This is a genomic window from Micromonospora sp. CNZ322, from assembly GCF_007827755.1.
Genome location: NZ_VITD01000001.1, coordinates 930,732 through 988,285, shown reverse-complemented (window position 1 = coordinate 988,285; position 57,554 = coordinate 930,732). Strand labels below are relative to the sequence as shown.

Sequence of the window (57,554 nt, the reverse complement as noted above, 5' to 3'; positions counted from 1 at the left end):
TCAGCTGCCCGGCCTCAACCACAAGACCGACGGCTCGCTGATCTCCTCGGGCGGGACGACTGTCGGCAGTGCGCTGATCGGTCAGTCCTTCACCGACGCGGACGGCAACCCCGTCGCCCGGTACTTCCAGTCCCGCCCCTCCGCGGCCGGCGACGGCTACGACCCGACGGCCACCTCGGCCAGCAACCTGGGCCCGGAGAGCGTGGTCGACACCATCGCCACCGACCCGGAGGAATCCAGCGAGAGCCTGCTCACCCAGGTCTGCGGGCGCAGCAAGTCGGTCGGCGAGTTCAACGGCGTCGACGGCCGGCGCCCGTACTGCACCGACGACGGGGTGGGTGCCGTGCTCGCGGTCTTCCGCGCCGACGGTCTGACCGGCCCGGTCACCCGGGTGGTCAGCGTCAACCAGGCCGCCCCGGCCACGCCGTTCGTCAGCGAGTACCAGGGGGTGACGGTGGAGCCGGCCCAGCCCGGCGAGGACTACGTGGCCGCCGGCGGGGTGGTCACCCCGATCCGGGGCGACGCTCCCGCCGACCCGGCGGTGCCCGCCGACGCGGTCACCGCCAGCGCCAGCGGTCTCGACCCGCAGATCAGCCCCGCGTACGCCGAACTGCAGGTGAACCGGGTCGCGCGGGAGCGCGGCGCGGACCCGGCGGCGGTCCGCAAGCTGGTCGAGGAGCACACCGACGGGCGCGGGCTGGGCTTCCTGGGTGCGCCCGGCGTCAACGTGCTGGAGCTCAACCTCGCCCTCGACAAGCAGTTCGCGGCACGCTGAGCACCCTGGCGGGCGGGGCCGTGCCGACCGGCGCGGCCCCGCCCGTCCATCTGAGCAGGGAGGATGGTCCCCGTGCCACGCGGAGAACTGCGCATCTATCTGGGGGCCGCCCCCGGCGTCGGCAAGACGTACGCCATGTTGGAGGAGGCCCAGCGGCGGGCCGCGCGCGGCACCGACGTGGTGATCGGTTTCGTGGAGACCCACGGCCGCCAACACACCGCCGCGATGCTCGGCGACCTGGAGCAGGTGCCCCGCCGGACCATGAACTACCGGGGCGCGACGTTCACCGAGATGGACCTGGACGCGGTGCTGGCCCGCCGGCCACAGATCGCGGTGGTCGACGAGTTGGCGCACAGCAACGTGCCCGGTTCCCGGCACGACAAGCGCTGGCAGGACGTCCAGGAGTTGCTCGACGCGGGGATCGACGTGCTGTCCACTGTCAACGTGCAGCACCTGGAGTCGGTGAACGACGTCGTCGCGCAGATCACCGGCACCACCCAGCGGGAAACCGTGCCGGACGAGATCGTCCGCGCCGCCGAGCAGGTCGAGCTGGTCGACATGACCCCGGAGGCGCTGCGTCGGCGGATGGCGCACGGCAACATCTACCGACCCGACAAGATCGACGCGGCGTTGGGCAACTACTTCCGGGTCGGCAACCTCACCGCGCTGCGCGAGCTGGCGCTGCTCTGGCTGGCCGACAAGGTCGACGAGCAGCTCGACCGCTACCGCAGCCAGCAGGGGATCGCGGCCACCTGGGAGGCCCGGGAACGGGTGGTGGTCGCGCTGACCGGTGGCCCGGAGGGTGAGACGCTGATCCGTCGGGCGGCCCGGGTCGCGGCCCGCAGCAAGGGCGCCGACCTGCTCGCCGTGCACGTGGCCCGCAGCGACGGCCTGGCCGGCGCCGACCCGGCCCAGCTGGCCCGGCAACGAGTGCTGGTGGAGAGCCTGGGTGGCACATACCACCAGGTACTCGGCACCGACGTGCCGGCCGCGCTGCTGGACTTCGCCCAGGGCGTGAACGCCACCCAGTTGGTGCTGGGAGCCAGCCGGCGGGGTCGCCTCGCGCAGATCTTCGCCCGGGGCGTCGGGGTGACCACCACCGCGCTGTCCGGCTCGATCGACGTGCACCTGGTCACCCACAAGCAGGCCGGCAAGGGCCGTCGAGCTATGGCCGTGCCGGCGGCGCTGTCCCGACGCCGCCGGCTGCTCGGCTTCGGCCTGGCGGTGCTGGGCATGCCGCTGCTCACAGTGCTGCTGAGGACCCTGCCCGACCTGACGTTGACGAACGACATCCTGCTGTTCCTCGCCGGGGTCGTCGGGGTCGCGCTGGTCGGCGGGGTGTGGCCGGCCCTGGTGGCCGCGCTCGGCGGCTCGCTGCTGCTCAACTGGTTCTTCACCCCGCCCTACCGCACGCTGACCATCGCGGAGGCCGACAACCTGCTCGCCCTGGCCGTCTTCGTCGCCGTGGCGCTGGCGGTGAGCTGGGTCGTCGACGTGGCCGCCCGGCGTACCCGGGAGGCCGCCCGCGCCACCGCCGACGCGCAGACCCTCGCCGCTCTCGCCGGTGGCGTGCTGCGCGGCGAACGACCACTTCCCGCACTGCTGGAACAGCTCCGGGAGACCTTCGGGCTGCGTGCGGTAAGCGTCCTGGAGCTGGCCGAGGACGCCAGCGGGCGCCCCGAACGGGCCCGCGAGGAGCACGCCTGGCGTGTCGCGGCCAGCGTCGGCGAGAGCCCGCCATGCACCCCCGAAGGTGGTGAGACGACGGTGCCGGTCGACGACCGGATCACCGTCGTGCTCTGTGGCCGACGGTTGGAGGCCGCCGACCGGCGGATCGTCGAGGCGTTCGCCGCCCAGGCCGCCGTCGCGCTGCGCCAGGAACGGCTCGCCGAGGAGGCCGCCACCGCCCGGCCCCTGGCCGCCGCCGACCGGATGCGCACCGCGCTGCTCGCTGCGGTCAGCCACGACCTGCGTACCCCGCTGGCGTCCGCGAAGGCCGCCGTGACCAGCCTGCGCAGCCACGACATCGAGTTCGACGAGTCCGACCGCGAGGAGCTGTTGGAGACCGCCGAGGAGTCGCTGGACCGTCTCGCCCGGCTGGTCGGCAACCTGCTGGACATGAGCCGGCTCCAGGCGGGCGTGTTGGGCATCTCGGCGACCGCGATCGGCCTGGAGGACGCCGTACCCCTGGCGTTGGACGAACTTGGCCCGGCGGCCGCGACCGTCGGCACCGACATCCCGGCCGACCTGCCGGCCGCCACCGCCGACCCGGGCCTGCTGGAACGGGTGCTGGTCAACATCGTCGCCAACGCGCTGCGGTACAGCCCGCCCGATCAACCGCCGACGATCACCGCGAGCGCCCACGCCGGTCAGGTCGAGCTGCGGGTGATCGACCGGGGGCCGGGCATCCCGGAGGACCAGTGGGAGCACGTCTTCCTGCCGTTCCAACGCCTCGGGGACCGGGACAACCAGACCGGCGTCGGTCTCGGTCTTGCCCTGTCCCGGGGGTTGGCCGAGGCGATGGGTGGCAGCATCACCCCGGAGACCACCCCCGGCGGTGGGCTCACCATGGTGCTGCGGTTGCCGGCCGCGCCGACCAGCTCGGAGGGGCCGCAGGAATGACGCGCATCCTGGTCGTCGACGACGAACCGCAGATCCTGCGTGCCCTGCGGATCAACCTGCGCGCCCGCCGGTACGACGTGGACGTCGCCGGCACCGGGGCCGCCGCGTTGAAGGCCGCCGCCAGCCACCCGCCCGACCTGGTGGTGCTGGACCTCGGCCTGCCCGACATCGACGGCGTGGAGGTGATTCGGGGCCTGCGCGGGTGGACCACAGTGCCGATCATCGTGCTCTCCGGCCGGGCCGGCAGCGAGGACAAGGTCGCGGCGCTGGACGCGGGCGCTGACGACTACGTCACCAAGCCGTTCGGGGTGGAGGAGTTGCTGGCCCGCATCCGCGCGGTGACCCGCCGCCTCGGCGCGCCCAGCGACGCGGTGCCAGCCCTGCGGATCGGCCAGCACACAGTCGACCTGGCCGACCACAGCGTGCTGCGGGACGACGGCACCGAGGTCAAGCTGACCCCCACCCAGTGGAGCGTGCTGGAGAAGCTGCTGCGTCACCCCGGCAAGCTGGTCAGCCAACGTCAGCTCCTCCAGGACGTGTGGGGGCCGGAATACCAGAACGAGACGAACTACCTGCGGCAGTACCTGGCCCAGCTGCGGCGCAAGCTGGAGGACGACCCGGCCCGCCCCCGCCACCTCATCACCGAGCCGGGAATGGGTTACCGCTACCGGCCGTGAACCGTTGACACCCGCCGGCAGAGATTGAAGAATTTCTTTCGCAGCGGCAGCGGCGTGCTTCTGTAACCGTCCCCTTCACCGGTTACCCCTCGGGAGCTCGCCGTGTCAGTGCCCCTGCCCCTGTCCCGTCGTCGGCTGCTGGTCGCCGGCGGTGCCGGCCTCGTCCTGGCCGGTCTCACCGACCCGTTCCGGGCCGCCCCCGCCCGAGCCGCCGTCACCACTGCCGACCTGGTCGTCTACGGCGCCACCTCCGGCGGGCTGGCCGCCGCGATCACCATGCGCCGACTCGGCCGCACCGCCGTGGTGGTGGAGCCCACCGGCCACGTCGGCGGGTTGAGCACCGCCGGGCTGGGTGCCACCGACACCGGCGTCCAGGCGTCCATCGGCGGGCTCGCCGCCGAGTTCTACCGCCGGGTGTACGTGAAGTACCACGGCGGAACCCTCACGCCGACGTCGCCGCTACGGATGACCTTCGAACCGCGCGTCGCCACCGCTGTCTTCGCCGAGATGCTGGCCGAGGCGGGCGTCCCGGTGGTCGTCGACGCCCGGCTGTCCGGCCTCGGTCGAACCGGGAACCGGATCACCGAGCTGCGCACCGAGGACGGGTCGATCTACCGGGGCGGGGTGTTCGTCGACGCCACCTACGAGGGCGATCTGCTGGCCATGGCCGGGGTGGGGTTCACCGTCGGGCGGGAGTCCAACGACACCTACGGTGAGACGATCAACGGGGTGCAGTCACGCAACACCCACCAGTTCGCCTACCCCGTCGACCCGTACGTGACTGCCGGCTCGCCCGCCAGTGGGCTGCTGCCGGGCATCTCCGCCACCCCGCTCGCCCCGCAGGGCAGCGGCGACGACAAGATCCAGGCGTACTGCTTCCGGATGTGCCTGACCCAGGCGGCCAACCGGATCCCGTTCGGCAAGCCGTCCGGTTACGACCCGGTCCGTTACGAGCTGCTGCTGCGGCACATCCAGGCCGGCTACACCGGGCCGTACTTCACCACCCACTCGGTCGGCGGCGGGAAGACCGACTCCAACAACAACGGCGCCGTGTCGACGGACAACATCGGCTTCAACTACGCGTACCCGACGGCGAGCTGGGCGACGCGGGAGAGCATCATCGCCGAGCACCGCACCTACCAGCAGGGGCTGATGTGGTTCCTGGCCAACGACCCCCGACTGCCGGCGTCGGTCCGCGACTCGACGGCCCGCTGGGGGCTGCCGGTGGACGAGTTCACCGGCACCGGCGGCTGGCCGCCGATGCTCTACATCCGCGAGGCACGCCGGATGATCTCCGCGTACGTGATGACCGAGGCCGACTGCCGGGGCCGGGTACGCGCCACCGACTCGGTGGGCCTGGCCAGCTACACGATGGACTCGCACAACTGTCAGCGGGTGGTCGTCGACGGCAGGGTGCGCAACGAGGGGGACGTGCAGATCGGCGTGCCGGCGCCGTACCCGGTGAGCTACCGCGCGATAGTGCCGCACCAGGCGCAGTGCGCGAACCTGCTGGTGCCGGTCTGCCTCTCGTCGAGCCACATCGCGTACGGCTCGATCCGGATGGAACCCGTGTTCATGATCCTCGGGCAGGCGGCGGCCACTGCGGCGTCCCTGGCGCTCGCCGGGAACCTCGCCGTACAGGCCGTCTCCGTGCCCGCCCTCCAGACCCGGCTGCGCCAGGACGGCGCGGTGCTGGAGTGGGGCTCCACCAGCGAGGTGATCCTGGACAACGCCGCGTCCAGCGGGATCACCCGGGCCGGGACGTGGCTGCGCAGCACCAGCATCGGCGGCTACTACGGCCCGGACTACGAGCACGACGGCAACACCGCCAAGGGCGTCAACCGGCTGCGGTTCCGCCCTTCACTGCCCGCCTCCGGGTCGTGGACAGTGCAGTTGCGCTGGACCGCGGATCCGAACCGCGCGACGAACGTGCCGGTGGACATCGCGTACTCCGGGGGGTTGGTCACCCGGACCGTCAACCAGCGACAGTCCGGCGGCCAGTGGGTGCCGTTGGGCACCTATCAGTTCACTGCGGGCAGCGACGGAAGCGTGCTGATCCGCACCGAGGACACCGACGGCCACGTGGTCGCGGACGCGGTCCGCTTCGTCCGCGCCTGACCGGCGTCGGATCTGGGCCCGATCGACTTCTTGACGCCGCGTTCACGCGGCTGCCCGCCGAGGGTGCCGATACGGCGAGTAACGTTCCGAACGGACCAAGATCGGCGTACGAGGAGGCACGGTGCTGACGACGACGGTGGACATCCCGACCAGTGACGGAGTGGCGGACGCGAGCCTGACCCGACCGGACGGCGAGGGCCCCTTCCCGGCGGTGCTGCTCTTCATGGACGCCTTCGGGCCGCGCCCCCGCCTGGTCGAGATGGCCGAGCGGATCGCCGAACGCGGCTACCTGGTGCTGACGCCCCACCTGTTCTACCGGGCCGGCCGGGCACCGCTCTTCGACCTGTCCCGCCTCGGCGAGGCCGACCAGCGCGCCGCCCTCTTCGAGAAGATCATGCCGCTGGTCGGCGTGTTGACTCCCGACGTGATCAACCGAGACACCGCCGCGTTCCTCGACTTCCTGGCCGCCCGCGACGACGTGCGGCCCGGCCCGGTCGCCATCACCGGTTACTGCATGGGCGGCACGAACGCGCTGCGGGCCATCGAGGCGCATCCGGACCGCATCGCCGCGATCGCGAGCTTCCACGGCGGGCGGATCGTCACCGAGGCGCCGGACAGCCCACACCGGGGCGTCGCCTCGATCACCGGCGAGGTGTACTTCGGGCACGCCGACGCCGACCAGTCGATGACGCCCGAGCAGATCGCCACGCTGGAGAAGGCGCTCGACGCCGCGGGCGTGCGCTACCGCTCCGAGGTGTACACCGGGGCGCACCACGGCTACACCATGGCCGACACCCCGGCGTACGACGAGCAGGCCACCGAGCGTCACTGGGCCGCCCTGTTCGACCTCCTGGACCGCACCCTGCCCGTCAGCTGACGGGCGCGTCGGCCGCTCAGCGGCGCAGCAGGACCGGGCCGGCGTCGATGCGGGTGCGGAACAGCGCGTACGGCTTGCGCCGCAGGTCCTTGCCCCGCTGGTACTGCGGCTGCCGGTGCAGTTGGTTGGCGGTGACGTAGAGGTACCCGTCGGTGGCCACCGACATGGTGTCCGGCCAGAGCAGTCGTGGGTCGTGCACCAGGGTCTCGTACTCGCCGTCGGGCAGTCGGCGCAGCACCGCGTTGTGCTCGTACGAGGTGAGGTAGAGCCGTCCGGCGTCGTCGCTCTCCAACCCGTCCGAGGCGGTGCCCCGGTCGCCTTCGTCGACCACTGTGGCGGCGACCGCCTCCTGGGTGACGCCCGGGTCGGCCAGCGCCTCGGTGGACACGCTGTGCAGGCGCCGGGAGGCCAGCGGGCAGTAGTAGAGCCGATCGCCGTCGGCGGAGATGGCGATGCCGTCGGAGCCCATGCTCACCGGCTTCGGCGGGCCGTCGGCCGGCCGTTCGAGGAACGGTCGGCCCTCGACCACCGGCCGGAACGACGTCAGCGGCTCCGCCTTGGTGGACGGGTGGTCGTGCAGCCGCCGCCAGGAGGCCCCGCTGGCCAAATCCACCACTATGATCCCGTTCGGCCCGGAGTCCGCGGAGTCGGTGATGTACGCGATCCCCGCCTCGCCCCGCCGCAGGTCGAAGCGGACGTCGTTGAGGTACGTCGTCGGCAGCGCCACGTCCACCGGGAAGGTGATCACCTGGGCGACCGTGTCGGTGTCCAGGTCGATCCGGACCAGCTTTGGGCCGCCCGGCTTGGTGGGCTGGAACATCGGGCTGCCGGTGTCCAGCACCCAGAGTCGGTCGGCCGGGTCCACCACGATGCTCTGCACCGAGACGAACGCGCCCGCGTCGTCGTCGCCGGACGGGTCGTTCCAGGCCTGGTCGGGGTAGGGCACCTCCCGGCCGTCGCGCAGCTCGACGACGGTGGCCGGCACCTCGTCGCCCCACTTCGGGAAGTTGACAAAGATCCGGCCCCGGTGCGAGACGCTCACACCGGTCGGCATCGGGCCGGTGAAGGTGTGCACCAGCTCCAGCTCGCCCATCGGCTCGTCGCCGACCGGCCCGTTCATGACGTCCGCCCCACGGTGCTCATCGGCTCGCTCCCTACCGGTCGGCTGTTACGGCGCTTCGGTGCGGTTGTTCCCGCCCTGGCGTCCGATATGCCTCCGATCAGGTCGCTGGTGCGCCGGCCCGCGCGGCGGGCAGGCCGGGCACCGCTACGTCCACCGCGAGCAGCGCGCCGTCCTGCGGGCCCGCCGAGTCAAGCCCCACCCGGGCGGTGCCGATGAAGAGTCGCCGCAGGTCGGGGCCGCCCAGGCAGATGCCGGCCGGCTGCTTGGCCGGCAGCCGGATCTCCCGGTCGAGGGTGCCGTCGGGCCGGTAGCGGCGTACCGCGGAGCCGCCCCACAACGCGATCCATAGGTGGCCGGCCGCGTCGAGCGTCATGCCGTCCGGGCCGCCGTCGGCGGGGGACAACCGCAGGAACGGCTCCCGCCCGCTCAGGTCACCGGTGGCGGGGTCGACGGTGAACCGGTCGATCTCGCCGCGCGGGGTGTCGGCCAGGTACATGGTGGTGCCGGTCGCGTCGAACGCCGGCCCGTTCGGGATGGTCAGCCCGGTCACCGCGGGGACCGGCTCGGCGCCCGGGGTGAGGCGGAACAGCGTGCCTCCGCCGGGCACCATCGCGTACGTCATGCTGCCGGCCCAGAAGCGGCCGTGCGGGTCGGCGACCGCGTCGTTCATCCGGGTCGGCTCCGCCGCCTCGGCGACCAGTTCGGCGACCGGGCGGGGGTCGCCGGTGGCGGGCAGCACCGTGACGCCGGTCCCGGCGGCGGCCAGCCAGTCGCCCGGTCGGTCGGCCACCGGGGCGACCGCGCCGAGCGGCACGTCCAGGCGGCGTAGCTCCCGCAGCGGGGTGGGGGCGTCGCCGTCGGTCTCCAACAGTCGCCCGGCCAGCAGGTCGACGAGGACCAGCCGGTCGTCGACCCAGCGCAGGCCCTCACCCAACTCCAGCCGGTCGGTGCTCCAGACGGTCGGCTCGGTCAGCTCCATGGTGCTCCTCCAAAAGATCGTCAGCGGACCGTACCGCCGGGGCCGTGGTCGAGCAGCGCCAGCTCGGCCCGGTCGGGCAGGCCCTCCCAGTCGCCCCGGCTGGCGACCGCGAACGCGCCGGTGGTGACGGCCCGGTCCAGTCGGGCCGACGCGTCGACGCCGTCGAGCCAGCCGGAGAGCAGCCCCGCGACGAAGGCGTCGCCCGCGCCGACGGTGTCCACCACCGGCACCGTCCGGGCTGGACGGTGGATGGTGCCGGTCGCGCTGTGGCTGGTTGCTCCGTCGGCGCCGTGCTTGACCACGACCTCGGTGACGCCGGCCGAGAGTAGCGCCGGGGCCGGGTCGGTCGCGTCGGTGAGCACCGCCAACTCGTCGTCGGAGGCGATCACCAGGTCGATCGAGGGCAGCAGCGGGCGCAACGCGGCGGCGGCTTCGGTGACAGACCAGAGCCGGTTGCGGTGGTTGACGTCCAGGCAGATCGTGCTGCCGGCGACGCGGGCGCGCCGTACGGCCTCCACCACCGCCTGGTACGGCTCGACGCCGAGCGCGCAGGTGATGCCGGTGACGTGCAGCAGCCGGGGTGGCGGCCCGGGCGCGTCGAAGACCCGGGTCACGTCGGCCGGGCCCAGCCGGGAGCCGGCCGAGAAGGAGCGGTGGTAGGTGACCCGGTTGATGTCCGCGACACGATTCTCGAAGAGGATCAGGCCGGTGGGGGCGACCGCGTCGACCCGGGACCAGGTCAGGTCGACACCCTCGGCGCGCAGCGTACGGCGGACCAGCTCGCCGGGCTCGTCGGCGCCGGTGACGCCGACCCAGGCCGCCCGGTGGCCGAGCCGGGCCACGCCGATCGCCACGTTCGACTCGGACCCGGCGACGGAGATGCCGGCGGTACCACCCAGTCGCAGTGGGCCGGTGGTGCGGAACGCCGCCATCGTCTCGCCGAGCGTGAGCAGGTCGGTCATGGCCGGACCGCCGCGAGGAAGGCCGCGGCGCGCTCGCGCAGCGCCGCCGTGTCGCCGCCTCGGACGGCGTCGCCGAGCAGCGGGGAACCGACGCCGACAGCCGTCGCACCCCGGTCGAGGTAGCGCCGAGCACCGTCAGCGTCGACACCACCGACCGGCACGAACGCGGTACCGGGGAACGGGTCCCGCAGAGCGCCGAGGTAGTCGGGCCCGCCGAGCGAGGCCGGGAAGAGCTTGATCGCGGTGGCCCCGCCGTCGGTGGCCTGCACCACCTCGGTGGGGGTGAGGGCGCCGGCGAGCACCGGCAGCCCGAGCCGGCCGCCCTCGGCGAGGCTCGCCGCGATGGCCGGGGTGACCAGGAAACCGGCGCCCGCGTCGGCCGCCGCGCGGGCGTCCTCGACGCTGAGCACGGTGCCGGCGCCCAGGGCGAAGTCGGGCCCGAGGGCGGCCCGGGCGCGGCGGATGACGCCGAGGGCGTCGGCGCTGGTCATCGAGACCTCGACCAGTGCGACGCCGCTCTCGGCCACCGTGAGTACGGCGGTCAGCGCGGCGTCCGGGTCCGGGCCGCGCACGATGGCCAACAGCCGGTGGGTACGCAGCTCGTCGAGCAGGTTCATCACGGTGTCCTCAGTGGTTGCGGTGGGCGGAGATGGTGAGTCGCCAGGTGACCTGGCCGGTGGGCGGGACGACCGCCGCGTCGGAGGGACCGGCGTCGGCCAGGTCGAAGGCCGCGCCGAGCATCGGTTCGATGCCGACGCTGCGGTAGGGGCCGTTCGCCGGCCAGCCGCCCAGGTTGCGCCAGAGCGCGGTGCTGCGGGGTTGGTCGGCGCACTCCAGGTCCAGAGTCAGCCGGTCGGCTCCGTCGATCACCTGGACCCGGGCGCAGTCGAGCAGCACCGCGCCGAGCGCGGTCCCGTCGTCCGGCCCGAACATGTCCAGGGTCAGCCCGGCCGGGGCCGGCCACGGCCCGGTCAACCACGGGTCGCCGGTGGGCCAGCTGCCCGCTGGCAGGAGCGCGGCGGCTTCCGGGTGCAGCCGGGTCGGGGTGCCGGCGGGCGCGTCGAGGCGGGCGGCGGGGGAAAGGTCGAGCAGGGCGTGCGCGGCCCAGACGAACCGGTACCCGGGGTCGGCGGCCAACCGGTAGTCGGCCACCACCACGCCGTCGGATTCGATGATCCGGCGGGTGAGGGTGAACGTCGGTCGCTCGATGACCGCGGTGCCGGGGCCGCCGTCGCGCCACGGCCGCGACCACACCTCGCCGTGGTCGGGCTCGCCGCGCACGGTGGGCAGGCACTCCTCCAGGCCACCGGCGTCGACGAACGCGTCGTCGGGGCGTACCTCGTGCCGGCCGGGTTCCGGGCCACGCCACAGCCACTCCCGGCCGCCACCGCGCAAACTCGTCCACCGACCGCCGTGCGCCGCGTCGTACGCCACCCGCAGGGCCACCGGCCGCGCGCCGGTCACCACTCGGCAAAGGACCCGTCGGCGTGCTGCCAGACCGGGTTGCGCCAGGCGTGTGGGGTCTGGGCGGCCTTGCGGACCGCCACCTCGTCGACAGTGATGCCCAGACCGGGCCGGTCGAGGCGGGCGATGTGCCCGTCCACGAACCGGAACGGCTCCGGGTCGACCAGGTAGTCCAGCAACTCCGAGCCGGCGTTGTAGTGGATGCCGATGCTTTGCTCCTGGATCAGGAAGTTCGGCGTCGCGAAGGCCACCTGGAGGCTGGCCGCCAGGGAGATCGGGCCGAGCGGGCAGTGCGGGGCGAGCAGCGCGCCGTACGTCTCGGCCAGCGCGGCGATCCGGCGGACCTCGGAGATGCCACCGGCGTGCGACAGGTCCGGTTGAACCACGGCGACCCCGGCCTGCAACGGGCCGAGGAACTCGGACCGACCGTAGAGCCGTTCGCCGGTGGCCACCGGGATCGGCGTGCTGGCGACGATGTCGCGCAGGTGGTGAGCCTGATCGGGCAGGACCGGCTCCTCCACGAAGAACGGGCGCAGGGCGGCCAGCTCGGGCAGGATTCTGCGTACGGCGGCCATTCCGGCGCGACCGTGGAAGTCCACAGCGATGTCCCGGTCGGGGCCGAGCACCTCGCGGGCGGCGGCCACCCGGCCGATGACCGCGTCCACTTCGGCCGCTGTGGGAATCGGCGAGAGCCGCCCGCAGGCGTTCATCTTGACCCCGGTCAGGCCGGCGGCGACCTGCGCGGCGGCGGCTTCGGCCACCTCGCCGGGTTCGTCCCCGCCGATCCACGAGTAGATCCGCACCCGGTCGCGTACGTGCCCGCCGAGCAGCGCGTGCACCGGCGCGCCGTACGCCTGCCCGGCGATGTCCCAGAGCGCCTGGTCGAGGCCTGCGACCGCGCTGGAGAGGATCGGGCCGCCCCGGTAGAAGCCGCCCTTGGTGAGCACCTGCCAGTGCTGCTCGATGCGCAGGGGATCCGCACCGATCAGATATTCGGAGAGCACCTCGACCGCGCTGCGCACCACCTCGGCGCGGCCCTCGACCACCGGCTCACCCCACCCGACCAGCCCGTCGTCGGTCTCCACCCGGCAGAACAACCACCGTGGCGCGACCAGGAAGGTCTCGATCCGCTCGATCTTCACTGACTGCCCCTTCCTCCCCGTGCCTTCTCGACGTCGCGGACGGCCTTGTCCAGCAACTCACGCATGGCGGTCTCGGCCGCCGTCTCGTCCCGTTCGCGCAGCCCGTCGACGACCGCACGGTGGCTGGGCACCGGGTCGTCGTGCGCGTCACCGCCGTGCACCAGCCGGTCCCGTTCGGCGAGCCCGGTCTCCATCACCACCTCCATCCGCTCCAGCAGCTCGTTGTGGGTGGCGGCGAGCAGCGCGCGGTGGAAGGCGAGGTCGGCGGCGATGGCGGCGGCGGGATCACCGATGGCGTCGGTCATCTCGGCGAGTGCCTGATCGAGGGCGGCCAGGTCGTCCTCGGTCGCACGGGTGGCGGCCAGCCGCGCGGCGGCGGGCTCGATGATGGCGCGTACCTCGTGCAGCTTTTCGAGCAGGCGCTCGTCGGGGCCCTCGGCGAACTGCCAGCGGATCACGTCACCGTCGAGCAGGTTCCAGTCCGCGCGGGGCCGCACGAAGGTGCCGCGCTTCTGCCGGGCGTCGACGATGCCCTTCGCGGAGAGGACCTTCAGCGCCTCGCGGAGCGCCGTCAGGCTGACGCCGAACTCCTCCTGCAACGCGACGATGTTCAGGGTCGCGCCGACGGCGATCTCGCCGGTGAGGATGCGACGGGCGATCGCTTCGACGGTCTGCCCGTGGACGCCGCGGCGTGCGTACTGTGCCAATGCTCCTGGCCTTTTCGCTGGTCGGTATCGATCTCTCAGGCCGAGGCTTTCACCGCTGTCCAGCCACCGTCCACCACGAGGCTCGCGCCGGTGACGTAGGCGGCGTCCGGCGAGGCGAGGAAGGCGACAGTGGCGGCCACCTCGTCCGGTGTGCCGAAGCGCTTCGCGACGGTCTCCGCGATGCTGCGCTGGCGGTCCTCTTCGGACACGTCGGCCCAGGCGGCGGTGAGGATCGGCCCGGGCAGCACGGTGTTGACCCGGACCTGCGGGCCGTACTCGACGGCGAGTTGGCGGCCGAGCGCGACCAGGCCGCCCTTGGCAGCGGCGTACGCGGGCCGTCCGGGCAACCCGACCAGCGCGTGCACCGAGGAGATCAGCACCACCGCGCCCGAGCGTGCCCGCAGGTCGTCCAGGCAGGCGCGAACGCCGAGGAACGAGCCGGTGAGGCTGACGCCGAGCTGGTGGTCCCAGGACTGCCGGCTGGTCTCGTGCGCCGGGGCGACCCGCACGGCGTACGCGGTGCTGACCAGGATGTCGACCGGGCCGAGGCGGTCCCGTACGGCGCTCACGGCGGCCGTCCAGTCGGCCTCGTCGCTGACATCACCCATTACGGACAGTGCGCGGTCGCCCCGCGCGGTCAGTTCCGCAGCAAGTGGGGCCGGGTCGGCCACGTCGAGCAGCGCGACCGCTGCCCCCTCGGCGGCGAGTCGCCGGGCGATGGCCGTGCCGATACCACCCATCGCACCGGTGACCAGCGCGTTCTTGCCCTCGAGCCGACGCATAAGCTGATCCACCTGACCCTCGCCTTGGTCTCGTCTAATCATTAATTACGAAGATATCTTGACAGTCGGCGACGGCCGATGCAACCTTCTCGTCACAGCATTCACATGGACGACACATCGCGTGGTGACGCTGAGTGTCGTAAAGGAAGGGATACCTCCGTGAGCGACTTCGACCCCGGTCGCCGGCGATTCCTTGGCCACCTTGGGCTCGCCGGCCTGGGCGCGCTCGGCGCCAGTTCGTTCCTCAGCGCCTGCGCCAGCTCCGCCAGCGGGCCGACCACGAGCAACGGCTCGGGCGCGGTCACCATCCAGTCCAACCTCTCCTCGCCGCAGGCCAAGGCGGCGATGGAGAAGCTGATCGAGACCTTCAACGCGCAGGGCAAGGGCACGGCGAGCCTCAACACGATCGCCTCGGAGACCTTCCGCACCCAGCTGGCGACCTACCTGACCTCGGCCAACCCGCCGGACCTCTACACCTGGTACGCGGGCTCGGTCGCCAACGACTACGCCAGCAAGAACCTGCTGCTGGACGTCTCCGAGGTGTGGAAGTCACTGGACGACTACCCCCAGTCGCTGCGCACCCTCTCCACCGACGCCAGCGGCAAGCAGATCTTCGTGCCGATGAACAACTACTGGTGGGGCTTCTTCTACCGCAAGTCCAACTTCGCCAAGTGGGGCGTGCAGGAGCCGAAGACGTGGACCGAGTTCCTGGCGCTCTGCGAGACGCTGAAGAGCAAGGGCATCCCGCCGATCGGCATCGGCCTCGGCGACACCCCGTGGGTGGCCTCGGCCTGGTTCGACTACCTGAACATCCGGATCAACGGCGCGCCGTTCCACCGCGAGCTGCTCGCCGGCAAGCAGCGCTTCGACGACCCGAAGGTCAAGGCGGTCTTCACCCGCTGGCGCGAGGCCCTGCCCTACTTCGACCCGAAGGGCAAGGCGTACCCGTTCCAGGAGGCGACCACCGCGCTGCTGGCCGGCAAGACCGGCATGTTCCTGATCGGCACCTTCTTCGCCGACGCCGCACCCAAGGACGCGCTCGGCGACCTGGACTTCTTCCGGTTCCCGATCATCGACCCGGCGGTGCCGCTGGCCGAGGAGGCGCCCACCGACGGCTTCTTCGCGAGCGCGAAGACCGCCAACCCGACCGGCACCAAGGCCCTGCTCAGCTACCTGGCCGGGGTCGAGGCTCAGGAGGCGTACGTCAAGGCCAGCTCCGGCATCGTGCTGCCGGCCAACCCCAGGGCCAAGGCGTCGGACTCGCCGCTGGTCGTCAAGGGCAAGGCGATGTTGGACGAGGCCAAGGAGCTGACCCAGTTCTTCAACCGCGACTCCAGCGACGCGCTCCAGCCGACCGCGGACACCGCGCTGACCAAGTTCATCGACAAGCCGGACCAGATCGACGCGATCCTGCGGGAGTGGCAGGCCGGCGCCGAGAAGGTCTTCAAGGGCTGACGTGACAGCAACGATCTCCACGACTTCGGTCACCCCCACCCGGCGGCGGCGACGGTCGGCTCGACTGTCGCCGCTGCTGGTGGCGTTCGTCCTCGTGCCGTTCGCGGTCGAGAGCGTCTGGGTCTTCTGGCCGGCGATCCAGGGCTTCTGGTTCTCCCTCACCCGCTGGGACGGGATGACACCGCCGACCTTCGTCGGCGCCGACAACTACGTCGAGTTGGCCGGCGACGCCACCTTCCGGGGTGCGCTGGTCAACACGGTGATCTGGCTGGTGCTCTTCGGCGGCCTCTCCGTGCTGGGTGGCTTCGGCATGGCGCTCGTCCTGCAGAAGGAGCGGCGCTGGGTCGGCTTCTACCGGGCCGCGTTGTTCACCCCTGTGGTGTTCTCGCTGGTGGTGACCGCGCTGGTCTGGCGGGTCTTCTACCAGCCCGACGGTATCGCCGACACACTGCTGCGGGCGGTCGGCCTGGAGCAGCTGATCCGGCCCTGGCTCGCCGACCCGCAGACCGCCCTGTACGCGGTCATCCTGCCCGCGCTGTGGCGGCAGATCGGGTACGTGATGGTGCTGTTCCTGGCCGGTTTGAAGGCGATCGATCCGGCACTGCACGAGGCGGCCCGGATGGACGGCGCCAACGCCTGGCAGCGGCTACGGCACGTCACGATTCCCCAGCTCAAGGGGGTCAACGCAGTCGTGCTGTCGGTCATCGTGATCGACTCGCTGCGCTCGTTCGACATTGTCTGGTCGCTGACCAGGGGCGGGCCGTACCACTCGTCCGAGCTGCTCAGCACCTACATGTACTCGACCGCGTTCCAGAGCCTGCGGCTGGGCTACGCCTCGGCGATCGCTGTCGTGATCTTCGTGCTCGCGCTGGCCGTCATCCTCGGCTACCTGGTCCGCGCGTTCCGGGAGGAAGCGTCATGAACAAGCTCCGTACCGGGGCCTTCCACACCGGCATGATCCTGCTCTCGCTGCTCTGGCTGGGCCCGGTGCTCTGGGTGGTGGTGATGTCCACCCGGTCGTTCGACGACATCGCCGCGCACGGCGTGGGCAGCCTGCCCCGGTCGTTCACACTGGACACCTACCGGCAGGCGTGGACCGACGGCGGCGAGCTGCGGGCGCTGATCAACAGCATGCTGGTCACCGTCCCGTCGGTGGCGCTGAGCCTGGGGTTGGCCGCGATGGCCGCGTTCGCGCTGAGTCGCTTCCGGATCCCCGGGCGGCGCACGATCCTGCTGCTGATGCTCGCCGGCAACCTGCTCCCACCGCAGATCCTGCTCATCCCGGTGGCCAAGTTCAGCGAGCTGACCGGCCTGTACGACACGCTCTGGGCGTTGATCGCGGTGCAGGTCGGCTTCGGGCTCGGCTTCTACACGTTCGTCCTGCACGGCTTCATGCGGGACCTGCCGGGCGAGATCCAGGAGGCGGCCACCATCGACGGTGCCGGCACGGCGCAGATCTTCACCCGGGTGATGCTGCCGCTGACCCGACCCGCGCTGGCCGCTCTCGGGGCGCTCTCCTTCACCTGGATCTTCAACGACCTGCTCTGGGCGATCACCGTGCTGCGTACCGATGACAACATGCCGGTCACCCCGGCGCTGCTCGCCCTCCAGGGCCAGTTCGTCTCGTCCTGGAACGTCATCGCCGCCGGTACTGTCATCGCGGCCGTGCCCACCGTCGCGGTGTTCCTTCGCTTCCAGCGGCACTTCGTCTCCGGCCTGGCGCTCGGAGCGGTCAAGTGACCGCCGAGGCCGGTCAGCGCTGGACGCTGCGGGGCACGCACACCGAGTACACGGTGCGGGTGCCCGCGCACGGTCGCTGGCTGGAACTCGTCGCGTGGGGACCGCACGGCGTCTCCGACGGGCCCTCGCCGATCGCCTACGACGGCCCGGTCCCGTTCCTCACCGCCGGGGACGCGGCCCCCATCGAGTACGCCACCGACGCCGACCGCCCGTTCACCGGCGCCGACCTGGTGATCGAGACCTCGAACGGGCAGCGCCGGGTGGGCTTCGTGCACACCGACGCGCGGATCGACGCCGACCAGCGGGAGCTGGCCGTCGAGTTCGCCGACCCGGTCACCGGGCTGCGCGCCACTGTGCACTACCGGGTGCCCGCCGGCACCGACGTGGTGCAGCGGTGGGTCGAACTGGTCAACGACGGCAGCGACGCGCTGCGGGTCGTCCGGGCCGGATCGGGTGGGTTCTGCGTACCGACGCCGCACAGCGCGCTGCTCAGCCACCAGTGGGGCCAGTGGGCGCAGGAGTTCCAACTCTCCCACGTCGAGCTGGGCCACGGCACGTTCAGCATCGGCAGCTCCCAGGGCGTACCCGGGCATCTGCACGTGCCCTGGCTCGCCGTGCGCGACACCGCCGAGCCGGCCGGGCCGGCGTGGGGGATGGCGCTGGCCTGGACCGGCTCGTGGGAGATCAGCGCCGAGCGGGACACCGGCGGCCTGACCCGCGTGCGGGTCGGCCGTCAGCTGGTCGACGGCCCGCTGGAGTTGGCCGCCGGTGAGCGGTTGACACTGCCGATGGCCACCGGCGCATACAGCCCGGACGGCCTGGACGGCCTGGCCCGGGTCTGGCACACCCACCAGCGGTTGCTGGCCGCCGACCGGCTCAGCCCCCGCCCGGTGCTCTACAACTCCTGGGAGGCGACCTACTTCGCGGTCGAGGCGCAGAGTCAACTCGCGCTCGCCCGGATCGCCGCCGAGTTGGGCGTGGAGACGTTCGTCGTGGACGACGGCTGGTTCGTTGGCCGCGACGACGACACCGCCGGGCTGGGCGACTGGACCCCCGATCCGGCGAAGTTCCCGGCCGGGTTCGACACGTTCATCGCCGACGTCCGCGCGCTCGGGCTGAACTTCGGGCTCTGGGTCGAGCCGGAGTGCGTCAACCCGAAGTCGTCCCTGTACGCCGAGCACCCGGACTGGGTCTACTCCGTCGACGGCCGACCGCTCACCCCGGTCCGCAACCAGTACCTGCTCGACCTGGGCCGGCCCGAGGTGGCCGATTTCGTCTACTCCACAGTCGACGGCCTGCTGCGCCGGTACGACATCGACTACCTGAAGTGGGACTTCAACAGGCCGCGTACCGAGCCGGGTCGGTCCGGCGGGGTGGGCCCGCTCGACCTGGACGGCGCGCACGTCGCCAACCTGCACCGGATCTACGAGCGGTTGCGCCGGGACCATCCCGGTGTGCTGATCGAGGCGTGCGCCGGCGGGGGCGCGCGGACCGACCTGGCGATGGCCGCCCGGGCCGACGTCTTCTGGCCCAGCGACAACACCGGCCCGCTGGACCGGCTGGCCATCCAGTACGGCTTCCTGCACGCCAACGCCCCACACCTGCTCAGCTCCTGGGTCACCGACGCGCCCGGCCTGTTCGACAGCCGCCCCCGGTCACTGGCGTTCCGATTCGTCCTGGCGATGGCCGGCGTGCTCGGCATCGGCGCGGACATCCGGTCGTGGACCCCCGCCGAGCGGGCCGAGGCGGCCGGCTGGATCGCCCGCTACAAGGAGATCCGGGACGTCGTCACGCGCGGCGAGGTGCACCTGATCGGTGGCCCCGACCAGGCCCGCTGTGCGGTGCAGTACACCGCGCCGGACGAGAACCAGGTGGTAGTGCTGGCCTGGCACACCGGCCGGCTCGACGGCGCCGGGCTGCTTCCGTCCCGCCCGGTCCGGTTGCCCCTGCGCGGCCTCGACCCGGCCGCCCGTTACTCGCACGGCGATCGGCACTACTCCGGCAGCCACCTCGCCACCGTCGGCCTGCCCGTGCGGTGGAGCGCTACCCACGACGCCGACCTCATCGTGCTGACCCGCGACTGAGATCGGAGCACCACCACCCCCACCCCCGAGGGACAGGAGTACCTCCATGCGCCTGAACCGACCGCTGACCGCTGCCCTGGCCGTGCTCGGCCTGGGCCTGGCCAGCCCGATGCCGGCGATGGCCGGCCCACCCCACGCCGACCCACCACAGGCCGGCCACGGGCCCGGCCGCCCCGGTCACGCTCCGGCGGCCACCGGCGCCGAGGACCAGGGCGCGCCGACCTTCTTCAACAGCGGCCTCGCCCCGACGCCGTACCAGGGCTGGAACACCTACTTCGGTCTCGGTGGCGACCCCACCGAGGCCGAAGTACGGTCGGTCACCGACTACATGGTCACCAGTGGCCTACGGGACGCCGGCTACACCTACGTGTGGATCGACGGCAACTGGGCCGCGCCCACCCCGCGCAACGAGGCCGGTCAGCTCGTCGCCGACCCGGCCCGCTTCCCCGGTGGGATGGCCGCGCTGGCCGCGTACATCCACAGCAAGGGGATGAAGGCCGGCATCTACACCGACGCCGGCCCGTACCTGCCGGGGCAGTGTGGGCTCGGCAGCAACGGCCACTACCGGGCGGACATCGCCCAGTTCGCCGGCTGGGGCTTCGACGCGCTGAAGGCCGACTGGCTGTGCGGCCGGGCCGCCGGCCTCGACCCGGAGACCACCTTCCGGGAGTTGGCCGAGGCGGTACGCCAGTCGCCCCGCCCGATGCTGCTCAACATCTGCAACCCGGTCAGCTCGGATTGGGGCGGCGGCCCGTACACCCCGGAGCAGCTCTCCACCTGGAGCTACACGTACGCCCCCACGGTCGCCGACTCCTGGCGGACCTACACGGACGTGGGGCTCACCGACCCGAGCCCGCAGTGGGCGTACCCGTGGGTGCTGCGCAACATGGACGTCAACGCGTACCACCCGGCGGCCACCGGGCCGGGGCACTACAACGACCCGGACTACCTGCTGCCGATGCGTCCGCTGCCCGACGGCGGGTACGAGTTGAGCCTGGACGAGTCCAAGACGCAGCTCGGCATGTGGGCCATCATGGCCGCGCCGCTGGTGATCGGCTCCGACCCGCGTGGCCTGCCGAAGGAGATGATCTCGGCGCTGACCAACCCGGAGATCATCGCGGTGGACCAGGACCCGCTGGTCCGGCAGGGCGTCAAGGTCGCCGACACCGGCACCGACGCGCAGGTCTGGAGCAAGGTGCTCGCCGGCTCCGGCAAGCGGGCGGTCGCACTGCTCAACCGGCACGACACCGCCCAGCAGATCACCGTGAACTTCGCCGACATCGCCCTCGGCGGGTCGGTTCGGGTCCGTGACCTTTGGTCCCGCTCCAACGTGGACGCCCAACCGGGCACCCCGGGCATACAGCCGTTCACCGGCTCGTACACCGTCGAGGTGCCGGCGCACGGGGTGGCCATGCTCGGCCTGACCGGCACCGACCAGGTCGCCGGCGCCGACCTCGGTGGCACCGCCAGCGCCAGCCCGGCGCTGGTCCGGGTGGACGACACGCACGCCACCGCCTTCGTCCGCGACGCTTCCGGTGCGCTGGCCCTCAACACCCGCACCGGTACGACCTGGGGAAGCCGGTGGGCCTCCCTCGGCGGCCCGGTCGGCGGCCGGATCCTCGGTCAGCCTGCGGCGTACGGCTCCGCCGACGGGCGGCTCGACGTCTTCGTCCGCGGCACCGACAACGCGGCCTGGCAGCGCAGTTACGTCGCCGGCAGCTGGGGACCGTGGCGCAGCCTCGGTGGCACGCTGACCGACGCGCCAACTGTGGCCTGGTCCAACCCGACGCAGTGGACCCTCGTCGCCCGCGGTGCCGACGGCAAGCTCTGGTCGCGTACGCCGAACGCCGGCTGGACCGGCGTCGGGGCTCCCGAGAACCGGCCGTTCTACGGTCGGCCGAGTGCGGTTGTCGACGATGCCGGTGTGCTGCACGTGGCGGTCCGCAGCCGCACCGACGAGGTGTGGTGGAGCAGCCGGACCGGCACCACCTGGTCGGCCTGGACCAACCTGGGCGGCACCACCAGCGGCAGCCCGACCCTGCTCGCCACCTCCGGCCGGGTCTACCTGTTCGCGCTGGCCGCCGACAACCGGCTCTGGCAGCGCAACCTGGCCGACGGCGCCTGGGGCGGCTGGTTCCGGCGCGGTGAGTTCGCCACCGACGCGTTCCGGGGTGCGCCCGGGGCCGCCGCCGGTGCAAACGGCAGCGCCTGGCTGGCGGTACGCGGCGTCGACGACCGGGTGCACCAGGTCACCCTCTGATCCACTGTGGCGGGCCGCCGGTCAGGTTGCGGCGGCGGCCCGCCACCTCGGTTTCCCTGCCCCGCCGCCGGGAGGGCTGGTGGGCCCGCGACCGAAAGGTCGAGGTCAGCGCGTCCGGGCCGTTGACTGAGTCAGTGACGGGAGTCGATGATATGACTCCGCCGTCCTCCGTCCATCCCGGGCGGGTGGGCCACCCGGAGACGGAGCCCGTCCGATGCCACGCACCCGCCGCTTGACCGCGATGACCCTGGCCCTCGTGTTGCCGATGCTCGTGCTCGTTGGCGCCGCTCCGGCGGCCGCCGCCACCCCCACCCTCCAGATCAGCTCGGTGACCCTGGTGGCCAAGGGCGCCGGTGTGCGCCTGGACTACGTGGTGACCTGTGACGAGGGCGCCTCCGGCGAGGTGCGTGCCAGAATCACCCAGGCGGTCGGCAACCGCATCGCCTACGCGTCCGAACCGCAGTACCCTGCCTGGACCTGTACCGGTCAGGCACAGCCGTTGTCGGCGTTCTTCCCGGCCGATGTCGCCGGCGTTCCGTTCCGCACCGGCGAGGCGCTGCTGCTGGCGTCGATCTCCGCCTGTCCGGGGGCGAACTGCGAATTCGCCCAGGCCGAACAGGTGGTGCGGATCGTCCGCTGACACCGGGCGGGCCGCTGTTGCGCGGCACCCGGCGCGGCGACCGAGCCGGTAATGCCGCAGACCTCTGGAGACGGACCGGGCGGTCCCCCACCCGCACCATCCGTCTGGCCGGTTCAGGCCGGGACGAGGTCGCGGCATTGGCGCAGGGCGGCCCGGGCGAGGGGCGTGTCACGGCCGGCGATCCCGGCTTCCAGTTCGGCGACGGCCGCCGCGGCCCGCGCCGGTTCACCTTGCGCGGCTGCGGCCTCGGCCAGCACCAGCACCGCGTCGGCGGCCCACGCCAGGATGCCCTTTCCGCGTACCACAGACAGCGCCTCCGCCGCGTGTCGGACCGCCTCGTCCGGTCGCCCGGCCACCGTCAGTCGGGCCAGCGCCGAGAGTGCCTGCACCAGCGGCCAGACCGCGCCCACCCGCCGGGCGTCGGCGACCACCTCGCGCAGCGCCCGCTTGGCCGACTCCACCTCGTTGCGGCCTCTGTTGCCACCGCCAAGCCCGGCGCATCCCTCGGTGCGGCTGACGGGGCTGTCGTATTCCCTGCCAGCTCGTTCGGCGGTGGCCGTGAGCGCCAGCACGGTCGCCAGTTCGGCTCGCGCGTCCAGCAGGGTCACCGGCATCCGCTCGGTGGTGGCGACCAGCCGGCGGAGCCGTTCGGCGAGCCCGTCCAGCCGGCCGGCGGCCCGGTCCAGTGACAGCTCGGTCGCCTCCACCAGGGACGTCAGCCGCTCGTACCCGGTCTCGTCGACCAGCGCCCGACCGGCCGCCAGCAACGCTTCGGCCTGCTCGGGATGGCCGGCGTGCAGTGCGCCCTGCGCCCAGTTCAGGCAGGCTCGCGCGTGTTCGCGGGGCCGGTCGGCCAGTTCGGCGGACGCGCGCAGCTCCTTGATGATCGCCCAGGCCGCCGGGTCGCCCAGCTCCAGCAGCAGCGAGGCTCGGGCGATGCGGACCGCGAGGTGCGCCGCCGGGTCCCCGCTGGCCGCTGCGGCGCTCTCCGCCTCCGCGCAGCGGGCCAGGTGGTCGTCGACGTGCCGGCCGACGACGGTGTCGGGGGCCGCCAGCACCGCGAGCGCCGGGGCCTTGCGGCGCGGCGCGCGCAGGTACGGCACGGCACGCTCGATCTCGGTGTACCCGCGCAGCGCCTCGCCCTGCTGGCGCAGCATCCGCCCGAGCACCAGACCCAGCTCACCTCGGGCGCCCGGCGGCAGTCGTCGGTCGGCGAGCAGCCGTTCCAGCACCGGGATCGCCTCGGCCTGGCTGAGTCCGTCGATGGCCGACCGGCCCAGCTTCGCGGCGAGCCGAACCCGTACCGGCCGGGGCAGCTCGGCGACGTCCATCGTCTGGAGCAGGAAGCTGGCGGCGGTCGCGTCGTCGCCGCGCTCGGTGGCCAGGTCGGCGGCGGCCTCGGCGTTGCGGACGAAGTCGGCCCCGCTACCGGCCCGGCGGTAGTGGTGCGCCAGTTGGGCCACCGGTCTCGGCAGCTCCTGCTCCAACACCCGCGCCACCCGCAGGTGCAGCCACTCCCGGCTCTCCCGGGGCACCAGGTCGTACACCACCTGTCGGGCCAGGTCGTGCCGGAACCGCAGGCCGTCCCCGGCGTCGTGCAGCAGGCCCGCTCGGTGCGCGGCGGTCAACGCCGCGCCGATCGCCACCCGGTCCAGGTTGAGCACCGAGCCGAGGATGCGCTGATCGGGTGTCATCCCCAGTACGGCCGCCGCGCCGAGCACCTCCCGGGTGGCCTCGTCGAGCGGGCGTAGCCGCCAGAGCAGCACATCACGCAGGACGAACGGGACACTGTCGTCGGCCAACGGGTCGCCGCCCCGCTCGGCGAGCGTCCGCAGCACCTCCTCGACCACGAACGGGATGCCGGCGGTGCGGTCGAGCAAGGTGGCGGTCAGTTGCTGCGGCGGATCATCGAGGCGCAGGGTGCGGGCCGCCAGCCGGCGTACGTCGTCGGCGTCCAGCGGGCTGAGCGCAACGCGCGTGACGCTCCACGGGGGAGTCCGCGCCAGGGCGTCGTGGATCGGCGTACTGCTCCCCGGCGTCGCCGTACGCGCGGTCAGCACCACGGCCAGCCCCTCCACCGGGTGGGTGCTCAGGTAGGCGAGGAGTTCGCAGGTCGCCGGGTCCGCCCAGTGCAGATCCTCCAGCAGCAGCGTGGCCGGGCTCAGCGCGGCGAGCACCGTCGCGACGGCGCGGAGCAGGCGATGTCGCTCGGCCGCCGGGTCGGTCAACGGGGGCGGCGCGTCCGGCAGTACGTCAGCCAGTTCGGGCAGCAGCGGCGCGAGGGCGCCGGCCACCGGGTTGAGCGGACCGAGTCGGTCGGCGCCGCCCCGGATCGCGTCCAGCAGCACGCCGAGTGGGAAGGGCTCGGGCACGTCGTCGCACTCGCCGATGAGGTGCCGCCCGGGGAGTTCGGCGAGCAGTTCGGCGACGAGTCGGCTCTTGCCGATCCCGGGCTCACCCTCCAGCAGGATCAGGCAGGGCGGGGTTGCGACGAGTCGGCGTAACTGGGCCAGCTCCGCCGCCCGGCCGACGAACTCGACGGGCCCGCGCAGACGTTCGGGGCGGACGGGAGTTGGGCTCCCGCCGCCCCGTGTCTTGTCCTCGCCGCCGTCGATCACCGTGGGCCGAGCAGATCACCTCTGCTCGGTGCGACGGTGGGCCGGCGGACCGGCGGTGACCTGGGTCACACTCCCGTCCGCCGGCCCGTCGGCACGGTCAGGACTGGACGGTGACCGGCACGGTCTTCAGCGAGCCGTCACCGTTGCGGAACTCCAGCACCCCGAGGTAGCGCTGGCCCGGGGCGAGACCGAACCAGCGCACTGTCAGGTTCGCCGTAGCGCCCGGCCGCACGCTGCGCTGCTTCGGGTCAATGGTGAACCGGCCGGTGGAGGTACCCGGCGCGCCCGGCAGGTAGCTGGTCACGGTGTACGCGTTCGCGCCGTCCTTGATGTTCTCGGTGAACTCCTGCTCGACGACCACGATGTAGTCCCCGGCACCCTCCGGCAGGGTCACCTTGGCGCCGTCCCGGCCGCTGGCCGTGGCGGTGACGAACTTCCCGTACTTGTCATAGACGTTGAGGCTGAACTCGGTGCACTCCATCACCCCCTCCTCGTCGTCCCAGTCGATGTGGGAGCAGGTGGGCCGCTCCGACGTCACCTGGACGAGCGGGCTGCGGGTCCCGGCCGGCACGTGCAGTGTGGTCCTGCTGATCGACGCCGGCAGCGGCACCGGCAGGTTGTTCGACGTGCTCCAGTCCCAGCTCGGCCCGTCGCCCTTGAGGGTGACCACGTTGCTGGTGCCCGAGGTGAGGCCGGAGAGCTGGGAGATCAGCTGACCCTGGTAGCCGACCTCGGCGGCGATCCGGACGCTGCCGAAGGTGCCCTTGCCGGTGATGGCGTCGGGGGCGACCAACCCGGAGTTGCGCACGACCAGCGGGCTGCGTACCGCGTGCTTGAACTGGTCGCGCCAGGTCAGCGAGCCGTCGGCCCAGGTGTCGAACGCACCACCGGTGTTGGTGACCTCAACTGTGAAGCGGGCGCTCCTGCCCGGACGGATCTGCAGCTTCTTCGGAATGACAGTGACCTGGTAGCCCGGCGGGGCCTGCACAGACGAGGAGTAGGTGCTGGTCTTGTCGCTGACGTTGGTGACCGTACGGGTCACGCTCTGCTTGCCCACCATCCGGCCCAGCGAGATGGACGGGTAGTTGAGCTGTGCCGTGTCGATCGCGCCGATGGTGTCGCAGCCGTCCAGGTCGCCGAGCCCGTAGTCGCCGCCACGGTCGGCGGAAACCCCGCACAGGTACTGGATCCAGTCCTGCTGGTTGGAGTCGTAGACCAGGCCCGGGTCGAAGGCGCTGCCCGGCTCGACCTGGCCGGCGCCGTAGTTCAGCGGAGTCGCGTCGTACGTGCCGATCTTGATCGGGTTGCCCTTGTCGGTCTTGTCCACCGCGCTGGTCATCAGCGCCGAGCGGACCGCCGCCGGCGACCAGCCGGGGTGCCTGGCCAGCAGCAGGGCGGCGATGCCGGCGATGTGCGGCGCCGCCATCGAGGTGCCCGACTCCAGTGCGAAGTCGTTGCCGCCGATGGACGGGGAGAACGCGGCGACGATGTCCTGACCGGGCGCGCTGATGTCCGGCTTGAGCAGCTCACCGGCATTCAGGTTCGACGGGCCCGCCGAGGAGAAGGCGGCGACCGCGGGCGCCTCGACCGTCTCCAGCTTGCTCGGCGAGATGGTCGCCGTGGCGTTGCCCTTGGCGACGTACGCGGTGACCGTGGCCAGGTCGACCTCGTTGATGTGCACGGTCGGCACGGCCTGCACGTCGGCGTTCAGGGAGTTCAGCTCGTCGTTGTACAGCACCATGCCGACGCCGCCGGCCCGCGCCACCTCGATGCTCTTGTCGGTACGCGGGATCTCGCCCCGCAGGCAGAGCACGATCGCGCCCTTGACCTTGGCCGGATCCAACGTGTCGTCGGCGCAGAGGCCGGCACCGTAGGCGCCGTCCGGGTTGATCGCGCTGTCCTTCGCGAAGACCAGTCGGGCCGGCCCGACACCGGTGTCGCCCATGCCCACACCGGCGATGGTGGTGCCGTCGCCGAGGGTGAGCTTCCGGGTGTTCTGCCGGTCGGTCGTGCTCGCGGCCACCGTGGTCAGCCAGGGCGTCGAGTTGTCGACGGTGTTGGCGAACGGGCCGGAGTTGCCGGCGGCGGCGGCGACGAACACCCCGGCGGCGGCCGCGTTGAAGAACGTCGCGTCGACCGCCCCGAACCGCTCGGTGTCGTCACCGATCGAGTAGTTGATCACGTCGACGCCGTCCGCGACCGCGTCGTCGATGGCGTGCACGATGTCGATGTCGGTGCCGGTCGCGCCGCCCGCCCCGTTGTCGTACAGAGCCTTGTAGATCGCCAACCGCGCGGCCGGCGCCATGCCGGAGATCATGCCAAGGTCCTGGGTGCCCGACGTGGCCCGCACGCCGTGGATGCCGGCCGCGGTGCTGGCGGTGTGGGTGCCGTGGCCGTTGCGGTCGCGCGGCGAGGAGTAGTCGTCCGGGAAGGCCTCGGCGATGCCGCTGTCGTTGTACCAGCGCGCCCCGATCACCTTGTTGTTGCAGGTGACCGGCGCTTCGACGCCGACGTCGCAGGTGCCCTTCCACTTGGCGTCGATGATGGCCTGGTCGGGACGCGGGCTGGGCAGCGGCGCGAAGCTCGCGCTCTCCGGCCAGTAGCCGCTGTCGATGACCCCGATGATCACGCCCTCGCCGGCGTGGGAGTCTCCACCGAACTCCCTGTTCCACACCCCGCCCTTGCCGGTCAGGCCCAGGTAGTCGGGGGTGTGTGAGGTGGCGGCGTGCACCTTCTGGCTCTCGTACACCGCTCGGACACCGTTGGTGGCGCGCAGCCGGGCGGCCTGCGGCCCGGTCAGGTCGGCGGCGAAGCCGTTGAACGCCGTCTCCATGGTCACGCGGGTGCGGTCGGCTGGCACGCCGACGTGGTCCAGCACCGACTTGCGCTGCTGGCGCAGGTGATCGCGGTACGCGTTGGCATTCCCGGACGTGCGGTTCAGCTTGGCCCCGTCGGCCGGCTTGGTCGCCGCGATCCCGGGAACCCCGCCGGTGTAGGTGGCCAGCGGTTCCTCGGCGAGCTGGACGAGGTAGCGGGCGGTTGGCCCACTGCCGGCCGGCGCGGCGGTGGCGCTGGCGGGCAGGCTGGTCAGGCCGGCCGCGGTCAGCGCCACGGCGGCCAGCATGCTGACCCCGTACCTGGCCCGTCCGGTCCGATGTGTGTTCGGTTGTGGCACGTCGTTGCCTCCACGTTCGGTGCCGGCCGCCACGACTGATGACGGTGGCCGAAACCTAGGATCGGTACCGATCATCGAGAAGCACCCGTAACCTGGCTGTCATCTTGGAAACAAGCTCGTAACACAACGGGTACTTTGCGCGTCATTTGAGAGCGCCGACCTGGGGGATCCATGGCATTTGGTCGGTTGCCCGTGCCGTCTGTCGATTCGGCCTTCGTGGTCTTCGACGCCCAGGACTCCGGATGCCTGTCCTACGGGGTCGAGGAGGCGGGCCGCCGCTGGCTCGTCAAGACGGCCACCACGGTCGAGGGCCGAGCATCCCTCGACCGGGCCGCCGCGGTGCACGCCGCCGTCCGCCACCCGGCCATCGTCCGTCCCGTCCGGACGATCCACGGCGCGGCGGGTCCGACGCTCGTCTACCCCTGGTACGACGGCAGCGTCCTGAACCACGCCACCGTGCATGGCGCGGACCGCAGCGGGCTGACCCGATTCCAACACCTGCCGGTCCCGCAGATCGAGGTGGCGCTCGACGCGATCCTCGACGCCCACCTCGCCGTCAGCGCTGTCGGCCTGGTCGCGGTCGACCTCTACGACGGCTGCTTCCTGTACGACTTCGCGGCCAGCCGGATACGTCTGATCGACCTCGACGAGTACCGGCCCGGCCCGTTCGTGCTTGCGGCGGATCGGCTGCCAGGTTCACGTCGCTACATGGCGCCGGAGGAGTTCGCCCGCGGCTCGGTCATCGACGAACGGACCACCGTGCACGCCCTCGGCCGTACCCTGCACCACCTGCTCGATTCGCCGGAGGGCTGGCGCGATCCTCTGGATTGCCGGCCAAATTCACCAACGGCCTGGCGGGGCACCAACGAGCAGCGCGGGGTCGTGGAACGAGCAACGAGGCAGGCGCCGGCCGCTCGGTACCCCGACGTGCCAGCACTGGTCCGCGCCTGGCGGCTTGCGACACCCTGAAGCGGGCAGTGGTGCGCCCCGGCAGACGTGGGCCAGGCGTGCGGTCGCGAACGGCAGCAACGGCGGGCGACCACCGGCCTTCGACAAGGTGGTCTACCGCAAGCGCAATGTCGTGGAACGCTGCTTCAACCGGCTCAAGCAGTGGCGCGACCTGGCCACCCGATACGCCAAAGGCGCATCCCTCTACCGAGCCAGCCTCGTGCTCATCGCCGCCATCATCTGGCTGGAATGACCCGATGACTCGCGTCAAGCAGTGACTTGCGCAGAGCTGACGAACCAGGAATCGGATTCGACATCAATGGGCTCATCAGCCCAAGGCTGCACGATGACGGCAAGCTGCGCCGTCACGGGCCACACGTTCACGACCCACCCGCCGGGCGCCACCTCAACATGCGCGCGCAGCGGCTCGATGACCTCGGATGGCAGCTCCCATGAGCGTTCGAGGACATCGTCCACGTAGCGCCGGCCCGGCCCCGGCCACCGAAAGCAAATCCCGTCGCCGGAACACGCTGTTGTGGTTGCCCATCTTGAGGGGCTGGTTGGCGTCGGCTGGGTGCTCTTACGTTCGTCGGTGGTAGTGGTTGCGGCGGGGGAGTTGTTCGGGGTCGAGCCAGGCGGGTGGGGTGAATTCGGGGTGGCCGTCGCTTCCGAGTCGGACGGTCCAGTCGCTGTGGTGCAGGTGTCGGTGGTGGTGGCCGCAGAGCAGGACAGCATTGCCGAGGCTGGTGGTGCCGCCGTCGGCCCAGTGGTGGATGTGGTGGGCGGCGCACCAGCGGGGTGGGCGGTCGCAGCCGGGGAACGCGCAGCCGCGGTCGCGGAGCACGAGGGCGCGGCGTAGCGGTCCGGTGATGAGGCGGCGTTGTCGGCCGACGTCGAGGACCTGGCCGGCGCCGCTGAGGACGGCGGGCAGGATGCTGGCGTCGCAGGCCAGCCGACGCACGGCCTCGGGTGTGAGGCTGAGGCCGGTGTCGAGGGCGCCACTGCTCAGCTGCCGGGTCAGCTCGTCGTAGCTGGTGGTGACGACGATCTGGGCGGGGTCGCCGCCGTGTTCGGGCAGTTCGGTGGCGCGCAGGGTGAGTCGGCAGATGTCGGCGAGGGCGTCGTGGCGGCGTTGCCCGGGGGAGCGGGTGTCGTCTGGTCCGGACGGGGCGGTCAGTGGGTCGATGGCGGCGCGGAACAGGGCGGCGGTTTCGGTGTCGAGGGTGCCGGTGAGTCGCAGTCGGCCGCCGGTCTGTTCGGACAGGGTGAGGTGGCGGTCGCGGGTGGCGTGGCGTGCTTCGGCGTCGAGGGCGGCTTGGGTGGCGGTGTCGGCGATGTCGGGGGCGACGTGGTCGAGGATGCGGGTGCCGAGTTTGCGCAGGTGGGTGGGGTCGAACTGGCTGGCCCAGCCGACGAGCACACCGACCGCTTTGTCGGCGGTCTCGGCGTCGGCCGACCTGTTCACGGTGTCGACGGTGTCGGTGATGACCCGGGCCTGGTAGGGCCTATGGCGCCGTCAGCCAGCGCTTGTCGGATGCCGGGGTTGCCGGTGTCCAAAGCGGTGGCAAGGTCGATCAGGCGGCGGGCGGCGGGGACGGTGAGTCGCAGGCGTTCGCGTAACCAGACCGCGGTGCAGGAGGCTCCTTGGGTGCGGGCGATGCCGCGGCCGTCGACCTCACGGATCAGGGCGAGGGTGACGGCGGCAAGGCGTTGCTGAAGACGGTGCGCGGCGTCGAGCGCGGCGATCAGGTCATGTTCCGGCAGGGCCCAGGCAGCGGCATCGACGCAGGCAGCGATCGCGTCGTCTGCCTGCGCCAACTCCTTGAGCATGCCCCGAGACTAGAACAGGTGTACGACACTTTCAGTCACCATGATCGATCAAATTGATGGCATCGGAGGTGGAGTTGGCAGGCCCCGCTGCGGCTGCACAAATGCCGGTGAATGCTGTCACCGCTCGACCCGTCCGCTGCGACAGCGTGCGAGACGACAGGGTCGCGACATGGCAGGCGAGACAACGCCGCAAAGTGTGTGGTGAAGACCGCGGCGGGTGTGGCGAAGGTGCGCGGCGAGGAAGAGCTGTCGGACCGGAGGCTGCCGCGCGACCTAAGCAGTGGCGGTCTGGCAGTGGCCGGAGGTCTCAGTTGCGCCGGACGAGGCCCGGGCCGGCGATGATGTCGATGTCGCCGTCCGCGATGTCGTGGCCGGCGGCGCAGCGGAGCACCGCGCGGATCGGCTCGCCGCAGTCGTGGTGGGTGGCGACGACGGACGGGCCGGTGTCGGTGGCGGCCCAGGTGTCGCCCCAGTTGCGCAGTGCGGTGATGACGGGCAGGAGTTCGCGGCCCTTGCGGGTGAGTTGGTACTCGTGGCGGGTGCGCTGCCCGGGCTCCCGGTAGGGGATTCGTTCGAGCAGTTCGGCGGCGACCATCTCCTTGAGGCGGGCCGCCATGGCGGGCTCGCCGACGCCGACCCGGCGGACGAAGTCGTCGAAGCGGCGCGTGCCGAGCAGGGCCTCGCGCATGATCAGGACCGTCGACCTGCTGCCCACGATGTCCATCGCCCGGGCCACCGAGCAGTTTTCGCTCGTCCAGGAATCGCGATCGTCTCGTAGGTCCTCCATGCCCTTCAGCGTACCTGACTTGCGTGAGGGCTAGCCAGGTGCTTCACTGGGTCGCGCTGACTTCATCAGACGCAAGTCAGACCATCGGCCTGAAGGATCTTCAGTGACTACCAGCGCCACGGCCCCAACCCCACCCGGAGCGACCCCAACCGGAAAGAACCCGCCAGGACCGGCCGCGACCGCTCGCTCGTCCTTGCGCGGCTCCCGTCCGGTGACCCTGATCGCCATGTGCCTGGGCGCGATGATCACGTTCCTCCAGATCACCGCGACGGTCTCCGCGTTGACCACGATCCAGCAGGACCTGCGGGTCGACCCGACCACTCTGGTCTGGATCCCCAGCGCCTACACCCTGATGGTGGCGAGCGTCGTGCTGTCCGCGGCCACCCTGGGCAGCCGCTACGGGCGTAGGCGCATGTTCGGTGCCGGGGTCGTCGCGATGATCGTCGGCGCAGCCGTAGTGGCTGAGGCTCCGACTGTCGGGTGGGTGATCGTCGGGCAGTTGGTCGCCGGCCTCGGCGGGGCCCTGATCCTGCCGAACAGTCTGGCGATCCTCGGTGCGACCTTCACCGATCCGCACCGACGGACCGAGGTGATCACCGCGTGGTCCGCGGCGTCCGGCATCGGCCTCGCGGTCGGCCCGCTCATCGCCGGCTTCCTGCTGCGGCACTACCAGTGGCACAGCGTCTACCTGTCGACTATCGCGCTGGGTCTGGTCACCCTCGTCGTCGCCGTCGTCGGGGTGGCCGAGTCCCGGCCGAGCGCCGCCCGACTCGACGTGCCCGGCCTGCTGCTGGGCACCGTCGCCATCGCGGCCGCCGTCTACGCGCTGATCCAGGGCGGCAAGATCGGCTACACCAGTCCGGTGGTGTCGACGGCCTGGGTCGTCGCGGTCGTCGCTCTTGTCGCGTTCGTCCTGGTCGAGCTGCGGGCCACCGCGCCAATGCTCGACGTGCGGCTGTTCCGGTCGGCGTCGTTCAGCGCCGTCATGGTCGTCGGCGCGGTGTCGCTGTTCGGCTTCACCGGCGTGGCGATCCTGCTGGTCCTCTTCCACGAACGTGCCCAGGCGCTCAGCCCGCTGGACACGGGCTGGCGGATGTTGGTGCTCTTCGGCGCCTACGTGCTGGTCGCCTTCGGTGCCGGGCGGGCGATCCGTCGTACCGGATTCAAGGCGCCGTTGACCCTCGGCCTGGTCCTCGGTGCGGTGGCCAGCTTCGCGCTGGCGAACCAGGGGCCGACCACGTCGTTCGGTGACCGCTGGGCGCTTTTCGCGTTGTTCGGCGCGGCCAGCGGTCTGGTGGTGGCCCCGGCGACGGCGGCGGCGTTGGCCAGCGTCGCGCCCGCCCAGGCCGGCATGGCCTCCGGCGCGGTCAACGCCGCCCGCCAGGTCGGCTCGGTGCTCGGCTCGTCACTGCTCGGCACGCTCCTCACCACCACGATGGTGGCCGACCTGCCGGAACGGCTCGCCGCGCACCAGATCGGCGAACCCACCCGTACCGCCGTGCAGGCTGCGGTGGCCTCCGGCGCCAACGGCGGCCAACCGCTGCCCGACCCGGTCCGGGCGGCGATCGCGGAGGCACTGACCTCCGGCGTCCAGGCCGGGTTGCGGGTCAACGGCGTCGTCTTCCTCGTCACCGCAGTGCTGGCGCTCACCCTGATCCGCAACCGGCCGCACCAGCACTAGCTAGGAAGCCAGCGCGTCCAGCTCCTCGATGGCGTCGGTCGGCAGTTTCAGGTCGGCCGCCGCCATGTTCTCCCGCAGGTGCGCCACGCTGGAGGTGCCGGGGATCAGCACGGTGGTGGGGGAGCGCTGGAGCAGCCAGGCGAGGGCGACCTGCTGAGGTGAGGCACCCAGTCGGGCGGCCACGCCGTCGAGCGTGTCGGACTGCAACGGCGTGAACCCGCCGAGGGGGAAGAACGCGGCGAACGCGATGTTCTCCGCCGCGCACCTGTCGACCAGGGCGTCGTCCTGCCGGTTGGCGAGGTTGTAGAGGTTCTGCACGGTGACCACCGGCGCGATGGCCTGAGCCTCGGTGAGCTGGTCGAGCGTGACGTTGCTGAGCCCGAGGTGCCGGATCAGGCCCTCCTGCCGCAGCTCCGCCAGGGCGGCGAACTGCGCACCGAGCGGCTCGCCGGTGGTGCCCTCCGCGACGCCTACCCGCAGGTTGACCACGTCGAGCACGTCCAGGCCGAGGTGTTCCAGGTTCTCTCGAACCTGGGCCTTGAGGTCGTCCGGCTCCAGAGCCGGGATCCAGGAGCGGTCGGCGCCGCGTCGCGCGCCGACCTTGGTGACCAGGTGCAAACCCTGGGGGTACGGGTGGAGCGCCTCGCGGATCAGCTCGTTGACCACCACGGGCCCGTAGAAGTCGCTGGTGTCGATGTGCCGGACGCCCAGGTCGACAGCCTCGCGGAGTACGGCGAGCGCCTGTTCGCGGTCGCGGGGCGGGCCGAAGACACCCGGGCCGGCCAACTGCATCGCCCCGTAGCCCATCCGGCTCAGGGTGAGGCCGTCAGCGGGGGTGAGGGCACCGCCGGGAAGGTTCTCGCTCATCTCATCCTCTGTCCGTTGTCGTCGTGACATCTGTGGCCGTGAGGAACCGGCCCTCCGACGACTGTCCGTCGGCATCCACCCAGGCGGCAGGGCGAGCTGTTCCTGGTAGTGACACAGCCAGTCACCGGGCCGCCCGGCGATCTACCGTCGGTGGCATGGACGCAACGAACCCGCTCGGCGACTTCCTGCGCGCCCGCCGGGAGCAGACCCGGCCCGAGGACGTCGGGCTCGGCCCGGGCGTTGGCCTGCGTCGGGTGCCGGGGCTGCGGCGTGAGGAGGTGGCGATGCTGGCCGGCATCAGCGCCGACTACTACCTCCGGTTGGAGCAGGGGCGCGAGCGGCACCCTTCGGTGCAGGTCCTCGATGCCCTCGCCGGGGTGCTGCGGCTGGACCCGGAGGCGACCGCGTACATGATCGGGTTGAGCCGTACGCGGTCGCGCCGGGCGTCCCGACCGGCCGCCGAGCGGGTCCCGGCCAGCATCCTGCACCTGCTACGGCAGCTCTCCATGCCGGCCTTCGTGCAGAATCGCTACCTCGACATCCTGGCCTCGAACCCGATGGCGAGGGCGCTGTCGCCGAATCTCGCCCCGGGCGCCAACCGGCTCCTGGCGGTGTTCCTGGACGAGGCCGAGCGGGAGCTGTTCCGCGACTGGCGGCAGGCGATGCAGAGCGTCGTGGGGCAGATGCGTGCCGACTCGGGCGGTGCCACCGACGACCCCCGGTTGACGGCTCTGGTGGGTGAGTTGTCACTCAAGAGCGACTGCTTCCGGCAGTTGTGGGCGCGCCACGAGGTGCGTCGACGGGAGGGCATCGTCAGCCGGCTGCACCACCCCGAGGTGGGCGACCTCGACCTGTACTGCGACAAACTCGCTGTGGCGGGCGCCGACGGGCAGCTTCTGGTGATCTACCACGCCGAGCCCGGTACGGAGTCGGCCCGCTCGTTGGCGCTGCTCGGCTCGATCGCCGCCAGCACCGCTGACGACGCGCCGGACAGCCTCCGGCCCGGTGACCCGGCCCGCCTCTATCCGCTGGAGTGAGCCGGTCAGGGCCGCTGCGGGGTGGTCCGGGTGGGGATGTGCTCGTAGCGCTTGCGCATGGTCTCGCTGGCGGCCGGGCCGGCGGCGAAGACGAAGTCGGCGTCGTCGAGCGGGCGACCGGTGCTGCGGTCCACGATCACCGGGTCGGCCTCCACGCCGGTGGTCCGGTCAACGAGGATCATGCTGCGCTCACTCGGGTCGAGGCGTGAGTTGCCCCAGGCGGCGAGGGCGACGACGACGGGCCGCAGGCTGCGACCGAGGTCGGTGAGGACGTACTCGTAGCGGTCCGGCCTGGTCTGGTATCGGCGACGTTCGAGCAACCCCTGACCGGTGAGGGTCTTCAGCCGGCTGGTCAGGATGCTGGACGAGACGCCCAGGTTGGCCTGGAACTGATCGAACCGGGTGTAGCCGTCGAAGGCGTCGTGCAGGATCAACAGCGTCCACCACTCGCCCACGTGGCCCAGCGCGCTGGACAGCGGGCATTCGCGGTCCTCCAAGCGGATCTTGCCGGCCACAACCGTCGCCCTCTCCCGAGTAGGTGCTAGTGTCGAAGTTAGTAGGTGCTATTTCAGAAGTAACTATACGACGTCCTGGTGGCGCGTGCCTCCTGCTGCCCAGCGACGTCCGGAAGGGTCTCCAGCCATGACCGTCGCCCAGGCCGCACCGGCCATCATCCGTCGCTACTTCGAGCTGGCCGGCCGGCCTGACTCCGAGGACTACTTCGCCCTCTTCGCCGAGGACGCCGTGGTGGAGGACGAGTCGAACGAGTACCGGGGCATCGAGGCCATCCGCGCTTGGCGTCGCGCCGTGCCGCTGGTGTCGTACGAGATCACCGACGTCGAGGACACTCCCGCCGGCACCGTCGTCACCGCGACGATCGCCGGCGACTTTCCCGGCAGCCCGTTCGCCGGCCTCCGTTACCGCTTCAGTGACTACGACGACACCGCGATCCGGCAGCTGCGCATCGCCCCCTGACGACAGAGGGGGCACTTGACGACCTTTGTCTGTGAGTGCACACTTACAAACATGCGATCCACCGCCGAGGCCCGCCGGGTCACCGTCCTGAACGCCGCGGTGTCGGTGTTCGCGCGCGCCGGCTTCCACGCCACACCGGTCACCGCCGTGGCCGCCGCCGCCGGCATCTCCGAGGCGTACGTCTTCCGGCTCTTCTCCGGGAAGCTCGGTCTGTTCGTGGCGGCGGCCGGGGCGTGTTTCGACCGGATCGCCGACGCGGTCGAGGCGGGTGCGGAGCGCGCCGGGGGTGACAGCCCGGAGGAGATCCTCGACGCCATGGGCGGTGCCTACGCGGAGCTGATCGCCGACCGCGACCTGCTGCTCTTCCAGGTGCAGGCGCAGGCCGTCACGGACATCCCGGAGGTCGCCGAGGCGGTGCGGGCCGGCTACCGGCGGGTCGCGACCTTCGTGCAGAGTCGGGCCCGGGCCAGCGACGCGCAGGTGCAGCAGTTCTTCGCGTACGGCCAGTTGTGCCACCTGATCGTGACCGCCGGCCTGGAGCAGGTCCCGGAGCCCTGGGCTCGCGCCCTGACCGCCGGCATCCGTCACCCCTGACCGACCCCGATGGTGGGCCGCCTCGGCGGCCCACTCTTTTAGGCCGACAAGTGTGTGAGTGCGCACTTACAAACAAGGGAGAACCTCCGATGACCACCGAGACGACGATCACCGAAGTGGTGCTGCCCGGGGTGGTGGAGCCCGACGGCCTCCGGCTGCACCGCCGTGCGATGCCCACCCCCGCCCGGGGTCAGGCGCTCGTCCAGGTTGAGGCCACCGGCATCTCGTTCGCCGAGCAGCAGATGCGCCACGCGCTCTACCCCGGTCAGCCGAAGTTCCCGTTCGTGCCCGGCTACGACCTCGTCGGCACCGTCCGGGCGGTCGGTCCCGGCGGCGACGACGCACTGGTCGGCACCCGGGTGGCGGCGGTCACCAAGACCGGTGCCTGGGCCACACACGCACTTGTCGACATCGACGCCCTGGCTCCGGTGCCCGTGGGCCTGGACCCCGCCGCGGCCGAGACCGTCGTCGTCAACGGGGTGACCGCCTGGCAGATGCTGCGGGACGCCGACCTGACGGCCGGACAGACCATCCTCGTGCACGGCGCGAACGGCGGCGTCGGGAGCGTGCTCGTCCAGCTCGGCCGACACGTCGGCCTGCGGGTCATCGGCACCGCCGCCGAACGGCACCACGCCGGGCTGCGCGAACTCGGCGTCGAACCGCTTGACTACCGCGACCCGGACATGGCCGCGCGGGTCCGCGAGCTGGCGCCGGGTGGCGTCGACGCCGTCTTCGACCCGGTCGCCGGCCCGGGCGTACGCACCTCGTACGCCCTGCTCGCCCCCGGCGGCAAGTTGGTCGTCTACGGCAACGCCGCCGCCGTGGGCACCGGGCAGTCGGTCGTGTGGGTCTTCGTGAAGCTGCTGACCCGCCTCTACACCTGGAACGCGCTGCCCAACGGTCACCGGGCCGGCTTCTACAACTTCTGGGCCGGCCAGCTCACCCGCCGCGCCGCGTTCCGCCGTCGCCTGCGTACCGACCTCGGTATCGTGCTCGACCTGCTGCGGCAGGGAGTGATCGTGCCGCAGATCGCCGCCCGCTACCCGCTCAGCGAGGTCTCCGCAGCACTGGTGTTTGCCGAGAACCGCAGCCGGGCGGGCAAGGTGGTGCTGGAGCCCTGACCTCCGGCCGGTCCAGGGCGCTGGTGCGGCGGGCCGCCGCGAGGGCGTACGGTGAACATGTCGCCCGGGGGACCCCGGTGGCCGCCAGACGCCGTCGCCACCAGCCCGCCAGGGCGTTACCGCTCATCTTCTGCATCGCCTCGACGCACCGGTCGGGTCGGCTGATCGCGGACCGCGTCCCGACCGACCGGTCGCCGCGTCGCCGGCCTCCGGCGATCGGTTGCCCGACGCGCGCACTCGGGTTCACCCTCCGTGCAAATTGATTCCGAACGCTTAATTAGGGGAGTACCAGATGAGGATCGCCAGGGACCGAATCGTCGCCGCACTTCGCGACCGGGGTCAGCTGGCCCGGGCCGCCTGGGTCGAGCGCGAGCTGCCCGAGCAGGTGGACCCGGCCAAGCACTCCGGGCTGCTCGCCACCCTGAACCTCAACCCGGCGGATCTCGTCGACGCGCCATCCCAGTGAGGGTGGCGCTGCTCGGGCCGGTCGCCAGCGGCTCGTGATCACGACGCGCCCCGGCGGCGCGGAGGCGACTCGGTGGACGCCGGGTGCGCGGCGGGCGAGGTAGCCTCACGCTCGCACTAGGTGCTCCCACGATCGGGGAGGACAGGGGGAGGTGGAGCGTGGCCGACGTCGGCGAGGTGGTGCGTTGGTTGCAGCTCAACGCGCACCGGGGTGGGCCGGACGAGGTGTCGCAACTGGTGGCCCGTGCGGCGCCCGCTCTCGATGCCAGCGAGATCGTGATCTATCTGGCCGACTACACGCAGGCCCTCCTCGTGCCGCTGCTCGGCGCGGGTCTCGACCGCGACCAGTTGCCGATCGAGACGACGCTCGCCGGTCGGGCCTTCACCACCCTCGACATCCAGCGCGCGCCGGACAACCCGGACCGGGTGTGGGTGCCACTGCTGCTCGGGTGTGAGCGGATGGGCGTGCTGGAGATCGTCTCCCCGGCCGCCGCCGACGAGACGATGGACGCGCCGGCCTGGGAGGTGGCGGTCAATGTCGCCCAGATCCTGGTCAACCGCCGGCTCTACGGTGACGTGGTCGAGCGGATGCGGCGGCGGATGCCGATGCAGGTCGCGGCCGAGATCGTGTGGGGCCTGCTCCCGCCGCTGACCTTCGCCACCGACGACCTGGTGGTCACCGCCATCCTCGAACCGTGTTACGACGTCGGCGGCGACATCTTCGACTACGCGTTGAACGACGACGTGCTCAGCGTCGGGCTCTTCGACACCTGCGGGCACGGCATCAAGGCGAGCACCCTGGCGTCGCTGGTGGTCAGCGCGTACCGCAATGCCCGTCGGTGTGGCCTCGACCTGGTCGACACGGCGATCAGCATCGACCGGTGGGTGCGCTCCGAGCACCCGAACTTCTTCGCGACCGGGTTGCTCCTCGAACTCGACCGCCGTACCGGCCGGCTGAGCGTGATCAACGCGGGTCACCCCGGTGCGATGTTGCTGCGCGACGGCAAGGCCATCCGTGAGCTACCCGGGCCGACCGCGTTGCCGCTCGGCCTCGGCCACCTGTCTCCTCGCCGCCCGAGAGTGCACGTCGAGGATCTGCACCCGGGCGACCGCATCCTCGCCTACACCGACGGCATCACCGATGCGCGCAGCGCCGACGGTGAGCACTTCGGGCTGGACCGGCTCGTCGACTTCGTCAACCGCGCCCTGAACGACGGGCTGCCCAGCCCGGAGACGATGCGTCGCCTGGTCCGCGCGGTCGTCGGCTACCAAGACGACCAGCTCGACGACGACGCGACGGCCCTCTTCGTGGAGTGGCGGCCACCGCACCTGCCGCTCGCGCACCTCCGCGACCTAGCGACGCTCCGACCCTGACCGCGCGCAGTGGGATTTTGCACTCGCAGTGCACTTGTCTCCGATTGCGAGGCTGTCTAGCGTCATCTCATGGCTGACTCATGGACCTTCGCCGTGGCGCGTGACGACCTCGGGCGGACCACGCTCGTCGATGGCTCCACCCCCGCCCTGGCCGACGGCGAGGCGCTGCTGCACGTGGACCGTGTCGGCCTCACCGCCAACAACGTGACCTACGCGGTGCTCGGCGACTCGATGCGGTACTGGCAGTTCTTTCCGCCGGCGGCTCAGGGCCTCGGGCCGCAGTGGGGCCTGCCGCCGCTCTGGGGCTTCGCCGAGGTGGTCGCCTCGGCGGTGGCCGGCGTCGAGGTGGGGCAACGAATCTACGGCTACCTTCCGCCCGCCGGTCACCTCGTGGTGCGGCCGGACCGGGTGGACGCGTCCGGGTTCCGCGAGGCTAGCCCGCACCGCTCCGAGCTGCCGTCGCCGTACAACGCGTACCGGTCGACCGCCGGCGACCCGGCATACCAGCGCGACCAGGAGGATCTGCTGATCCTGTTCCGTCCGCTGTTCTTCACCTCGTTCATGCTGGCCGACCAGGTCGTCGACAACGACTTCTACGGTGCCGAGGCGCTGCTGGTGTCGTCCGCGTCGAGCAAGACCGCGTACGCCGCCGCGTTCGAGCTGCACCGGCGCGGGCCGCGCCTGGTCGGTCTCACCTCACCGGGCAACCTGGCGTTCACCCGGTCGCTCGGCTGCTACGACGAGGTCGTGTCGTACGACGACATCGACACTCTCGACGTGGTCCCGACCGTCTACCTCGACCTGTCCGGCGCGCCCTCGACCCGTGCCGCAGTGCGTCGGCGTCTCGGCGACCGGCTGGTCCGGGACATCGCGGTCGGGCTCACCAACCAGACGCCGAACGCCGACGCCGCGGAGGAGGTGTTCTTCGCGCCGGTGCAGATGCGCAAGCGCAGCCACGACTGGGGCCGCGACGGCCTCGACCAGCGGTTCACCGAGGCCTGGCAACGCTTCGCCGCCGTGGTGAGCGGGTGGCTCGACGTTCGGGTGGGTGCCGGGCCGACGGCGCTGCAACACGCGTGGCTCGACGTTCTCGCCGGTCGTACGCCGCCACGGGTGGGCCACGTCATCCAACTCTGAGCGGGCTCAGGCGGCGATGTCCGGGCTGAGCTGGTGACGCAGCGCGGCCAGCGAGCGGGTGATCAGCCGGGACACGTGCATTTGTGAGACGCCGATCCGGTCGGCGATCTGGGCCTGGGTCAGGTTGCCGTGGAAGCGCAGGCTCAGGATCTGGCGCTCGCGCGCCGGCAGCGTGGCGAGGGCCGGACCGAGGGCGACGCGGATCTCGACGAGGTCGAACGCGCGGTCGTCGTCGCCGAGGGTGTCCCCGAGCTCGCGGCTGCCGTCAGCCCCGGTCGGGGTGGACAGCGACGTGGCCCGGTAGGCGCGCGCACCTTCCAGCCCTTCCAGGACGGTCTCCTCGGTCACGTCGAGGTAGGACGCGATGTCGGCGACGGTCGGCGAGCGGCCGAGGTTCTGAGTGAGGGCGCTGTTCGCCGCGCTGATCGACAGGCGCAGCTCCTGGAGGCGGCGGGGTACGCGCACCGCCCAGGTGCGATCCCGGAAGTACCGCTTGATCTCGCCGATGATTGTGGGAATGGCGTACCCGCTGAAGTCGACACCTCGGTCGTGGTCGAAGTTGTCCACGGCCTTGATGAGCCCGACGAAGGCGGTCTGGGCCAGGTCGTCGTCGGGTGCGCCGCGCCCGCCGTAGCGGCGCGCCAGGTGCCGGGCGAGCGGCAGCCACGCCTCGATGGCGCGGTCCCGCACTGCCGGGCGGCGAGGATCGTCCGCCGCTGTCGCCGCCAGGGCGGCGAGGAGGTCATCCGGGCTCTGCTCGCTGCTCCGCTGATCGATGCCGGCGCTGGTGGCGTTGTCGACGATGGTGGCCATGTGGGTGGTCCTTCCCGCAGGCCCGTCGATCGAGTCGACCGGAAGAGTCTCCGAACCGGCTGCCGCCGGGGCGCACGTACGGGCGAAGGTGCGCTGTCGCAAGGCCACGAGCACGGGCCTCGCCACCGCGTCATGTCGTTCACTTGATGACCCGGACACTACCCGAAAGACCGACGAATTTCTAGCCGAAAGTATGAGGCTAGGCGTTTAGGGAGGGAGCGGGCGGGGATCAGCCGCGCTGGTCCGAGGCGTCGACAGTGGTCGCGGACGGCTGGGCCGGCTCCACCGCGAACGGGTGGCGCAGTTGCCGCATGGCCTCCTCGCTGCTGTCGAAGGTCACCGCCGGTCCGTCCAGCACATCACCGTGCGGCGTGGCGAGGAACAGGGCGGGTCGACCGTTGTCGTTCGATGTCATGCAGGGATCCTGTCTCTACGAAAGGGGTGCGTCTGGGGCCTCGGCACGTCGGCCGTGCGACCTGGTGACGCTTCGGCGCACACGCTGGCGCCCGAATGCTGGTGTCCTGTGCACGGGCGAGCGCCCGGCGACACCGACACCCCGCACCATACCCGGCGCCGCCACCACATATGCGCCGCCGACCGACCCGTCTCGCTTGTGGCGAACCGGCCGCCCGGGAATTCTGTAATCCCATCCGCTGCCGCGAGTCTCCGATCTTGAGGGCGGTCAGCACACCCAGCGTGGGCGCCGCGCGGATGAGCACCAAAGGAGTGAGACCCATGCCGTCAGCCGGTCGAGCACTGCCCGATGTCGGGTTGGTCGTCGCGGCCCGGCAGGGCGACCAGCGCGCTCTCGACGACGTCGTCGCGGCCTCGCTTCCGCTGGTCTACAACATCGTCGGGCGTGCGCTGCGCGGGCACGCCGACGTCGACGACGTGGTCCAGGAGACGTTGGTACGGGTGATCCGGTACCTGCCCGCGCTCAACGACCCGGCGGCATACCGGTCCTGGCTGGTGGCGATCGCCATCCGCCAGGTGCGTGACTGGGAGACGCGCCGCCGCGTCGCGCTCAACCGCGATGCCGGGCTGGACGCGATCCACAACGTGCCCGACCCGGCCTCCGACTTCGCGGGGATGACCATCCTCCGGCTCGGCCTCACCGACCAACGACGCGAGGTCGCCGAGGCGACCCGCTGGCTCGACCCGGACGACCAGGAACTGCTCTCCCTGTGGTGGCTGGAGGAGACCGGCGAGATCACCCGAAACGAGGTCGCCGACGCGCTCGGGTTGTCACCCGGGCACGTCGCGGTGCGGATCCACCGGATGAAGGAGCAGATCCAGAGCGCCCGTGGCGTCGTACGCGCGCTCCGCGCCCGCCCCGGCTGCCCGGACCTGGGCGCCGTGACCGCCGAGTGGGACGGCACGCCCAGCTCGCTGTGGCGCAAGCGACTGGCTCGACACGTCCGCGACTGCGCGTTCTGTGGACGGCTGGGCACCACCCTCCTGCCGATCGATCGGCTGCTCGCCGGTATGCCGTTGCTGCCGCTGCCGGCGGGTCTGGGCGCCCACCTGCCGAGCGCGACCGCCCCGGCAGCCGCCCAGGCCGTCGCGCCGTCTGGCCCGACGGCCGGACCCGCCGCCGGGCCGACCCCACAGGGCGCGGTGCCCGCCGATGCGGGCGGCGGCCCGAGCGTCGTCGACCTCGCGGTGAACAGGCCCCGTGGACTCGTGCCGTCCCTCGCCGCCGGTGTGGCCGCCGCCGTCCTTGCCATCACCATGGCGGTGGTGATCCTGCCGGACGATCCGTCCGCGCCCTCGTGGGCGGCGCCGCCGTCTGCCGCGCCCACCGCCGTCGCCACCCCGAGCGTCGCGCCCTCGCCGAGCGCACGCCCCTCGTCGAAAGCTCCGGTCGCGCCGGCGGTCAGCTCCACCCGCAAGGGCGTCGGGGTGTGGAACTTCGCCGGGGCGAGTCAGGCGTTGGCGAACTCCAAGGCCGGCTGGTACTACACCTGGGGCACCCAGCACCCGGGGATCAGCACGCCGCGCGGTGCGACGTTCGTGCCGATGATCCGCAGCGCGGAGAACGTCACCGCCGCGGAGCTGGCTCGGGCCAAGGCCGCCGGGCCGCACCTGCTCACCTTCAACGAGCCGGACATGCCCGAGCAGGCGAACATGACAGTCGAGCAGGCGTTGGACCTGTGGCCGCAGCTGATGGCGACGGGCAGCAAACTGGGCAGCCCGGCGGTGGCCTGGGGCGGGCCGGACCCGCAGGGTTGGCTGGACAGGTTCATGTCCGGCGCCCAGGCCCGCGGCCACCGGGTGGACTTCATCACGCTGCACTGGTTCGGCGCCGACTTCACGACCGCCACCGCGGTGGCCCAACTCCGGCAGTACCTCCAGGCCGTCTACCAGCGGTACCGCAAGCCGATCTGGCTGACCGAGTTCGCGCTGATCCGCTTCGCCGGTGGCGGTTCGCAGTTTCCCAGTCAGCACCAGCAGGCGGCCTTCCTCACGGCGGCCACCGCCATGCTCGGCCAGCTCCCCTACCTGCAGCGCTACGCCTGGTTCGGGCTACCCGCCACGGACAAGGACCGGTCCGGGTTGTTCAGCGACGGGACCGAGGCGACAGTGGTCGGCCGCGCGTTCCAAGCCGCCCGCTGAGCACCGGCGATCGGATGGACGAGCAGATCATGGTGGAGCGCCGAGGGCTTCGCGTACGGGCCGGGCGGCTGGTCGGCGTCGTCGCGACACTGGTCGCCACGGCGGTGGCCGTCGGGCTCAGTCAGGGCTGGGGCCGCACCAACCAGGCACCAGCAGCGTCGTCGGCGGCAGCGTCGTCGGCCGCTGCGGTGCCGATCGCGCCGGTGGTGCTCAACGGCACCGACGACGCCTTCATCCAACTGCTGATCCCGATGAACGAGGGCGCGCTCGCGCTGATCGACCAGCTCGACACCCGCCCGGCGGATCCGTCGCTGCGGGCACTCCTCGGCGAGGTCCGGAAGGCCCATCAGGCGGAGTTGCGGGACCTGCGTGGACTCCTGGCAGCGGGCAACGTGCCGGAGCTGAACATCCACGAGGGGCATCAGATGCCCGGCATGGTCACCGAGGCCAGCCTCGCCGAGCTGCGTGCCGCTTCCGACGCGGAGGTGTCGTCCCGGGCGGCTGGGCTGATCCGGGCGCACCTCGCGCAGACAGTGGTGCTGTGCCGGGGCGAGCAGACCGCCGGGGGAAGCCCGGAGCTGAAGGCACTCGCCGGCCGGATCCAGCAGGCGCGGGCTGCCGAGCTTCACTCGCTGGACAACCGGCCCGGTGCGCCCACCGCCGCACCGGGCGGCTGAGCATGCGGCCCAGAGGACCGGCCGATGCGGACGTCTGACCTGCACGCCGACGTCCTCCCTCCGTCCCGGTCGTCCCGTCCCGCCCACTGTGCCGTCACGTCGGACGCCGTCCGCCCGGTGCGGCGCGCGACGCACCGGACCCGCAGCGCGCCACCGCCCGACGCGGTCGCCCCGGTGCCGGCGGCAGGTTGGCGCGGTGGCCACCGTCGCGCCGCCGGCCGGGCCGCCATCGTCGCGTCCGTTTCGACGGTCAGCCTCGGATGGCTGCTCGCGATCCTGGTCGCGCCACACGTCACCCTCTCTCCGGGTGCGCGGATGGTCGCCCTCTTCTGCCACCTGACCTGCCTCGTGGTGGGCTTCGGCGCGGTGCTGACGGTGGACTGGTTCAGCCTCCGCTGGCTGCTGCGCCGCGAACCGCTCGGCACCGTCCTGACCGCCGCCCGCGGCGCACACCTGCTCATCTGGCTGGGCCTGGTGGGTCTGCTCGCCAGCGGGGCCGCCCTCGGGCCGGACACGTCGTCCGGGCTGGTCTGGGTCAAGTTGCTCGCGGTGCTGGTGGTCGGCATCAACGGGTTGTTCCTCGGCCGGGTCCGGGATCGACTCGTGGCCGTGCAGGGCCGCCCACCCTGGTCCGCCCTGCTGCCCGCTGTCGCCGCCGCCACGATCTCGCAGCTCACGTGGTGGACCGCTACCCTCGTCGGCTTCTGGAACGCCAACGGCTGACGGTCGCCGGCCGCGTTGGTGGTCAGGCCGGCGTCGGGTGCCTCTCCGCGAATCGGGCGCGGGTCAGGAACGCGAGTTGGGCCCGCTTGTCCGGCATGTCGATCTCGGAGTCGAAGGTGAAGCCCTCGATCTCCAGTCGGCGTAGGGCAAGGTGGTTGCGGACGTCCGGCTCCACCACGATCCGCTGCGCGGTCGGGTCGCGGAACAGGAAGCGCGCGACGGCCGGGCCGGCGGCGTTGGTGAGGCTGCGGGCGAGGCGTCGGTCGGGGCTGAGCAGCAGGTGCATCCCCACGTCGCCGGGCTGGACGGGGTAGCGCTCGCCGACCGGGTCCGCCTCGGGCTGATAGCTCTGGAAGAGGCCGACCGGCTCACCATCGACAGTGATCAGGTACGCGTGATGCGTGGGCAGGCTGTCCACAAAGGCGTAGATCTCGCGTACCTCTTCGAGGGTGTGCGAACCCATGCCCCAGAAGGAGTTGCGGGGGAGGATCACCCAGCCGTGCAGGAGCGCGGCGTCCCGGTCGGGGTCCACGGTCACCAACGACAGCTCGCCGAGACCGGCGATCTTCTCCTGGTACGTCATCGGGCGCTGTCCTCTGTTCCATCCGGGGCGCAACTTAGGTTAACCTCCCCTAACCAAGGATGACCTTACCTGGAGGGGTGCGTGAAACGGAACTGGGAGGCCCTGGTCCTCAAGGCCATGGGAGGGCGGGACTTTCAGCTGACCGTCCTGAGCACCGAGTCGATCGACGGGCACTACCAGCGGCTCCTCCTGGACGGGGGCGGCCTGCTGGAGACGTGCGGGGTGCACCCCACGATGTGGATCCGGCTGTGGTTCGACAACGACGGCCGGGCCCACCAGCGCGCTTACACGCTGGTCGACCCCGACCCGACCAGCGGCCGATTCACCCTCGAATTCGCCATCCACGACGGGTGTGCGGCCCGGTGGGCCACCACGGCCGAGGTCGGCGACACCATCAGCGCGACAGTGCAGGGCAGTGCGTTCGAGCTACCCGACCCCGCGCCCGAGCACCTCTACCTGGTCGGCGACGCGGCCTCCCTGCCCGCGGTGAACAGCCTGCTCGACGCCGGTGCCGACATCCCGGCGACGGTCTGGCTGGAGTACGCCCACGAGGGCGAGAAGGCGCTCGCGTTGCGGGCCCGGGCGCACCACGACGTCACCTGGGTGCCACGGCGCGACGAGGGTCAGCACCTCGTCGACACGGTCTGCGCGGCAGTGCCGACCACCGGCGCGGGCCACTACTGGGTGGCCTGCGAGGCGGCCACCACCCGGGGCATCACCCGACACCTCCGCAAGACGCTGGGCGTCGACAAGGACCGGTTGACCTCCCTCGGCTACTGGAAAGCGGCATGAAGGGCCGGCTCGGCACCCTCACCGCGCTGTACGTCACTCAGTACCTCGGCGTCGGCTTCATCACCGTCGGGCTCACCGCCATCCTGCGCGACGGTGGCACCTCGCTGGACACGCTGGCGCTGTTGCAGATCGTCGGCCTGATCTGGCCCATCAAGTTCCTCTGGGCGCCGATTCTCGACCGGTACGGCTCACGGCACCGCGGCCACTACCGCTCCTGGCTGCTCGTGCTCCAGACCGCTCTGGTGCTCGCCCTGCTGGCGCTGCTGCCGTTCGCCAGCCCGGCCGACGCGCTCGGCCCGATCATCGCGATCTGCGCCGCGTACGTGTTCTTCTCGGCCACCCAGGATATCGCCGTGGACGCCGTCGCGGTCCGGATGCTGGCCGACTCGGCCCGGGGCACCGGCAACGGCATCCAGGTCGCCGCGAGCTACCTCGGCAACCTGCTCGGCGGTGGCGCCTGCGTTCTGGTCTACGACCAGTTCGGCTGGGTGCCGGCGATCGGCCTGCTGGCCGCGATGACGGCGGTCGGCCTGCTGGTGGTGTGGCGGTTCCGGGAGCCTCCCCGTACCGATCGGGTGGAACGGGTCGGCGCCGCCTACCGGGCGTTGCTGTCGGTGTTCGGCCAGCCAGGCTGCCGGTGGTGGACCTTCGGTGTGGTGCCGCTCGTCTACGTCGGCGCGGGCATGGCGTACGCCCTGGTCACCCCGGCGCTGGTCGACGCCGGGTGGTCGTTGGGTCGGATCGGCGTCGTCACCGGCGTGGTGACCAGCGCCCCGGCCATCGTGGCGGGCCTGGTCGCGGGGCTCGGGATCGGGCGGTTCGGGCGCGGCGGGGTGCTCGTGGTCGGCGGCGTGGCGCTCACTGTGTCGACGTTGCTGCTGCTGCCGCTGATGAACGGCAGCGCTCCGCTGGGCGGGACGGTCGCCGCGCTCTGCTGCTTCATGGTGGCCTACACCATCGCCAACGTCGTGCTCTACACGGTCAACATGGACTACTCCCGGCCCGACACCGGCGGCACCGACTTCACAGTGCTGTCGTCGTTCGGCCTGGTCTGCTCGTTCGTGGCGGCGTCCATCGGTCTCGCGGCGGCCGACCGAGTCGGCTATCCGGCGGTTGCGGTCGCGGCCATCGTGCTGGTGGTCGCCGGGGTCGCACTCGGCCTCTTTCACCAGCGGCGATTCCCGCACCGGCCCGGCCCCGCCGTCGGCCCGACCGCCGAGCAGCCCACCGAGCAGCCCGCAGTGGACGGCGTCAAGGCGGTGGCGTGACCACCGTCCAGCCGGCCACCGACATCGCGACATCAGCACGACTGCCACAGAGATGGCTCATCCTGGCCGTGCTGTGCGTCGCGCAACTGGTAGTGGTGTTGGACAACACCGTGCTGACCGTGGCGGTGCCGGTGCTCACCACCGAGTTGGGTGCCAGCACAGCCGAGGTGCAGTGGATGATCAACGCGTACGCGTTGGTGCTGTCCGGGTTGCTGCTCACCGCCGGTAGCGCCGCCGACCGGTACGGCCGCCGCCGGATGCTGCTCGCCGGCCTGGTCCTGTTCGGGGTCGGCTCGCTGGCCGCCGGTCTGGCCAGCACCAGCGGGCAGTTGATCGCCGCGCGGGCCGGGATGGGCGTTGGTGGTGCGTTGCTGGTCACCGCGACACTCGCGGTGGCAATGCAGGTCTTCGACGCCGCCGAGCGGTCCCGGGCGATCGGCATCTGGGCCGCCACCAGCGCGTTGGGCTTCGCCATCGGGCCACCGATCGGCGGCACGATCCTCGCGCATCTGCCGTGGGGCGCGATCTTCCTGATGAACGTGCCGATCGTGCTGGTCTGCCTGCTCGTCGGCCGCGCGCTGGTTCCCGAGTCCCGCGGGCCGGCCGGCGGCCGACTCGACGTGCTCGGCGCCGTGCTCTCCACCGCCGGCCTGACCGCGGTCGTCTGGGCGATCATCTCCGGGCCGGAGCGCGGGTGGGCGTCGACCGAGGTGATCGGCGCGGCGGCCGCCGGCGTACTCCTGCTCGGGATCTTCGTGCGGTGGGAACGACGGATCGCGCACCCGATGCTGGACATGCGCTTCTTCCGGGACCGGCGCTTCGTCGGTGCGATCTCCGGCGTCGTGCTGATCACGTTCGGCGCCACCGGCGCGCTGTTCCTGCTCACCCAGCACCTCCAGTTCGTCCGGGGTTACCCCGCCTGGGAGGCCGGTCTGCGGATGGCGCCCTTCGCGCTGTCCATCGTGCTGCTCAACGTCAGCGGCGTCGTCGCGAGTGTGATCCGTCGGCTCGGCCTGGCGGCCGCCATCGCCGTCGGCATGACGCTGCTCGCGGCCGGACTCGCGCTGGTCACCCTCTTCCCGTCCGACGGGTACGGGGTGCTGCTGGTCGGGTTGCTCGTCATGGGTGTCGGTTGCGCGTTGGCCAATCCGGCCATCGTCGAGGCGGTGATGAGCGCGATCCCGGCGGCGAAGGCCGGCGCGGGCGCGGGGGTCGACGGCACCATGACGGAGGTCGGCAGCAGCCTCGGCATCGCGGTGCTGGGTGCCGTGCTGAACGCCCGGTTCGCGGCCCTGCTGCCGGCGGCCCTGGCCGGTGCCGGGTCGTTTCCGGCGGCTCTCGCCGCCGCCGGTGAAGGGGCCGAACGAGAGGCCGTGACGGTCGCCTTCGCCTCGGCGCTGGAGACGGGCCAGTTGGTGGGTGCGGCTGCGGTGTTGATCGGTGGCCTGGTTGCCGCCGGCTTGCTGCACCGGGCAGATCGCATCAAAACCGTCTAATAAGGGTAGGCTACCCTAATAGTCACATCGTGGTAGTCGACGGAGGCGGTATGCGGCTCTACCTGACCGCGCTCAACCCCACCGACGCAGTCCTGGACGGGTTCCTCCCGGCGGCGGCGTCGCTCGGGCTGTCGGCGACCGTGCTGACCGACCGGCCAGCCGAGTGGCCGGCAGACGTGCGGGTGGCGCCCTGCCCGGTCCGCGACCCGGCCGCGGTGGTCGCGGCGGCGGCACCCACCCGAGCGGTGGCGCTACTGTCCAACAGCGACCATCTCCAGGAGGCCACCGCGATCGCCGCCCGAAAGCTCGGCCTGCCCGGCAAGGACCCGGACGCCGCCCGTCTCTGCAAGGACAAGGCCGGGGCCCGCCGGGCGATCGCCGCTGCGGGCCTCGATCTGGTACGCACCGTCACCGTCGACCCCGGCGCCCCGCCGGACGTGCCGACCGGGATGTTCCCGGCGGTGGTCAAACCCCGCGAGGGGGTGGCCAGTGAGGACGCGTACCTGGTGGCCGACCACGCCGAGCTGGTCGCCCGGGTCGCCGAGATCCGTGGTCGGCGGCCGGACGTGGCACTGGTGGTCGAGGAGTACCTCGCCGGCGAGCTGCGGACCTTCGAGACCCTCGGCGACGGCACCAAGCTGGCCTCCCTCGGCGGGTGGCACACCGGCCTCGGTCCGCCGCCGACCTTCACCGAGGAGAGCCTCGCCTGGTCGCCCCCGGCGGAGCAGGCGCGCACCCAACTGCGGGCGCGGCTCGACGCGCTCGGGGTCGGCTTCGGCGCCTGCCACACCGAGTACGTCGTCTCCGACGGCAGGGTTCGGCTGATCGAGGTGAACTACCGCCTCATCGGCGACCGGATGGACTTGATCCTCGCCGAACTGCTCGGTGTGCCGTTGTTCGAGTACGTCATCCGGCTACACCTCGGCGAGCCGCTGACCGCCCTCGCCCTGCCCGACACGGTCGACCGCTACGCCCGGGTCGAGTACGTCTGCGCGGACCGGACCGGCCGTCTCGTCGCCGCGCCGGGCCCACTCGACACCGTCCACGGCGACGTCCGGCTGGGCTGCCGTCCGCTGCGCGAGGTGGGCCGCGCCGCCGAGCGCACCGGCACGAACCGTGACTACCTCGCCGTGCTGCACGGGATCGGTCCCGACGAGACCACCGTGCGGCAGTCGCTGGCCGCCCTCCGCAGCGACCTCCAGTGGACCATCGCCGAGTGAGCGACGACTGCGAGCGGGAGGTTTTCGCCCGGGTGCTCGACGCTCTGCTGCGCGAGAATCACCTCGGTTTGCACAGCGCCGGCCGAGCGGACGGACCCGACTGGTGGCAGGTGCCACACCCCGCTGGTCTACTGCGCATTCCGGTCCGGGCGGACGGGTTCCAGCAGGCCCTGCGCAGCGCCGCGCCGATGGTGCTGCTGGTGACCCGCGCCGGCGACGTGCGGCGTACGGAGACGCTGGACGGACTGTTGACGTTGTTCGCCCCGCGCGACAACGCCGAGGCCGAGGCCGGCTGGCGGGACTTCGGCGTCGAGTGCCACGCCGACCTGCGGGCCCGGCGGCTCGCCGCCCGCAACCGGGCACGGGTGCTCACCGAGGTGGAGGCCGAACGCGCGCACACCCCGACCGGCCTGCCGGCGGCGCTCCTGGACGACGTGCTCGCCGCCCACCACGGCCACCCCGTTTACCCCACCGACCGCTGCCGGCACGGTCTGCGCGACGACGAACTGCTCCGATACGCCCCGGAGCACGCCCCACGTTTCGCACTGCGCTGGTACGCCGCCCCGGCCGACGACGTCCGACTCGCGGGCGAGCTGCCAGGGTGGTGGCCGCGCGCACCGCGACCGGGTCAGCTGCTGCTGCCAGCCCATCCGATCACAGTGGCCCGCGACGCGCTCACGGTGGTCGACCTGCCGGTGACCCCGGTGCGCCCCACCCTCTCCATGCGGACGGTGGCGCTTGGCCACGACCCGTACCTGCATCTCAAGCTGCCGCTGCCGACCGCGAGTCTCGGCGCCCGCAACCGCCGCACGCTGCAAGCGGGCTCGCTCGCCGACGGCGCGGCCGTCGCCGCGCTGCTCGACCGGATCGCCGCCGCCGAACCCAGCTTCGCCGGTCGGATCCGGCACACCGACGAGAGCACCTGGGCGCACGTCGACGGCGACGAGCGGCGCGGTTTCCTGCTGCGCCGATTTCCACGCGACCTGGCCGGAGTCCAGGTGGTGCCGGTCGCGGCCCTCGCCGCAGCCGACCCGGTGGCGGGCACGGTGCTCGAACGGATCAGCCCGCAGCGGCCCGTCGCGCTGCTGGAGTCCTACCTGGACCTGCTGCTCGACTGGCACGTCTTTCTCTGGCTACGCCACGGGATCGCCCTGGAGGCGCACCCGCAGAACATCCACCTGCTGGTGCACCCGGACGGCACTGTCGGCCTGCTCTACAAGGACAACGACGGCGCCCGGCTCGACAGGCGACACGACGGCCCGAACGGTCTCGCCCTGTACGACGACCGGATGTGGGCGCGCGACCCGCACGAGTTGGCCGACGTGTTCATCACCATCACCCTGCACCTGGCCGCGGCCGCGCCCCTGATCGCCCTGGCAGCCCGGGGACTGCCCGTGCCGACACCCGCCGAGGCGCTGGTGCCCCGGCTCGGCGCCGCCCGCGACCGGTGGGGCGACGGACCGGCGGCGCGGACCTTCACCGATCGGGTCCTGCACGCTACCCAGTTGCCGATCAAGGCAATGCTCACCGCCGGCACCCTGCTGCCCAAACAGCGGCTGGGCTGCGCCGACATCAACAAGTACTACCTTCGCACCGGCCCGAACTACCTCCGGGAGACACAATGACGAGCGCGCAGTTGCGCTCCCGGCCGGCCACCGACACCGGTCAGCGCGCCGACCTGGCCGCCGCCCACGCCGTCTTCGGCTGCCTGCTGCGCGAGCTGGCCCCGCCGGACGGGACCCCGGCCGTGGTCGATGGCACCGTCCGGCTGCTGCTGCGGCACCTCGACGTCACAGTGCGCTGCGAGGTCGCGCGAGCCTCGCCGCTCGGCGCGCACCGCTACAGCGGCCCGGTCCAACGCACTACCGGCGGCGGACGGTGGGAAGACCTGGACGCGGACGGCTTGGCCGACCTGGTCGCGGCGGAGCTCACCACCCGTACCGGCTTGGTCAACCACGAGTTCGCCGAGCAGGTCCGGGCCAGCCGGGACACAGTGGCCCGGCTGCTGGCCGACCGACCGGCCGAGGATCCGACGCCCACCGGTGAGCCGGCCATCGACGCGTACGTCGACTCCGAGCAGTCGCTGGTCTTCGGCCACCCGCACCACCCCACCCCGAAGTGGCGCAGCGGTGACCCGGACAGCTGGCGGGCGTACGCGCCCGAGCTGCGCACCGCGTTCCGGCTGCACTGGCTGGCCGTACCGGACGACCTGATCGCCGACGCCGGGCCGTTCGATCCGCTGGTGGCGGCGCTCGACCCGCCACGGCCCCCGCGCGGGCACCGCGTCCTGCCGGTGCACCCCTGGCAGCTGTCGCTGATCCCGCCCACCCACCCACTGCTGCGCGACCTGGGGGCGGCCGGTGTGCCGGTACGACCCACGGCGAGCGTCCGTACCCTCTACGCCCCCGAGGCCGACCTGTTCGTGAAGACCAGCCTGCACGTGCGGATCACCAACTGCCTGCGCAAGAACGCCCGCTACGAACTCACCGGAGCGGTGGCGCTGACCGACCTGCTGGCCCGGGTGCCGCTGCCGGACGGGGTGGGGCTGCTCGCGGAGCCCGCCTACCGCACTGTTGACGTCCCCGGCCCGGACGAGGCGTACGGGACGATCCTGCGCGGCGGTCTGCGCCCGCATCTGCGTCCCGGCGACACGCCGGTGCTGGCGGCGGCGCTGGCCGCAACGCCGCTGGTGACATCGGATCCGGTGGCCTGGTGGCGCGCGTACGTCGGCCTGCTGGTGCCGGCGGTGCTGCGCAGCTGGCTCGGCCACGGCGTCGTGCACGAGGCGCACCTGCAGAACGTGGTCGTCGTGCTCGACCGGGATCACCGTCCGGTACGCATGCTGCTGCGCGACCTGGAGGGGGTGAAGCTGGACGCCGGTCGGTGGGGCACCTGGCCGGACGGCGTCCCGGCGCAGGTCCGATACGGTCCCCGGGCCGCCCACCGCCGGATCGTCTACTGCCTGTTCGTCAACCACCTTGGTGGGATCAGCGGGGCTCTCGCCGACGCGCGGCCGGGAATCGAACTGCGGCTGTGGCAGGAGTTGCGCACCGTCGTCGAGGCGGTGGCCGCCGACCTCGGTGAGCCAGCGGAGCTGCGCGCGCTGCTGACCGGGAAGCCGCTGCTGGCGAAGGCGAACCTGCTGGTCCGGTGGCGGCGCGACGCCGACCGGGCCGCACCGTTCGTGCCGGTGCCGAACCCGATGGGTGGGCCACGATGACCCGACCGGTCTACGTCCACGACCTCGACGCGCTGGCCAGGCAGGCCCGAGCCATCCGGGCGGCGCTGCCCCGGCCGGTCGAGCTGCTCTACGCGGTCAAGGCCAACCCTGATCCCGGTGTGCTGCGAACCCTCGCCCCGATCGTCGACGGGTTCGAGGCCGCCAGCCGGGGCGAGCTGCGCAGGCTTGCCGAGGTGCTGCCGGGACGGGCGCCGGCCGCGTACGCCGGGCCGGGCAAGACCGATGCGGACCTCGCCGCCGCTCTCGCCGCCGGGGTGCACCGCATCCACGTCGAGTCACCCAGCGAACTGGCGCGACTCGGCGCGCTGGCCACCGCGGCCGGCCGGTCGGCCCAGGTGCTGCTGCGGGTGAACCTGCCGGTCGACGCGCCGGGCGCCAGCCTGGTCATGGGCGGTGGACCCAGCCCGTTCGGCATGGACCCGGCCGACGCGGTCGCGTGCGCCCGCCGCCCGCCCGCCGGCATCGACGTACGCGGAATCCACGCCCATCTGGCCAGCGGACTGGACGCACCGCTCGCCGCGACGGTCGCCGCCGCCGTGGTCGGCTGGGCGACGGCCGAGGTCGACGCCGCCGAGGTCGACGTCGGCGGCGGCATGACCGTCGACTACACCGACCCGGACGCGCGGTTCGACTGGGAGGGCTACGGCCAGGCCCTGGCGGACGTCCTCGACAGGCACCCGGGCGTGCGGCTGCGCATCGAGCCGGGCCGGTCGGTCACCGCCTACTGCGGGGCGTACCTCACCGAGGTCGTCGACGTGAAGCGCTCCTACGGCGAGTGGTTCGTGGTGGTGGCCGGTGGGACGCACCACCTGCGGACTCCGGCGGCGAAGGGGCACGCGCAGCCGTTCACAGTGCACCCGCGGCCGGGTGTCGGCGGCTCCCGCACCGACGGCGGGCCGGTCACAGTGGTCGGGCAACTCTGCACCCCGAAGGACGTGCTGTCTCGGTCGGCCACCGCTGGGCCGATCGGCGTGGGCGACGTGCTGGCCTTCGCCATGGCCGGGGCGTACGCCTGGAACATCAGCCACCGTGATTTCCTGCTGCACGAGCCCCCGCATTTTCGCACCGGTGACCTGCACAAAGTGGCCGCCGAGTGGGCGGCGCGACCGTTCGGAGGGTGAGCCCGGGAGCCTCGATCGGCTCGGTGTGTTATCGATAACATGCTATCTTTCACCCGGGAGTGAAGGGCACGCTCCCGGTCACCCGAGCCAGTCGGCGAAGACGCGCCGAGGGGCCCGCCCCTCCCGCCACCTTCCCGGTCGGTGACCAGTCCGGGCCCCCGTCGATGCCTGGCGACCACGGTTGGTCGCCGAACGGCAAGGAGCCCAAGCAATGCTCAGACGTAGGTTCTTCCTCCCATCCATCGCGGCCGCGGCGCTTCTCCTCGCGGCCACCACCGGCGGCGCGTTGAGCGGCGGCTTCGGTGCGACGGCGGTGGCCGCCACCAATGGCACCCTCGCGGCGACCGCCGGCTGCGGCAAGGCCCCCACACTCGCCAGCGGGACGCGGACGATTCAGAGCAGCGGCCAGAGTCGTACGTACAACCTGCGGATCCCGGACGGATACGACCGGAACCGCCCCTACCGGCTGATCTTCGGCTTCCACTGGTTGAACGGCTCGGCCAACAACGTCACGTCGGCCGGCTACTACGGGCTCCAGCCGCTGTCGAACAACAGCACGATCTTCGTTGCTCCACAGGGTCTCAACGCCGGCTGGGCCAACACCAACGGTCGGGACCTGACCCTCTTCGACGACATCTCCCGGCAGATCGAGAACGACCTCTGCGTCGACACCACCCAGCGCTTCGCCCTGGGCTGGAGCTACGGCGGGGCCATGAGTTACGCGGTGGCCTGCGCCCGGCCCACTGTCATCCGCGCGGTCAGCGTCCTCTCCGGTGCCAACCTCAGCGGATGCAACGGGGGTACGCAGCCGGTCGCCTACTTCGGCATCCACGGCATCTACGACAGCGTGCTGAACATCTCCCAGGGTCGGCAACTGCGCGACACGTTCGTGCGAAACAACGGCTGCACCGCGCAGAGCCCGCGTGAGCCGAGCCGGGGCAGCCTCACCCACATCACCACCGCCTACTCGGGATGCCGGGCCGGCTACCCGGTGCAGTGGGCGGCGTTCGACGGGGACCACACCCCCAGTCCGGTCGACGGGTCGGGCAGCCCCAACGACTCGCGGACCTGGACCTCGGGGGAGATCTGGAGGTTCTTCAGCCAGTTCGAGTCGACCACGCCTCCGACGACCCCGCCGCCGACCGACCCGCCGCCGACCACCCCGCCGCCGACCGACCCGCCGCCGACCACGCCGCCGCCGACCGGGGAGCCCGGCACCTGCACTGCCACCTACCGGACGATCAACACCTGGCCCGGCGGCTTCCAGGCTGAGGTGACAGTGGCCAACAGCTCCACCGCGCCCCTGAACGGCTGGACGGTGGGCCTGACCCTGGCCAGTGGTCAGGCCATCAGCAGTCTCTGGAGCGGCACCAACACGGGCACCACCGGCAGCGTCACCGTCAAGAACGCCGCCTACAACGGCACGGTTGGTCCGAACGCCTCGACCACCTTCGGTTTCACTGCCACGGGCAACGGTGCCACCACACCCAGCAGCGTCACCTGCACCAGCCCCTGAGCTCGGCGGAAGGAGGGCCCGGAGCCAGTTGGTTCCGGGCCCTCGACCTCAGGGGCAGGCGGGACGGCACTGCCGCCCAACCGGTCGTCGCACGGACGGGTCCCACCGCCCGACTGCTTGACCGGTGGGACCTGCGGGGCCTTTGCCCGTGACAGGGGTTGACCTTGCGCCCTGCATAGCGCCGACGCCAGACCGGGTGCCAACCGAGCGCCGCGCCGTTGCGCGACGCGTGAAGAACCTGCGTACCGTGGACAGGCAACACGGATACGCGAACGGCGGCGATCATGGTGGCGGATGGCAACAACATGGGGTCGAAGGCTGGTGCAGACGGCCCCGGCAGTCACTGGCAGCGGTACGAGACCGTCGACGCCGACGAGGCGCAGGCGTTCATCCGGGGTGCCTTCATCGACGTCGACGCGCGCTTCGCCCCGGTCGGCCCGGGGGGCGTGGGGCTCCGCAGCGTCAGCACGAG

Annotated in this window: 49 protein-coding genes and 2 pseudogenes (2 of these 51 cut by a window edge); 33 read left to right on the top strand and 18 right to left on the bottom strand. The window is 71.9% G+C overall.

Annotation, left to right across the window (positions count from 1 at the left end; translation table 11 throughout):
• The 5 genes from FB453_RS04585 to FB453_RS04565 all read left to right on the top strand — a co-directional run.
• Window positions 1–775 carry the 3' portion of a potassium-transporting ATPase subunit C gene (locus tag FB453_RS04585; RefSeq protein WP_145787700.1) on the top strand. It extends 107 nt beyond the left edge of the window, so only the last 775 of its 882 coding nucleotides appear in the window; its start codon lies off the left edge, out of view; it ends in the stop codon at window positions 773–775.
• Between the two features lie 72 nt (window positions 776–847).
• Entirely contained in the window at window positions 848–3,397 is a 2,550-nt protein-coding gene (locus FB453_RS04580) for a DUF4118 domain-containing protein (protein WP_145787698.1), read from the top strand.
• Window positions 3,394–4,074, top strand: coding sequence for a response regulator (locus FB453_RS04575; protein ID WP_091395066.1), 681 nt, complete (start codon window positions 3,394–3,396; stop codon window positions 4,072–4,074). The genes FB453_RS04580 and FB453_RS04575 overlap by 4 nt, the downstream gene beginning before the upstream one ends.
• 102 nt (window positions 4,075–4,176) lie before the next feature.
• Window positions 4,177–6,192, top strand: coding sequence for an FAD-dependent oxidoreductase (locus FB453_RS04570; RefSeq protein ID WP_486480149.1), 2,016 nt, complete (start codon window positions 4,177–4,179; stop codon window positions 6,190–6,192).
• 121 nt (window positions 6,193–6,313) lie between these two features.
• Window positions 6,314–7,069: a dienelactone hydrolase family protein gene (locus FB453_RS04565; protein ID WP_112581761.1), complete on the top strand. Its 756-nt coding sequence runs from the start codon at window positions 6,314–6,316 to the stop codon at window positions 7,067–7,069.
• Between the two features lie 16 nt (window positions 7,070–7,085).
• Here the strand turns inward: FB453_RS04565 and FB453_RS04560 are convergent, their stop codons facing one another.
• The 8 genes from FB453_RS04560 to FB453_RS04525 all read right to left on the bottom strand — a co-directional run bounded on the left by FB453_RS04560 (window position 7,086) and on the right by FB453_RS04525 (window position 14,228).
• Complete coding sequence (locus FB453_RS04560; protein ID WP_145787696.1) at window positions 7,086–8,189, bottom strand: L-dopachrome tautomerase-related protein; 1,104 nt, start codon at window positions 8,187–8,189, stop codon at window positions 7,086–7,088.
• Between the two features lie 100 nt (window positions 8,190–8,289).
• Window positions 8,290–9,171, bottom strand: coding sequence for an SMP-30/gluconolactonase/LRE family protein (locus FB453_RS04555; RefSeq protein WP_145787694.1), 882 nt, complete (start codon window positions 9,169–9,171; stop codon window positions 8,290–8,292).
• A 20-nt stretch (window positions 9,172–9,191) separates the two neighbouring features.
• A complete protein-coding gene (locus FB453_RS04550; protein WP_145787692.1) occupies window positions 9,192–10,133 on the bottom strand; it encodes a sugar kinase in 942 nt (313 codons plus the stop codon).
• Window positions 10,130–10,750 carry a bifunctional 4-hydroxy-2-oxoglutarate aldolase/2-dehydro-3-deoxy-phosphogluconate aldolase gene (locus FB453_RS04545; RefSeq protein WP_145787689.1) on the bottom strand — a complete coding sequence of 207 codons (621 nt, stop codon included), beginning with the start codon at window positions 10,748–10,750 and terminating at the stop codon, window positions 10,130–10,132. Before FB453_RS04545 ends, FB453_RS04550 begins: the two co-directional genes overlap by 4 nt.
• 10 nt (window positions 10,751–10,760) lie before the next feature.
• Window positions 10,761–11,597 (bottom strand): hypothetical protein, encoded by an 837-nt coding sequence (locus FB453_RS04540; RefSeq protein ID WP_486480148.1) that lies wholly within the window; start codon window positions 11,595–11,597, stop codon window positions 10,761–10,763.
• A complete protein-coding gene (gene dgoD, locus FB453_RS04535; protein ID WP_112603645.1) occupies window positions 11,594–12,739 on the bottom strand; it encodes a galactonate dehydratase in 1,146 nt (381 codons plus the stop codon). Before dgoD ends, FB453_RS04540 begins: the two co-directional genes overlap by 4 nt.
• Window positions 12,736–13,446, bottom strand: a complete 711-nt coding sequence (locus FB453_RS04530; protein WP_145787685.1) for an FCD domain-containing protein — start codon at window positions 13,444–13,446, stop codon at window positions 12,736–12,738. The genes dgoD and FB453_RS04530 overlap by 4 nt, the downstream gene beginning before the upstream one ends.
• A 35-nt stretch (window positions 13,447–13,481) precedes the next feature.
• Window positions 13,482–14,228: an SDR family oxidoreductase gene (locus tag FB453_RS04525; protein WP_145787683.1), complete on the bottom strand. Its 747-nt coding sequence runs from the start codon at window positions 14,226–14,228 to the stop codon at window positions 13,482–13,484.
• A gap of 159 nt (window positions 14,229–14,387) precedes the next feature.
• Between FB453_RS04525 and FB453_RS04520 the strand changes: the two genes are divergently transcribed.
• From FB453_RS04520 to FB453_RS04495, 6 genes are all read left to right on the top strand, one after another.
• Window positions 14,388–15,683 (top strand): extracellular solute-binding protein, encoded by a 1,296-nt coding sequence (locus tag FB453_RS04520; protein ID WP_145787681.1) that lies wholly within the window; start codon window positions 14,388–14,390, stop codon window positions 15,681–15,683.
• A gap of 1 nt (window position 15,684) precedes the next feature.
• On the top strand, window positions 15,685–16,605 hold the full coding sequence (locus FB453_RS04515) for a carbohydrate ABC transporter permease (RefSeq protein WP_145787678.1): 921 nt from the start codon (window positions 15,685–15,687) through the stop codon (window positions 16,603–16,605).
• Window positions 16,602–17,423: a carbohydrate ABC transporter permease gene (locus tag FB453_RS04510; protein ID WP_112581751.1), complete on the top strand. Its 822-nt coding sequence runs from the start codon at window positions 16,602–16,604 to the stop codon at window positions 17,421–17,423. Before FB453_RS04515 ends, FB453_RS04510 begins: the two co-directional genes overlap by 4 nt.
• A complete protein-coding gene (locus FB453_RS04505) occupies window positions 17,420–19,507 on the top strand; it encodes an alpha-galactosidase (RefSeq protein ID WP_145787676.1) in 2,088 nt (695 codons plus the stop codon). Before FB453_RS04510 ends, FB453_RS04505 begins: the two co-directional genes overlap by 4 nt.
• A gap of 46 nt (window positions 19,508–19,553) precedes the next feature.
• A complete protein-coding gene (locus FB453_RS04500) occupies window positions 19,554–21,767 on the top strand; it encodes a glycoside hydrolase family 27 protein (RefSeq protein ID WP_145787674.1) in 2,214 nt (737 codons plus the stop codon).
• Window positions 21,768–21,981: 214 nt separating this feature from the next.
• Window positions 21,982–22,407: a hypothetical protein gene (locus tag FB453_RS04495; RefSeq protein WP_112581748.1), complete on the top strand. Its 426-nt coding sequence runs from the start codon at window positions 21,982–21,984 to the stop codon at window positions 22,405–22,407.
• Between the two features lie 113 nt (window positions 22,408–22,520).
• On the opposite strand, the gene FB453_RS04490 is transcribed toward FB453_RS04495, so the two are convergent.
• Both FB453_RS04490 and FB453_RS04485 read right to left on the bottom strand, forming a co-directional pair.
• Window positions 22,521–25,025: an AAA family ATPase gene (locus FB453_RS04490; protein WP_145787672.1), complete on the bottom strand. Its 2,505-nt coding sequence runs from the start codon at window positions 25,023–25,025 to the stop codon at window positions 22,521–22,523.
• A gap of 97 nt (window positions 25,026–25,122) precedes the next feature.
• Window positions 25,123–28,149 (bottom strand): S8 family serine peptidase, encoded by a 3,027-nt coding sequence (locus FB453_RS04485; RefSeq protein ID WP_186718036.1) that lies wholly within the window; start codon window positions 28,147–28,149, stop codon window positions 25,123–25,125.
• A gap of 243 nt (window positions 28,150–28,392) precedes the next feature.
• Here FB453_RS04485 and FB453_RS04480 point away from each other — a divergent pair, with 243 nt between their 5' ends.
• Together FB453_RS04480 and FB453_RS04475 are read left to right on the top strand one after the other, a co-directional pair.
• Window positions 28,393–29,169 (top strand): protein kinase family protein, encoded by a 777-nt coding sequence (locus FB453_RS04480; RefSeq protein ID WP_145787668.1) that lies wholly within the window; start codon window positions 28,393–28,395, stop codon window positions 29,167–29,169.
• Window positions 29,153–29,401 (top strand): annotated as a pseudogene (locus FB453_RS04475) (transposase); the annotation flags it as partial. The gene FB453_RS04480 and the pseudogene FB453_RS04475, both read left to right, overlap by 17 nt.
• A 14-nt stretch (window positions 29,402–29,415) precedes the next feature.
• Here FB453_RS04475 and FB453_RS04470 read toward each other — a convergent pair.
• The 3 genes and pseudogenes from FB453_RS04470 to FB453_RS04460 form a co-directional block, all read right to left on the bottom strand.
• Window positions 29,416–29,625, bottom strand: coding sequence for a hypothetical protein (locus tag FB453_RS04470; RefSeq protein WP_145787666.1), 210 nt, complete (start codon window positions 29,623–29,625; stop codon window positions 29,416–29,418).
• A gap of 103 nt (window positions 29,626–29,728) precedes the next feature.
• Window positions 29,729–30,978, bottom strand: a pseudogene (locus FB453_RS04465) (HNH endonuclease signature motif containing protein).
• A 307-nt stretch (window positions 30,979–31,285) separates the two neighbouring features.
• Window positions 31,286–31,765 carry a winged helix-turn-helix transcriptional regulator gene (locus tag FB453_RS04460; protein ID WP_145787664.1) on the bottom strand — a complete coding sequence of 160 codons (480 nt, stop codon included), beginning with the start codon at window positions 31,763–31,765 and terminating at the stop codon, window positions 31,286–31,288.
• Window positions 31,766–31,976: 211 nt separating this feature from the next.
• Here FB453_RS04460 and FB453_RS04455 point away from each other — a divergent pair, with 211 nt between their 5' ends.
• On the top strand, window positions 31,977–33,446 hold the full coding sequence (locus FB453_RS04455) for an MFS transporter (protein WP_486480147.1): 1,470 nt from the start codon (window positions 31,977–31,979) through the stop codon (window positions 33,444–33,446).
• Here FB453_RS04455 and FB453_RS04450 read toward each other — a convergent pair whose 3' ends face one another.
• Window positions 33,447–34,313 carry an oxidoreductase gene (locus tag FB453_RS04450; RefSeq protein WP_145787662.1) on the bottom strand — a complete coding sequence of 289 codons (867 nt, stop codon included), beginning with the start codon at window positions 34,311–34,313 and terminating at the stop codon, window positions 33,447–33,449.
• A gap of 155 nt (window positions 34,314–34,468) precedes the next feature.
• On the opposite strand from FB453_RS04450, the gene FB453_RS04445 reads away from it, so the two are divergent.
• A complete protein-coding gene (locus tag FB453_RS04445) occupies window positions 34,469–35,350 on the top strand; it encodes an MmyB family transcriptional regulator (protein WP_145787659.1) in 882 nt (293 codons plus the stop codon).
• Window positions 35,351–35,355: 5 nt separating this feature from the next.
• On the opposite strand, the gene FB453_RS04440 is transcribed toward FB453_RS04445, so the two are convergent.
• A complete protein-coding gene (locus tag FB453_RS04440) occupies window positions 35,356–35,865 on the bottom strand; it encodes a winged helix-turn-helix transcriptional regulator (protein ID WP_145787657.1) in 510 nt (169 codons plus the stop codon).
• Window positions 35,866–35,992: 127 nt separating this feature from the next.
• On the opposite strand from FB453_RS04440, the gene FB453_RS04435 reads away from it, so the two are divergent.
• The 6 genes from FB453_RS04435 (at window position 35,993) to FB453_RS04415 (ending at window position 41,016) form a co-directional block, all read left to right on the top strand.
• The gene (locus FB453_RS04435) at window positions 35,993–36,325 is read left to right on the top strand and encodes a nuclear transport factor 2 family protein (RefSeq protein ID WP_112725932.1); all 333 of its coding nucleotides are present in this window, start codon (window positions 35,993–35,995) and stop codon (window positions 36,323–36,325) included.
• A gap of 51 nt (window positions 36,326–36,376) precedes the next feature.
• Window positions 36,377–36,919, top strand: coding sequence for a TetR/AcrR family transcriptional regulator (locus FB453_RS04430; RefSeq protein ID WP_145787654.1), 543 nt, complete (start codon window positions 36,377–36,379; stop codon window positions 36,917–36,919).
• Between the two features lie 89 nt (window positions 36,920–37,008).
• Window positions 37,009–38,040 (top strand): medium chain dehydrogenase/reductase family protein, encoded by a 1,032-nt coding sequence (locus FB453_RS04425; RefSeq protein WP_145787652.1) that lies wholly within the window; start codon window positions 37,009–37,011, stop codon window positions 38,038–38,040.
• Window positions 38,041–38,332: 292 nt separating this feature from the next.
• Window positions 38,333–38,506, top strand: coding sequence for a hypothetical protein (locus FB453_RS34010; protein WP_167362336.1), 174 nt, complete (start codon window positions 38,333–38,335; stop codon window positions 38,504–38,506).
• Window positions 38,507–38,664: 158 nt separating this feature from the next.
• Window positions 38,665–39,879 (top strand): PP2C family protein-serine/threonine phosphatase, encoded by a 1,215-nt coding sequence (locus FB453_RS04420; protein WP_145787650.1) that lies wholly within the window; start codon window positions 38,665–38,667, stop codon window positions 39,877–39,879.
• Window positions 39,880–39,948: 69 nt separating this feature from the next.
• Window positions 39,949–41,016 (top strand): DUF2855 family protein, encoded by a 1,068-nt coding sequence (locus tag FB453_RS04415; RefSeq protein WP_145787647.1) that lies wholly within the window; start codon window positions 39,949–39,951, stop codon window positions 41,014–41,016.
• Window positions 41,017–41,022: 6 nt separating this feature from the next.
• Here the strand turns inward: FB453_RS04415 and FB453_RS04410 are convergent, their stop codons facing one another.
• A complete protein-coding gene (locus tag FB453_RS04410) occupies window positions 41,023–41,829 on the bottom strand; it encodes a SigB/SigF/SigG family RNA polymerase sigma factor (protein WP_145787644.1) in 807 nt (268 codons plus the stop codon).
• A 229-nt stretch (window positions 41,830–42,058) separates the two neighbouring features.
• The gene (locus FB453_RS04405; protein ID WP_145787642.1) at window positions 42,059–42,244 is read right to left on the bottom strand and encodes a hypothetical protein; all 186 of its coding nucleotides are present in this window, start codon (window positions 42,242–42,244) and stop codon (window positions 42,059–42,061) included.
• A 320-nt stretch (window positions 42,245–42,564) separates the two neighbouring features.
• Between FB453_RS04405 and FB453_RS04400 the strand changes: the two genes are divergently transcribed.
• The 3 genes from FB453_RS04400 to FB453_RS04390 are packed head-to-tail and all read left to right on the top strand — an operon-like array spanning window position 42,565 to window position 45,845.
• Window positions 42,565–44,445 (top strand): sigma-70 family RNA polymerase sigma factor, encoded by a 1,881-nt coding sequence (locus FB453_RS04400; protein ID WP_145787640.1) that lies wholly within the window; start codon window positions 42,565–42,567, stop codon window positions 44,443–44,445.
• 14 nt (window positions 44,446–44,459) lie between these two features.
• Complete coding sequence (locus FB453_RS04395; RefSeq protein WP_486480146.1) at window positions 44,460–45,122, top strand: DUF305 domain-containing protein; 663 nt, start codon at window positions 44,460–44,462, stop codon at window positions 45,120–45,122.
• Window positions 45,123–45,146: 24 nt separating this feature from the next.
• Window positions 45,147–45,845 (top strand): hypothetical protein, encoded by a 699-nt coding sequence (locus tag FB453_RS04390; protein ID WP_145787639.1) that lies wholly within the window; start codon window positions 45,147–45,149, stop codon window positions 45,843–45,845.
• Between the two features lie 22 nt (window positions 45,846–45,867).
• Here the strand turns inward: FB453_RS04390 and FB453_RS04385 are convergent, their stop codons facing one another.
• Window positions 45,868–46,428 (bottom strand): GNAT family N-acetyltransferase, encoded by a 561-nt coding sequence (locus FB453_RS04385; protein WP_145787637.1) that lies wholly within the window; start codon window positions 46,426–46,428, stop codon window positions 45,868–45,870.
• Between the two features lie 81 nt (window positions 46,429–46,509).
• Here FB453_RS04385 and FB453_RS04380 point away from each other — a divergent pair, with 81 nt between their 5' ends.
• The 9 genes from FB453_RS04380 to FB453_RS04340 form a co-directional block, all read left to right on the top strand.
• Window positions 46,510–47,220: a siderophore-interacting protein gene (locus FB453_RS04380; RefSeq protein WP_145787635.1), complete on the top strand. Its 711-nt coding sequence runs from the start codon at window positions 46,510–46,512 to the stop codon at window positions 47,218–47,220.
• Window positions 47,217–48,488 (top strand): MFS transporter, encoded by a 1,272-nt coding sequence (locus FB453_RS04375; protein WP_145787632.1) that lies wholly within the window; start codon window positions 47,217–47,219, stop codon window positions 48,486–48,488. The genes FB453_RS04380 and FB453_RS04375 overlap by 4 nt, the downstream gene beginning before the upstream one ends.
• Complete coding sequence (locus FB453_RS04370; RefSeq protein ID WP_145787630.1) at window positions 48,485–49,984, top strand: MFS transporter; 1,500 nt, start codon at window positions 48,485–48,487, stop codon at window positions 49,982–49,984. The genes FB453_RS04375 and FB453_RS04370 overlap by 4 nt, the downstream gene beginning before the upstream one ends.
• Before the next feature lie 50 nt (window positions 49,985–50,034).
• Entirely contained in the window at window positions 50,035–51,204 is a 1,170-nt protein-coding gene (locus FB453_RS04365) for an ATP-grasp domain-containing protein (RefSeq protein ID WP_145787883.1), read from the top strand.
• The gene (locus FB453_RS04360; RefSeq protein ID WP_145787628.1) at window positions 51,201–52,829 is read left to right on the top strand and encodes an IucA/IucC family siderophore biosynthesis protein; all 1,629 of its coding nucleotides are present in this window, start codon (window positions 51,201–51,203) and stop codon (window positions 52,827–52,829) included. The genes FB453_RS04365 and FB453_RS04360 overlap by 4 nt, the downstream gene beginning before the upstream one ends.
• Window positions 52,826–54,424 (top strand): IucA/IucC family protein, encoded by a 1,599-nt coding sequence (locus tag FB453_RS04355; protein WP_145787626.1) that lies wholly within the window; start codon window positions 52,826–52,828, stop codon window positions 54,422–54,424. The genes FB453_RS04360 and FB453_RS04355 overlap by 4 nt, the downstream gene beginning before the upstream one ends.
• Entirely contained in the window at window positions 54,421–55,566 is a 1,146-nt protein-coding gene (locus tag FB453_RS04350) for an alanine racemase (protein WP_145787623.1), read from the top strand. Before FB453_RS04355 ends, FB453_RS04350 begins: the two co-directional genes overlap by 4 nt.
• A gap of 211 nt (window positions 55,567–55,777) precedes the next feature.
• Window positions 55,778–57,082, top strand: a complete 1,305-nt coding sequence (locus FB453_RS04345) for a cellulose binding domain-containing protein (RefSeq protein ID WP_145787621.1) — start codon at window positions 55,778–55,780, stop codon at window positions 57,080–57,082.
• Window positions 57,083–57,366: 284 nt separating this feature from the next.
• Window positions 57,367–57,554 carry the 5' end (the start) of a helix-turn-helix domain-containing protein gene (locus tag FB453_RS04340; protein WP_145787619.1) on the top strand. 820 nt of this gene lie beyond the right edge of the window, so only the first 188 of its 1,008 coding nucleotides appear in the window; it begins with the start codon at window positions 57,367–57,369; its stop codon lies beyond the right edge, outside the window.

What these genes read in the sequence shown, in the direction of transcription:
- FB453_RS04545 (WP_145787689.1), bottom strand. Translation starts at nt 10,750, where the DNA reads ATGAACCTGCTCGACGAGCTGCGTACCCACCGGCTGTTGGCCATCGTG.
- FB453_RS04365 (WP_145787883.1), top strand. Translation starts at nt 50,035, where the DNA reads ATGCGGCTCTACCTGACCGCGCTCAACCCCACCGACGCAGTCCTGGAC.
- FB453_RS04350 (WP_145787623.1), top strand. Translation starts at nt 54,421, where the DNA reads ATGACCCGACCGGTCTACGTCCACGACCTCGACGCGCTGGCCAGGCAG.
- FB453_RS04525 (WP_145787683.1), bottom strand. Translation starts at nt 14,228, where the DNA reads ATGCGTCGGCTCGAGGGCAAGAACGCGCTGGTCACCGGTGCGATGGGT.
- FB453_RS04560 (WP_145787696.1), bottom strand. Translation starts at nt 8,189, where the DNA reads ATGAACGGGCCGGTCGGCGACGAGCCGATGGGCGAGCTGGAGCTGGTG.
- FB453_RS04495 (WP_112581748.1), top strand. Translation starts at nt 21,982, where the DNA reads ATGCCACGCACCCGCCGCTTGACCGCGATGACCCTGGCCCTCGTGTTG.
- FB453_RS04415 (WP_145787647.1), top strand. Translation starts at nt 39,949, where the DNA reads ATGGCTGACTCATGGACCTTCGCCGTGGCGCGTGACGACCTCGGGCGG.
- FB453_RS04385 (WP_145787637.1), bottom strand. Translation starts at nt 46,428, where the DNA reads ATGACGTACCAGGAGAAGATCGCCGGTCTCGGCGAGCTGTCGTTGGTG.
- FB453_RS04375 (WP_145787632.1), top strand. Translation starts at nt 47,217, where the DNA reads ATGAAGGGCCGGCTCGGCACCCTCACCGCGCTGTACGTCACTCAGTAC.
- FB453_RS04550 (WP_145787692.1), bottom strand. Translation starts at nt 10,133, where the DNA reads ATGACCGACCTGCTCACGCTCGGCGAGACGATGGCGGCGTTCCGCACC.
- FB453_RS04485 (WP_186718036.1), bottom strand. Translation starts at nt 28,149, where the DNA reads ATGCTGGCCGCCGTGGCGCTGACCGCGGCCGGCCTGACCAGCCTGCCC.
- FB453_RS04500 (WP_145787674.1), top strand. Translation starts at nt 19,554, where the DNA reads ATGCGCCTGAACCGACCGCTGACCGCTGCCCTGGCCGTGCTCGGCCTG.
- FB453_RS04410 (WP_145787644.1), bottom strand. Translation starts at nt 41,829, where the DNA reads ATGGCCACCATCGTCGACAACGCCACCAGCGCCGGCATCGATCAGCGG.
- FB453_RS04400 (WP_145787640.1), top strand. Translation starts at nt 42,565, where the DNA reads ATGCCGTCAGCCGGTCGAGCACTGCCCGATGTCGGGTTGGTCGTCGCG.
- FB453_RS04445 (WP_145787659.1), top strand. Translation starts at nt 34,469, where the DNA reads ATGGACGCAACGAACCCGCTCGGCGACTTCCTGCGCGCCCGCCGGGAG.
- FB453_RS04405 (WP_145787642.1), bottom strand. Translation starts at nt 42,244, where the DNA reads ATGACATCGAACGACAACGGTCGACCCGCCCTGTTCCTCGCCACGCCG.
- FB453_RS04510 (WP_112581751.1), top strand. Translation starts at nt 16,602, where the DNA reads ATGAACAAGCTCCGTACCGGGGCCTTCCACACCGGCATGATCCTGCTC.
- FB453_RS04355 (WP_145787626.1), top strand. Translation starts at nt 52,826, where the DNA reads ATGACGAGCGCGCAGTTGCGCTCCCGGCCGGCCACCGACACCGGTCAG.
- FB453_RS04435 (WP_112725932.1), top strand. Translation starts at nt 35,993, where the DNA reads ATGACCGTCGCCCAGGCCGCACCGGCCATCATCCGTCGCTACTTCGAG.
- FB453_RS04575 (WP_091395066.1), top strand. Translation starts at nt 3,394, where the DNA reads ATGACGCGCATCCTGGTCGTCGACGACGAACCGCAGATCCTGCGTGCC.
- FB453_RS04395 (WP_486480146.1), top strand. Translation starts at nt 44,460, where the DNA reads ATGGACGAGCAGATCATGGTGGAGCGCCGAGGGCTTCGCGTACGGGCC.
- FB453_RS04450 (WP_145787662.1), bottom strand. Translation starts at nt 34,313, where the DNA reads ATGAGCGAGAACCTTCCCGGCGGTGCCCTCACCCCCGCTGACGGCCTC.
- FB453_RS04555 (WP_145787694.1), bottom strand. Translation starts at nt 9,171, where the DNA reads ATGGAGCTGACCGAGCCGACCGTCTGGAGCACCGACCGGCTGGAGTTG.
- FB453_RS04390 (WP_145787639.1), top strand. Translation starts at nt 45,147, where the DNA reads ATGCGGACGTCTGACCTGCACGCCGACGTCCTCCCTCCGTCCCGGTCG.
- FB453_RS04430 (WP_145787654.1), top strand. Translation starts at nt 36,377, where the DNA reads ATGCGATCCACCGCCGAGGCCCGCCGGGTCACCGTCCTGAACGCCGCG.
- FB453_RS04460 (WP_145787664.1), bottom strand. Translation starts at nt 31,765, where the DNA reads ATGGAGGACCTACGAGACGATCGCGATTCCTGGACGAGCGAAAACTGC.
- FB453_RS04345 (WP_145787621.1), top strand. Translation starts at nt 55,778, where the DNA reads ATGCTCAGACGTAGGTTCTTCCTCCCATCCATCGCGGCCGCGGCGCTT.
- FB453_RS04425 (WP_145787652.1), top strand. Translation starts at nt 37,009, where the DNA reads ATGACCACCGAGACGACGATCACCGAAGTGGTGCTGCCCGGGGTGGTG.
- FB453_RS34010 (WP_167362336.1), top strand. Translation starts at nt 38,333, where the DNA reads ATGAGGATCGCCAGGGACCGAATCGTCGCCGCACTTCGCGACCGGGGT.